The 55,929-nt window shown below is 65.8% G+C and carries 54 protein-coding genes (2 of these 54 running past the window's edge); 23 read left to right on the top strand and 31 right to left on the bottom strand.

The window, feature by feature from the left end; genetic code table 11:
• The 3 genes from arsB to A0W70_RS16930 all read left to right on the top strand — a co-directional run.
• Positions 1-792, top strand: partial view of an ACR3 family arsenite efflux transporter gene (gene arsB / locus A0W70_RS02820; protein WP_217495364.1) — the 3' portion only. Its footprint begins 306 nt before the window's first position; 792 of the gene's 1,098 nt are visible here — the last part of the coding sequence; its start codon lies beyond the left edge, outside the window; the stop codon is at positions 790-792.
• Positions 789-1,097: a CC/Se motif family (seleno)protein gene (locus tag A0W70_RS16935; RefSeq protein WP_070988114.1), complete on the top strand. Its 309-nt coding sequence runs from the start codon at positions 789-791 to the stop codon at positions 1,095-1,097. Before arsB ends, A0W70_RS16935 begins: the two co-directional genes overlap by 4 nt.
• A gap of 191 nt (positions 1,098-1,288) precedes the next feature.
• Complete coding sequence (locus tag A0W70_RS16930; RefSeq protein WP_070988112.1) at positions 1,289-1,870, top strand: DUF2946 family protein; 582 nt, start codon at positions 1,289-1,291, stop codon at positions 1,868-1,870.
• Between the two features lie 284 nt (positions 1,871-2,154).
• On the opposite strand, the gene A0W70_RS02805 is transcribed toward A0W70_RS16930, so the two are convergent.
• The 6 genes from A0W70_RS02805 to smc form a co-directional block, all read right to left on the bottom strand.
• Positions 2,155-2,631, bottom strand: coding sequence for a flavodoxin family protein (locus A0W70_RS02805; RefSeq protein ID WP_070988110.1), 477 nt, complete (start codon positions 2,629-2,631; stop codon positions 2,155-2,157).
• A gap of 14 nt (positions 2,632-2,645) precedes the next feature.
• Entirely contained in the window at positions 2,646-2,861 is a 216-nt protein-coding gene (locus A0W70_RS02800; RefSeq protein WP_070988108.1) for a DUF3185 family protein, read from the bottom strand.
• Between the two features lie 105 nt (positions 2,862-2,966).
• On the bottom strand, positions 2,967-3,764 hold the full coding sequence (gene djlA, locus A0W70_RS02795) for a co-chaperone DjlA (protein ID WP_070988106.1): 798 nt from the start codon (positions 3,762-3,764) through the stop codon (positions 2,967-2,969).
• Between the two features lie 309 nt (positions 3,765-4,073).
• Positions 4,074-6,098, bottom strand: a complete 2,025-nt coding sequence (ligA, locus tag A0W70_RS02790) for an NAD-dependent DNA ligase LigA (RefSeq protein WP_070988104.1) — start codon at positions 6,096-6,098, stop codon at positions 4,074-4,076.
• Positions 6,095-7,237, bottom strand: a complete 1,143-nt coding sequence (zipA, locus tag A0W70_RS02785) for a cell division protein ZipA (protein ID WP_070988102.1) — start codon at positions 7,235-7,237, stop codon at positions 6,095-6,097. Before zipA ends, ligA begins: the two co-directional genes overlap by 4 nt.
• A 10-nt stretch (positions 7,238-7,247) precedes the next feature.
• Positions 7,248-10,757: a chromosome segregation protein SMC gene (gene smc, locus A0W70_RS02780; protein WP_070988100.1), complete on the bottom strand. Its 3,510-nt coding sequence runs from the start codon at positions 10,755-10,757 to the stop codon at positions 7,248-7,250.
• Positions 10,758-11,263: 506 nt separating this feature from the next.
• Between smc and queF the strand changes: the two genes are divergently transcribed.
• The 10 genes from queF to A0W70_RS02735 all read left to right on the top strand — a co-directional run bounded on the left by queF (position 11,264) and on the right by A0W70_RS02735 (position 19,930).
• Complete coding sequence (queF, locus tag A0W70_RS02775; RefSeq protein ID WP_070988098.1) at positions 11,264-11,653, top strand: preQ(1) synthase; 390 nt, start codon at positions 11,264-11,266, stop codon at positions 11,651-11,653.
• A 348-nt stretch (positions 11,654-12,001) separates the two neighbouring features.
• Positions 12,002-13,087 carry a WD40/YVTN/BNR-like repeat-containing protein gene (locus tag A0W70_RS02770; protein ID WP_070988095.1) on the top strand — a complete coding sequence of 362 codons (1,086 nt, stop codon included), beginning with the start codon at positions 12,002-12,004 and terminating at the stop codon, positions 13,085-13,087.
• Positions 13,084-13,848: a selenium cofactor biosynthesis protein YqeC gene (gene yqeC, locus A0W70_RS02765; RefSeq protein WP_070988093.1), complete on the top strand. Its 765-nt coding sequence runs from the start codon at positions 13,084-13,086 to the stop codon at positions 13,846-13,848. Before A0W70_RS02770 ends, yqeC begins: the two co-directional genes overlap by 4 nt.
• Before the next feature lie 54 nt (positions 13,849-13,902).
• Positions 13,903-14,181: a MoaD/ThiS family protein gene (locus tag A0W70_RS02760; RefSeq protein WP_070988091.1), complete on the top strand. Its 279-nt coding sequence runs from the start codon at positions 13,903-13,905 to the stop codon at positions 14,179-14,181.
• On the top strand, positions 14,181-14,606 hold the full coding sequence (locus tag A0W70_RS02755; protein ID WP_070988089.1) for a M67 family metallopeptidase: 426 nt from the start codon (positions 14,181-14,183) through the stop codon (positions 14,604-14,606). The genes A0W70_RS02760 and A0W70_RS02755 overlap by 1 nt, the downstream gene beginning before the upstream one ends.
• A 1-nt stretch (position 14,607) precedes the next feature.
• Positions 14,608-15,771, top strand: coding sequence for a molybdopterin-synthase adenylyltransferase MoeB (gene moeB / locus A0W70_RS02750; RefSeq protein WP_070988087.1), 1,164 nt, complete (start codon positions 14,608-14,610; stop codon positions 15,769-15,771).
• A 4-nt stretch (positions 15,772-15,775) separates the two neighbouring features.
• A complete protein-coding gene (locus A0W70_RS02745; RefSeq protein ID WP_070988085.1) occupies positions 15,776-16,009 on the top strand; it encodes a hypothetical protein in 234 nt (77 codons plus the stop codon).
• Complete coding sequence (locus A0W70_RS16690) at positions 16,006-16,143, top strand: DUF3096 domain-containing protein (RefSeq protein WP_139150673.1); 138 nt, start codon at positions 16,006-16,008, stop codon at positions 16,141-16,143. Before A0W70_RS02745 ends, A0W70_RS16690 begins: the two co-directional genes overlap by 4 nt.
• A gap of 73 nt (positions 16,144-16,216) precedes the next feature.
• A complete protein-coding gene (locus A0W70_RS02740) occupies positions 16,217-17,200 on the top strand; it encodes a TAXI family TRAP transporter solute-binding subunit (protein ID WP_070988083.1) in 984 nt (327 codons plus the stop codon).
• A gap of 111 nt (positions 17,201-17,311) precedes the next feature.
• Positions 17,312-19,930, top strand: a complete 2,619-nt coding sequence (locus A0W70_RS02735) for a TRAP transporter permease (RefSeq protein WP_070988081.1) — start codon at positions 17,312-17,314, stop codon at positions 19,928-19,930.
• A gap of 339 nt (positions 19,931-20,269) precedes the next feature.
• Here the strand turns inward: A0W70_RS02735 and A0W70_RS02730 are convergent, their stop codons facing one another.
• The 6 genes from A0W70_RS02730 to A0W70_RS02705 form a co-directional block, all read right to left on the bottom strand.
• Complete coding sequence (locus A0W70_RS02730; RefSeq protein ID WP_070988079.1) at positions 20,270-21,223, bottom strand: PLP-dependent cysteine synthase family protein; 954 nt, start codon at positions 21,221-21,223, stop codon at positions 20,270-20,272.
• Positions 21,224-21,406: 183 nt separating this feature from the next.
• Positions 21,407-22,171, bottom strand: a complete 765-nt coding sequence (locus A0W70_RS02725; RefSeq protein ID WP_070988076.1) for a DUF3726 domain-containing protein — start codon at positions 22,169-22,171, stop codon at positions 21,407-21,409.
• The gene (locus A0W70_RS02720) at positions 22,168-23,910 is read right to left on the bottom strand and encodes a hypothetical protein (protein ID WP_217495363.1); all 1,743 of its coding nucleotides are present in this window, start codon (positions 23,908-23,910) and stop codon (positions 22,168-22,170) included. The genes A0W70_RS02725 and A0W70_RS02720 overlap by 4 nt, the downstream gene beginning before the upstream one ends.
• Positions 23,911-24,149: 239 nt before the next feature.
• Complete coding sequence (locus A0W70_RS02715; protein ID WP_070988073.1) at positions 24,150-25,715, bottom strand: BCCT family transporter; 1,566 nt, start codon at positions 25,713-25,715, stop codon at positions 24,150-24,152.
• 39 nt (positions 25,716-25,754) lie between these two features.
• A complete protein-coding gene (locus tag A0W70_RS02710; RefSeq protein ID WP_070988070.1) occupies positions 25,755-26,744 on the bottom strand; it encodes a membrane dipeptidase in 990 nt (329 codons plus the stop codon).
• Between the two features lie 9 nt (positions 26,745-26,753).
• Complete coding sequence (locus A0W70_RS02705) at positions 26,754-28,199, bottom strand: aldehyde dehydrogenase family protein (RefSeq protein ID WP_070988068.1); 1,446 nt, start codon at positions 28,197-28,199, stop codon at positions 26,754-26,756.
• 112 nt (positions 28,200-28,311) lie between these two features.
• Here A0W70_RS02705 and A0W70_RS02700 point away from each other — a divergent pair, with 112 nt between their 5' ends.
• From A0W70_RS02700 to A0W70_RS02690, 3 genes are read left to right on the top strand one after another with little or no spacing between them, the layout of a single operon-like run.
• Positions 28,312-29,226 (top strand): LysR substrate-binding domain-containing protein, encoded by a 915-nt coding sequence (locus A0W70_RS02700; RefSeq protein ID WP_070988066.1) that lies wholly within the window; start codon positions 28,312-28,314, stop codon positions 29,224-29,226.
• A gap of 32 nt (positions 29,227-29,258) precedes the next feature.
• On the top strand, positions 29,259-29,831 hold the full coding sequence (locus A0W70_RS02695) for a nicotinamidase (RefSeq protein ID WP_070988064.1): 573 nt from the start codon (positions 29,259-29,261) through the stop codon (positions 29,829-29,831).
• Positions 29,828-31,216 carry a nicotinate phosphoribosyltransferase gene (locus A0W70_RS02690; protein WP_075109817.1) on the top strand — a complete coding sequence of 463 codons (1,389 nt, stop codon included), beginning with the start codon at positions 29,828-29,830 and terminating at the stop codon, positions 31,214-31,216. The genes A0W70_RS02695 and A0W70_RS02690 overlap by 4 nt, the downstream gene beginning before the upstream one ends.
• A gap of 29 nt (positions 31,217-31,245) precedes the next feature.
• On the opposite strand, the gene A0W70_RS02685 is transcribed toward A0W70_RS02690, so the two are convergent.
• The 4 genes from A0W70_RS02685 to mtnA all read right to left on the bottom strand — a co-directional run bounded on the left by A0W70_RS02685 (position 31,246) and on the right by mtnA (position 33,861).
• On the bottom strand, positions 31,246-31,713 hold the full coding sequence (locus A0W70_RS02685) for a YbaK/EbsC family protein (RefSeq protein ID WP_070988062.1): 468 nt from the start codon (positions 31,711-31,713) through the stop codon (positions 31,246-31,248).
• Positions 31,713-32,216 (bottom strand): disulfide bond formation protein B, encoded by a 504-nt coding sequence (locus A0W70_RS02680; RefSeq protein ID WP_070988280.1) that lies wholly within the window; start codon positions 32,214-32,216, stop codon positions 31,713-31,715. Before A0W70_RS02680 ends, A0W70_RS02685 begins: the two co-directional genes overlap by 1 nt.
• Complete coding sequence (locus A0W70_RS02675) at positions 32,216-32,746, bottom strand: glycine cleavage system transcriptional repressor (protein ID WP_070988060.1); 531 nt, start codon at positions 32,744-32,746, stop codon at positions 32,216-32,218. The genes A0W70_RS02680 and A0W70_RS02675 overlap by 1 nt, the downstream gene beginning before the upstream one ends.
• Before the next feature lie 68 nt (positions 32,747-32,814).
• Entirely contained in the window at positions 32,815-33,861 is a 1,047-nt protein-coding gene (mtnA, locus tag A0W70_RS02670; RefSeq protein ID WP_070988058.1) for an S-methyl-5-thioribose-1-phosphate isomerase, read from the bottom strand.
• 121 nt (positions 33,862-33,982) lie between these two features.
• Between mtnA and A0W70_RS02665 the strand changes: the two genes are divergently transcribed.
• The 3 genes from A0W70_RS02665 to gph are packed head-to-tail and all read left to right on the top strand — an operon-like array spanning position 33,983 to position 36,726.
• A complete protein-coding gene (locus A0W70_RS02665; RefSeq protein ID WP_245675790.1) occupies positions 33,983-35,320 on the top strand; it encodes a TRZ/ATZ family hydrolase in 1,338 nt (445 codons plus the stop codon).
• 22 nt (positions 35,321-35,342) lie between these two features.
• Positions 35,343-36,050 (top strand): bifunctional 2-polyprenyl-6-hydroxyphenol methylase/3-demethylubiquinol 3-O-methyltransferase UbiG, encoded by a 708-nt coding sequence (ubiG, locus tag A0W70_RS02660; RefSeq protein WP_070988056.1) that lies wholly within the window; start codon positions 35,343-35,345, stop codon positions 36,048-36,050.
• The gene (gene gph, locus A0W70_RS02655; protein WP_070988054.1) at positions 36,043-36,726 is read left to right on the top strand and encodes a phosphoglycolate phosphatase; all 684 of its coding nucleotides are present in this window, start codon (positions 36,043-36,045) and stop codon (positions 36,724-36,726) included. Before ubiG ends, gph begins: the two co-directional genes overlap by 8 nt.
• 335 nt (positions 36,727-37,061) lie before the next feature.
• Here gph and A0W70_RS02650 read toward each other — a convergent pair whose 3' ends face one another.
• Positions 37,062-37,310, bottom strand: a complete 249-nt coding sequence (locus A0W70_RS02650; RefSeq protein ID WP_070988052.1) for a hypothetical protein — start codon at positions 37,308-37,310, stop codon at positions 37,062-37,064.
• A 46-nt stretch (positions 37,311-37,356) separates the two neighbouring features.
• Here A0W70_RS02650 and hpnC point away from each other — a divergent pair, with 46 nt between their 5' ends.
• Positions 37,357-38,268 carry a squalene synthase HpnC gene (gene hpnC / locus A0W70_RS02645; protein ID WP_070988051.1) on the top strand — a complete coding sequence of 304 codons (912 nt, stop codon included), beginning with the start codon at positions 37,357-37,359 and terminating at the stop codon, positions 38,266-38,268.
• A gap of 331 nt (positions 38,269-38,599) precedes the next feature.
• Here the strand turns inward: hpnC and A0W70_RS02640 are convergent, their stop codons facing one another.
• Both A0W70_RS02640 and A0W70_RS02635 read right to left on the bottom strand, forming a co-directional pair.
• Positions 38,600-39,751, bottom strand: coding sequence for a M24 family metallopeptidase (locus A0W70_RS02640; RefSeq protein WP_070988049.1), 1,152 nt, complete (start codon positions 39,749-39,751; stop codon positions 38,600-38,602).
• A 129-nt stretch (positions 39,752-39,880) separates the two neighbouring features.
• Complete coding sequence (locus tag A0W70_RS02635; RefSeq protein ID WP_070988047.1) at positions 39,881-40,753, bottom strand: DMT family transporter; 873 nt, start codon at positions 40,751-40,753, stop codon at positions 39,881-39,883.
• A 122-nt stretch (positions 40,754-40,875) separates the two neighbouring features.
• Between A0W70_RS02635 and gbdR the strand changes: the two genes are divergently transcribed.
• Together gbdR and A0W70_RS02625 are read left to right on the top strand one after the other, a co-directional pair.
• Entirely contained in the window at positions 40,876-42,018 is a 1,143-nt protein-coding gene (gbdR, locus tag A0W70_RS02630) for a choline metabolism transcriptional regulator GbdR (protein ID WP_070988044.1), read from the top strand.
• Between the two features lie 114 nt (positions 42,019-42,132).
• Complete coding sequence (locus A0W70_RS02625) at positions 42,133-43,344, top strand: NADH:flavin oxidoreductase/NADH oxidase family protein (RefSeq protein WP_083330740.1); 1,212 nt, start codon at positions 42,133-42,135, stop codon at positions 43,342-43,344.
• A 43-nt stretch (positions 43,345-43,387) separates the two neighbouring features.
• Here the strand turns inward: A0W70_RS02625 and A0W70_RS02620 are convergent, their stop codons facing one another.
• The 8 genes from A0W70_RS02620 to A0W70_RS02585 form a co-directional block, all read right to left on the bottom strand.
• On the bottom strand, positions 43,388-45,424 hold the full coding sequence (locus A0W70_RS02620; protein ID WP_070988277.1) for an ASKHA domain-containing protein: 2,037 nt from the start codon (positions 45,422-45,424) through the stop codon (positions 43,388-43,390).
• Positions 45,417-46,331: a dihydropteroate synthase gene (locus A0W70_RS02615; protein WP_070988042.1), complete on the bottom strand. Its 915-nt coding sequence runs from the start codon at positions 46,329-46,331 to the stop codon at positions 45,417-45,419. Before A0W70_RS02615 ends, A0W70_RS02620 begins: the two co-directional genes overlap by 8 nt.
• Positions 46,328-47,347 carry a methylenetetrahydrofolate reductase gene (locus tag A0W70_RS02610; RefSeq protein ID WP_070988040.1) on the bottom strand — a complete coding sequence of 340 codons (1,020 nt, stop codon included), beginning with the start codon at positions 47,345-47,347 and terminating at the stop codon, positions 46,328-46,330. Before A0W70_RS02610 ends, A0W70_RS02615 begins: the two co-directional genes overlap by 4 nt.
• On the bottom strand, positions 47,344-47,829 hold the full coding sequence (locus A0W70_RS02605; RefSeq protein WP_070988038.1) for a methylenetetrahydrofolate reductase C-terminal domain-containing protein: 486 nt from the start codon (positions 47,827-47,829) through the stop codon (positions 47,344-47,346). The genes A0W70_RS02610 and A0W70_RS02605 overlap by 4 nt, the downstream gene beginning before the upstream one ends.
• A gap of 85 nt (positions 47,830-47,914) precedes the next feature.
• The gene (locus tag A0W70_RS02600; RefSeq protein ID WP_070988036.1) at positions 47,915-48,223 is read right to left on the bottom strand and encodes a virulence factor; all 309 of its coding nucleotides are present in this window, start codon (positions 48,221-48,223) and stop codon (positions 47,915-47,917) included.
• Positions 48,208-48,843 carry a DUF1638 domain-containing protein gene (locus A0W70_RS02595; protein WP_070988034.1) on the bottom strand — a complete coding sequence of 212 codons (636 nt, stop codon included), beginning with the start codon at positions 48,841-48,843 and terminating at the stop codon, positions 48,208-48,210. Before A0W70_RS02595 ends, A0W70_RS02600 begins: the two co-directional genes overlap by 16 nt.
• Before the next feature lie 17 nt (positions 48,844-48,860).
• Positions 48,861-49,565 carry a corrinoid protein gene (locus A0W70_RS02590; RefSeq protein WP_070988032.1) on the bottom strand — a complete coding sequence of 235 codons (705 nt, stop codon included), beginning with the start codon at positions 49,563-49,565 and terminating at the stop codon, positions 48,861-48,863.
• Positions 49,566-49,820: 255 nt separating this feature from the next.
• Entirely contained in the window at positions 49,821-51,362 is a 1,542-nt protein-coding gene (locus tag A0W70_RS02585) for a trimethylamine methyltransferase family protein (protein WP_070988030.1), read from the bottom strand.
• A gap of 234 nt (positions 51,363-51,596) precedes the next feature.
• Here A0W70_RS02585 and A0W70_RS02580 point away from each other — a divergent pair, with 234 nt between their 5' ends.
• Complete coding sequence (locus A0W70_RS02580; RefSeq protein ID WP_070988027.1) at positions 51,597-52,586, top strand: GlxA family transcriptional regulator; 990 nt, start codon at positions 51,597-51,599, stop codon at positions 52,584-52,586.
• A gap of 71 nt (positions 52,587-52,657) precedes the next feature.
• Here the strand turns inward: A0W70_RS02580 and A0W70_RS02575 are convergent, their stop codons facing one another.
• The 4 genes from A0W70_RS02575 to A0W70_RS02560 all read right to left on the bottom strand — a co-directional run.
• The gene (locus A0W70_RS02575) at positions 52,658-53,548 is read right to left on the bottom strand and encodes a nitrilase-related carbon-nitrogen hydrolase (RefSeq protein ID WP_070988025.1); all 891 of its coding nucleotides are present in this window, start codon (positions 53,546-53,548) and stop codon (positions 52,658-52,660) included.
• 137 nt (positions 53,549-53,685) lie between these two features.
• On the bottom strand, positions 53,686-54,573 hold the full coding sequence (locus A0W70_RS02570; RefSeq protein WP_070988023.1) for a glycine betaine ABC transporter substrate-binding protein: 888 nt from the start codon (positions 54,571-54,573) through the stop codon (positions 53,686-53,688).
• A gap of 24 nt (positions 54,574-54,597) precedes the next feature.
• Positions 54,598-55,359, bottom strand: a complete 762-nt coding sequence (locus A0W70_RS02565) for an ABC transporter permease (RefSeq protein ID WP_070988021.1) — start codon at positions 55,357-55,359, stop codon at positions 54,598-54,600.
• A 2-nt stretch (positions 55,360-55,361) separates the two neighbouring features.
• Positions 55,362-55,929, bottom strand: the 3' portion of a protein-coding gene (locus tag A0W70_RS02560; RefSeq protein WP_070988019.1) for an ABC transporter ATP-binding protein. The gene runs 560 nt beyond the window's last position; only the last 568 of its 1,128 coding nucleotides appear in the window; its start codon lies beyond the right edge, outside the window; it ends in the stop codon at positions 55,362-55,364.

Genomic DNA, 55,929 nt, shown 5'->3' with positions numbered 1-55,929 from the left:
AAGCCCTTCAGCATGTTCGCCATCGCCTGGTTTTTCCTGATCGTGGTTTTCGAACCACTGATCCCCGCCGGACTGGCCCGCGAATACCTGGCCGGCGCGATCCTTCTCGGTGCGGCGCCCTGCACGGCGATGGTGTTCGTGTGGAGCTACCTGACCCGGGGCGATGCGGCCTATACGCTGGTGCAGGTCTCCGTGAACGATCTGATCATGCTGTTCGCCTTCGCGCCCATCGTCGTATTCCTGCTCGGTCTGTCGGATATCGCCGTCCCCTGGGAAACCGTGGCCATCTCCGTGCTGCTGTACATCGTCATCCCGCTCACCGCCGGCTATATCACGCGCCTGATCCTGATCCGCCGCAGGGGTATCGACTGGTTCGACAACGTGTTCATGAAACGCATCGGCCTGGTCACCCCGATCGGTCTGATCCTGACACTCGTGCTGCTGTTCGCCTTCCAGGGCGAGGTGATCCTGAATAATCCACTGCACATCGCGCTGATCGCGATCCCGCTGATCATCCAGACCTTCCTGATCTTCGCGATCGCCTACGGGTGGGCGCGTGCCTGGCGCGTGCCACACGGCATCGCGGCCCCCGGTGCCATGATCGGCGCGAGCAATTTCTTCGAGCTTGCGGTGGCGGCGGCCATCTCGCTGTTCGGACTGCAGTCCGGTGCGGCGCTCGCGACCGTGGTCGGCGTGCTCGTGGAGGTGCCGTTGATGCTGGCCCTCGTGCGGATCGCCAATCGAACGCGCGGCCATTTCCCGGTCGCCCAACCCGCTGTTGCTCCCGGATGACGGAACAACACGGACTCCGGCTCACGATCGACACCGACGCCATCGACTGGATCCAGCGCCACGGCGGCATCGTGACCCTGCGCCAGTCACCGCGTCACGGATGCTGCGGGGGAACGGCAATGCTGCCGGTCGCCGAGGCGCGCACGCCCGCCACGCGCGACGACTGGATCGTACGCGACATCGACGGCGTAACCGCCTACATCGACCGTCACCTCGACGCCCTGGCGGACGCACTCACGATCCGCGCCGAGGGCTTCCGGCAGTGGCGGCGCCTGTTCGTGGAAACCACGGGAACGCAGACGTAGGCGCGTCTTCGACCGGGCCACCGCACCGGTCGAATGCGCGCGGCACGCCCGGAGCGCCGGATCCCCGGCAGAGGCGCGACCGCGCGCGTTCGCCTTCGGCGAAAACGCGCCTACGAACGCCCCCTTGGCCCTGCCACCTGCCGGCCGTCTTTGCTACATTCCCCCAGGAATCCAGGCCGAGGCTCGAAAGAATGGACGAGACCGTCCGCGCGGCGATGGCGAAGTGGCCCGATGTGCCGGGTTTGGCCGGCTGGCTGTCGCTGGATGAATCCGGTCACTGGCGCCTGAAGGGCGAAACGATCACGCACGGCGGTCTGGTCGGTTTCATCAACCGCAATTACGACCGCGATGAACAGGGCCGCTGGTTTTTCCAGAACGGCCCGCAGCGCGGCTTCGTGACACTCGATTACACGCCCTGGGTGCTCTACGTGGACGGTGGCGACGATCTGTGCCGCCATACCGGCGAGCATGTGGACGCGGTGGACGGCGCGTGGATCGACGACGAGGGCAACCTCCTGCTCCACTTCGAGGCCGGTATCGGTCTCGTGGACAGCGACTCCCTCGCCGCGGTGGCCGAATGGCTGGTCGACGAAGCGGGTGAACGCGCGGCGCCGGAAACGCTGGAGAATGCGGTCGAGACCCTGCAGGCGGGGGAAAGTGCAGGTCTGCAACTGGTGCACGACGGCCGGGCGATCGATGTCGGCTTCATCCGCCGTGCGGACGTCCCGAAGCGTTTCGGGTTCCTTCCCGATCCGAGCGCCGACGGACCCTGACCCCACCCCCGAATGGAGGCCGGCTGTGCACCGCCCGCGGCATCATCCCTTCGCGGGCTGCTACCGAACGTAGACCGGCTTTGCGCGGTCCGCGGCGGTGGATACCGGCCGGTGCATATCACCGTGCAATGCCGGCCTACGTAATGCCGCTCTTCGCCCTTCGCCCTTCGCCCTTCGCCCTTCGCCCTTCGCCCTTGGCCCTTCGCTCTTGGCCCTTGGCCCTTGGCCCTTGGCCCTTACCCCTGCCGCCTGCCGCCTGCCGCCTGCCGCCTGCCGCCTGCCGCCTAGATAATGTCGGTATCGAGGCTCGCGGCCATGTAGAGACCGAGTTCCTCACACTGCTCCAAAAAGGCGTCGTCCCATGAGCCGCGGCAGACCAACGGTTCCTGCACCGGCCGCCAGCTGAGCCCGGTGCAGATGCTCTCCACCGCCCGGCGCGTCCCGGTGCCGTCCATACCCGCACGCACATACAGCGCGTACGGCAGTCCTTCCGTCTGCTCGATCACGTTGTAGTACGTGCGATCGAAGAAGTCCTTGAGCGCACCGCTCATGTAGCCGAGGTTTTCCGTGGTGCCGAGGATGACCGCGTCACAGGCGAGCACATCGTCGGGGCCCGCCTCCAGCGGGCGCACATGCCGCGTATCGACCCGCTCGATATCTTCGTGCCCGGCACCGCGCAGGACCGCCTCGACCATCCGCTGCGTGTTCGGCGAGGGGTCGTGGGCGACGACCAGCAGGTTGCGGCGTTCAACCGTGGTCATTGCTTATCGCACGGTCACTTTCGGAACAGGAGGACCAGCCCGGCGACGAGACTGGCACCGCCAATCACGTAGAACAGCACAACGTCATTTGTCGGGTCCCCGGTGACCGCCGAGGCGAACTGATCGCCCAGTGACTGCGACTCGCGGTATCCCCATACGATCAGCCCGGCCCCGACAACGCTCAGGGCCGCGCCGACGGCCTGAACGGTACTCCTCGAACCACGTGCCATAAGTCTTCCCCTTGATGATCCCTGAACCGACCGTACACGACCGTCCCGGCGTGCGGAATCCCTTTGCCCGGGAATTGGCGCTACGGGTGTGTATCCCCGTGCCGCTCAGTGGCCGCGCGCCTCGCGGATCCGCTCGTACGCCAGGCTGATGTCCTGGCTCTTGGACTTCGCCATCTCGACCATTTCATCGGGCAGCCCCTTCGATACAAGCTTGTCCGGGTGATGCTGGCTCATCAGCCGCCGGTATGCCTTCTTGACCTCGTCATCGCTGGCGTCTTTCGACACGCCCAGGATCTCGTACGCATCGGCGAGGCTCATGCCCTCCTGACGCGGCGGGCCGCCGGCGCGCTGCTGACTCCGCTGACCGCCGCGCAGCATGCGCTCGAGCAGCCGGAACCGCTGCTCCGGGATCCCGAGAATCGAGCACATGTGCAGCAGCAGCTGTTCTTCCGCCTGGTCGAGATCACCATCCGCGTAGGCCGCCTGCAGCTGAATCTCGATGAACATCTGGATCACGTTCGTGCGCCGGCGGCATTCGTCGCGGAACTGGCGCAGCGTGCCGTCCAGGTCGAAATCCGACTGCTTGCCCTGATTGAACAGCCGGATTGCCGCTTCGCGCTGATCCGGCGTCAACTGCATCTTCTGGATGACGGCCTCGGCGAGCTGGATCTCGCTGGGAGATACCTTGCCGTCGACCTTGGCCAGGTGGCCCATGCAGGAAAAGGTGGTGGTAAAGAACGCCGCCTGGGCCCGCTCCTGCGAGCCGGCGCCGCCGAGCGGACTCTCGATACCGTTGAGGCCACGGTCGAAGGAATGCCCCAACGCGGCCCCGAGGACCGCACCCAATGGCCCGCCGACCATCAGGCCGAACGCGCCTCCAACCAGCTTGCCCCACCAGCTCATACGTTCTGTCTCACGGGAGTCCCTGTGCGTGGCGGTCGCTCAGGCATGCCTGCAGTCTCCCCGGGCATAACGCCACGGGCATGCGCGCAATGGACACGCGAGCGAACAAAACGCGGAATGATAGCAGTGGTGATCGACTCCCGAGTCATCCTCGCTCCGGGTTCATCTCGCATCCATATCCCGTTCATCAGGGGATCGTCACCGAAGTCGCCAGGGGCCGGCCGGAGGAGGCATGGGTGCCGTAGCGGTCGCCGTGGTGCGCGCGCAACAGGCTCATGGTCGTGCGGACAGACTCCAGAGAAAGTACACCTACCGGACGTCCAGCAGTTCGCGAAGGTCCGCCTCACCAAGCACCGGGACGCCGAGATCGCGTGCCTTGTCGACCTTGGAGCCCGGATCGGCCCCGGCGATGACCGCCGTAGTCTTTTTCGAGACACTGCCGGTGACTTTCGCGCCCAGGCCCTGAAGGCGCTCGCTGGCGGCCTCGCGGGTCATCTCCTCGAGGCTGCCGGTGAGGACATATGTCGATCCGGCCAACGGTTTCGGGCCGCCCCCCGCGGGTTCGCCCTCGGTCCAGGCGACCCCGGCCGTACGCAGGGCCGCAATGACTTCCCGATTGTGCGGCTGCTCGAAGAACGTGCGGATCGAGTGCGCGACGACCGGCCCTACGTCCGGCACCTCGCAGAGCTGTTCCTCGCTGGCCTCCATGAGCGCATCGAGCGAGCCGAAGTGGGCCGCGAGTGCCTTGGCGGTCGCCTCCCCGACCTCGCGGATACCCAACGCGTAGACGAATCGCGCCAGGGTGGTCTCCTTCGCCGCCTCCAGGGCATCCAGCAGGTTGCGCGCGCTCTTGTCCGCGAGGCGCTCCAGGGAGACCAGATCCTCATGGCGCAGACTGAACAACTGGTCGACATGTTCGACCAGGTCGCGTTCGACGAGCTGATCGATGATCTTCTCACCGAGCCCATCGATATCCAGCGCCCGCCGCGAGGCGAAGTGCCGGATCGCCTCCTTGCGCTGCGCCCGGCAGTACAGCCCACCCGTACACCGATGTGCCGCCTCCCCTTCCTCGCGCACGACGTCGGAGCCACACACGGGGCAGGTCGTCGGCATTTCCGGCACGCGGGCACCTTCCGGCCGCTTTTCCGGCAGCACGCGCACGACCTCCGGAATTACGTCCCCCGCCCGCCGGATGACGACCGTATCGCCAATATGGACATCCTTGCGCGCGACTTCATCCATATTGTGGAGCGTCGCATTGGAGACGCGGGCACCGGCCACCGTAACGGGCTCCAGCTTCGCCACCGGTGTGATCGCACCCGTGCGGCCGACCTGGAACTCGACCGTGCGCAGCACGGTGATCTGCTCTTCGGCCGGGAACTTCCACGCGATCGCCCAGCGCGGCGCGCGGGCGACGAAACCGAGCTCGGCCTGCGCGGCCAGGGAGTCGACCTTGAAGACGACACCATCGATCTCGTAGGCGAGTTCCGCGCGCCGCGTCGCAAGATCGTCGTAGCAGGCGCGGGCCGCTTCGAGTCCGTTGATCCGGCGCCGCTCCGGTGACACGGGCAGGCCCCAGGCCTGCAGGCATTCCAGGGTCTCGTATTGGGTGTCGGGCAGCGCCACACCCTCGATCACGCCCACCGAGTAGCAGCACAGCCGCAGCGGTCGCTTCGCTGTGATACGGGAATCGAGTTGGCGCAGGCTGCCGGCGGCGGCATTGCGCGGATTGGCGAACGGTTTGACGCCTCGTTCGCGGTGGTCGGCGTTGATCCGTTCGAACCCGTCGCGCGGCATGAAGACCTCACCGCGGACCTCCAGCCGCGACGGCGGCCGGTCTCCCCGCAGGGCCAGGGGCAGCGAGGCGACGGTCCGCAGGTTCACCGTGACGTCCTCGCCGGTGGTGCCATCCCCACGGGTCAGGCCGCGCGTGAAGACCCCGTCCTCATAGAGCAGACTCACCGCCAGGCCATCGAGCTTGGGCTCGGCACAGTAGTCGACGGCGGCTTCGGTCTCGAGGCGTGTGCGCACGCGCCGATCGAACTCGGTCATCTCGGCCTCGTCGAACGCGTTTTCGAGCGACAGCATCGGGACGAGATGCGCGCCGGTATCGAATTTCTCCAGCGGCGGCGCACCCACGCGCTGCGTCGGCGAGTCCGGGGTCTGAAGTTCGGGGTGCTCCGCCTCCAGGTCCTGGAGTTCCCGCAACATGCGGTCGTACTCGGCGTCGGTGACCTCCGGGTCGTCCAGTACGTAATAGCGGTAGTTATGGTGGTGCAGGCGCTCGCGCAGCACCGCGGCCCGTTCGGCCGCCGTTCCGGAATCGGCGTTCATCGCTGTAACGAACCCGTGCGTCGATCGAGCAGGCGCAGTTCTTCGCGCAGGTGCTGTTCGGTCTGGCGGGTGAGCGTACTGTGGCGCTCGTCCAGAACGTGTGCGTCCAGGGCATCGGCCACCGCGCGGGCGGTGCTCAGCATACGGTCGAATACGGTCTCGGCGGCCTGCGCACCAGGCACCTGCATGAACAGGGCGATTCCGGGCGTTGTCAGGGTGTCCATGGTGGACCGGTCGAACGTCCCCGGTTCGACCGCGTTGGCGGCGCTGAAGACGATGCTGCCCTCGCTGTCGCTGGCGTGGAAGATGCTGTAGGCGCCATGGCGCATCCCGCAGGACTCCAGCGCCTCGCGCAGCCGCGCGCCGACGAGCCGCTCGCCCTCGGTCGCGACGACATGCAGGACCACGACCCGTTCCTCGGCCGCGCTGTCCACCGCGCGACCCGGCGACTGCCGATCCCCGCGCTGCCCCTCCGAAGAGGGCTGGTGCGCGGTGTCTGTCGCCCCGTGCCCGGGCGCTGCCGCGTCGGCGGCTTCAGGGGTCGCGGTGGTGGATCCGGGGCGCGCTACCACCGGTTCCGGTTCCGGTTCCGGTTCCGGTTCCGGTTTCGATTGCGGTTCCGGCCCGGCTCCGGCTTCCTGCGCCGGGTCGCTTGCCGGATCCGGCTCCCGAGTGCGCTCCGGTTCAGGTGCGGAGTCGACCCAGGGATCCGACGGGCCGGGATCCCGCGACGGCTGCATGGGCCCGGTATCGGGCGGCGGTTCCGCCGCGGCGTCCGGATCGGCCTCGGCCCGACCACCCGGCTCGCCCGGTTCCCGCCCTGCCGTCGCCGGCTGATCCCCGGAGTCATCGCGGGTATCCGGCTCACGGGCGGTCGTCGACCGCTGCGGCGTCTCGCGAGCCTCACCCGGCCGGCCCTCGACGTCGAAACCATGGATATCGATATCACCGATATCGAGATCAGGTTCGACCGGGTCCCCGGCCGGTTCGTCCCTGTCCCGGTCCTCGCGCGCCGCACGCCGAGCCCGTTCGAACAGGCCCTCGCGCCGCCCATCCTGCCCCTGGCGGCGACCAAACCAATAAATCACCGCGATCAGGAGCAGTCCGATCAGCAGCAGAATCCAGCGCAACGGCTCCATGGCACGTTACTCAGGCTTCCGCGAAGTCGGCGGCTTCACGGACGTCGACCGCGACCAGACGTGAGACACCGGCTTCGCGCATCGTGACCCCCGTAAGCTGATTCGACAGTTCCATGGTCTGCTTGTTGTGCGTGATGAAAATGAACTGCACACGATCGGACATCTCGCGCACAAGATCACAGTAGCGGCCGACATTGGCGTCGTCCAGCGGGGCATCGACCTCGTCGAGCATGCAGAACGGCGCCGGGTTCAGTTCGAAGAACGCGAACACCAGCGCCACCGCGGTCAGCGCCTTCTCGCCGCCGGACAGCAGGTGGATATTCGATACGCGCTTCCCGGGCGGACGCGCCATGATCGTCACACCCGTCGACAGCAGATCGTCGCCGGTCATCTCGAGATGCGCCTGACCGCCGCCGAACAGCCGCGGGAACAGCGCCTGCAGCTGCTGGTTGACGATATCGAAGGTCTGCCGGAAGCGCTGGCGGGTCTCACGGTCGATCTTCGCGATCGCGTTCTCCAGCGTCTCCAGCGCCTGGGTGACGTCGTCGTGCTGCTGGTCGATGTACTCCTTGCGTCGGGTCTGTTCTTCGTACTCGTCGATCGCGGCCAGGTTGACCGGCCCCAGGCGTTCGACCTTGCGCGCCAGCTGCTCTACGTGGTTCTGCCAGGCGTCCGCGGTCGCATCCTCCGGCAGCCCCTCCAGCAGCGGCTCCGCCTCGCGCTCGATCTCATCGAGCTGCTCCTGAACGGTCTCGCGCCGGACCCGCGTCTCCTGCACCGCCATCTGCTCGGCGCTCACACGCTCGCGGATCTCCCCGGCCCGGCGCTCACCGTCGCTGCGCTGCTGCTCCAATGAGCGCATGCGCTGCTCGATTTCCTCGACACGCTGGCGCGCCGTGTTCATCTCCTGCTCGATCTCGACCCGCGCGGAGAGCTTTTCGTTGAGCTCCGCCTCCAGTGCCTCGATCGGTTCGTCGCTGCCGTCGAGCGTCTGCTGTAGATCGTCACGGCGTTGCTGCAGTTGTTCCAGCCGCGACTGCATACGCTCCAGATTCTGGGCCGTGGCATCACGCGAGCTGCGGGTCGATTCGACCCGCAATTCGACCCGGTGCCCGGCATCCTGATCGGAGCGTGCCTTCTCGCGGGCCTCTTCGAGCTCGCTTGCGAGTTGCTCCCGGCGCTTCTGCAGCTCGGCCCGCTCGGTGTCGAAGGCCTCGCTCTGTTCCAGCGCCCGGTTGCGCGCGGTTTCGGCCTCGCGCATCTCGGCGGTCTCGCGCTCGATCTGCTCGCGCAGTTCGCGTGCCTCCTCCGATAACCGATTCCGCCGCTGCCCGATCTGCTCCAGGCGCATGCGCCGGCCTTCGAGTCGGGACTCGAGGTCGGCGTGCTCGCGGTGGGCCTTGTTCAGCGCCTGCTGGGTATCCTCGCGCTCGCGTTCGAGTTCGGCCACCCGCGCGCCGAGGCGTTCGATCTCGGCCTCGTGCGCGGCAACGGTTTCCTGCGCACGTTCGAGTCCCTCGCGCGCGGTCGCGAGTTCCTGTTCGCGGCGGAGGACGCCCGCATCGTCATCGGAGGGCCGCGCGAAGCGCAGCCAGTTCGGGCCCATCCACACGCCGTCCGGTGTAACCACGGATGAGCCCGCATCGAGCGTGTTGCGCTGGCGCAGCGCGCTGTCCAGATCGGGCGCCGTGTGGACGCCCGCGAGCAGGCCGGCTAACGGCGTATCGCCATCGACACGCTCGAGCAGGCTGGCGCTGCCGTCCGCCGACGCAGCCGCCGCGACGCCGTTGCCGTCGACGAGGCTGATGCCGCCGGCCTCGAGCTGTTCGACGGCCGTGGCGACCGGGTCGAGCGCGTCGATGCAGACCGACTCCAGGAACGGCCCCAGCACCACCTCGACCGCTCGTTCCCAGCCGGACTCGACCGACAGTGATCGGGCCAGACGCGGATTCCCGGCGATCCCCTGGCGCTCCAGCCACTCGACGACATGTTCATCGGACTGGCCGAGCGCCGCCTGCTGCAGTGCCTCGAGTGAGGTGACCCGGCCGGAAAGCTCCTGCTGTTCGCTGCGGGCGGTCTCCAGCGTCTGGCGGATTTCGGTCTGCTCGCCGCGGGCCTGCTCGAGCGCCTCACCGTTCTCGGCGAGCCGCTCCTGCAGGCGCGTGGTCTCGCGTTCGGCCTCGGCGACCTGCTCGGCGAGCGACTCGATCTCGACCTCGAGGCCTTCCGGATCGAGTTGCTCCGCCTCTTCCTCGACCTTGCGCAGGCGCTGGTTCGCCTGCTCGATATGGCGTTCAAGCTGCTCCATGCGCGAACGCTGGACCTGCGCCGTCTGTGCCGGCTCGGTCGCCCGCCGATTGAAGTCATCCCATTCCGTCTGCCAGCGCTGCATGGCCTGTTCGGCCGCCTGCAGCGCCTGGGTCGAGGCGTCGCGGCTGGCCTGAAGACGCTCGTGTTCAGGCCGGTCTTCTGCCAGCGCGTTGTCCAGTGTCTCCAGGCGCTCGCGGTCCGCACGCACCTGTTCCTCGGTCTCGGCGCGCTCGCGCTCCACCTGGGCGAATTCATCGCGGCTGCGCTGGCGGGCATCCTTGCTGTGCTGGATCTGCTGCTCGGTGGAGGAGATCTCGGCACCGATTCGGTAATAACGTCCCTGAACCGCGTTGAAGGCCTCGGTCGCCTCGTGGTGTTCTTCACGCGCCGTTTCGAGCCCGGCCTCCGCACGGCGCTGCTCGGCGACGACCTCTTCCAGCTGCGTGCGCTCACCGGAAAGACGGCGCTCGCGCTCTTCCAGTTCGGCGGCCATATCGCGCCACCGCAGGGCCAGCAACTGCGCGTGGGCCTCGCGCTCCTCGGCCTTGAGCTCCCGGTACTTCTCCGCGGTACGCTTCTGACGCGCGAGGTGTTCGAGGTGTTTGGCCACCTCGTCCCGCAGGTCGATCAGGCGCTCGAGATTCTCCCGTGTATGCCGGATCCGGTTCTCCGTTTCGCGCCGGCGTTCCTTGTATTTGGAGATGCCGGCCGCTTCTTCGAGATAGACCCGCATATCCTCGGGCTTGGCCTCGATCAGGCGCGAGATCATGCCCTGCTCGATAATGGCGTAACTGCGCGGCCCGAGACCGGTCCCCAGGAACAGGTCCGTGATATCCCGTCGCCGGCAGCGCGTATTGTTGAGGTAATAGTTCGAGGCGCCCTCACGGTTCACCAGGCGCTTGACCGAGATCTCGTTGTACTGCGCGTACTCCCCGGTCAAGGTGCCGTCGGTGTTGTCGAACACGAGCTCGACCGAGGCCTGCCCGACCGGTTTGCGCTGCGAGGAGCCGTTGAAGATCACGTCTTCCATCGAGCCGCCGCGCAGGTGTTTCGCGGACGACTCGCCCATGACCCAGCGCACGGCGTCGATCACGTTCGACTTGCCGCAGCCGTTGGGTCCAACCACGCCGACGAGATTGGTGGGAAAATGGACCGTCGCGGGATCGACGAATGATTTGAAGCCGGCGAGCTTGATCTTGCTCAGTCGCATGCAGGAACGATTCCTCGACGCGGACCGACCCGCCGCGCGGGTTCGGGGCGAAAACCCGGCATTATTGCCCGCGCCCTCCGTGCCCGGCAAGGTCGCCGGGGCCGTGGATGCCCGTTTTCGGTTCTCGCCAGGGCACGAGCGCCCCAAAGTCCCGGGGGATACCGCAAAAAGGCGGTTTCACGCGGAGCCGCAGAGCGCGCCAAGGAAAACACGAAAGCGATGCACGGCGAGACCGGTTCGCGGCCAAGGCCGCTCCTACGGGTGCAGTCCATCCACTGTAGGAGCAGGCTTGCCCGCGAACCGGGATCCGGTGGCTGCCTCTGCTCACCCATCCCTCCGCGCGCTCCGCGGCTCTGCGTGAACCCTTCCCGCCTTTCTTCCCGCCCCCTGGCGCCCTCCCCGCCTTGGCGAGAACCCGAACCCGCGCGGACCAACGGCACGAACCGTATGCGAGCACCCGGCGCATCGGCGATAATGCGCGCCGCTGACCACGCCGGACGGAGCCCATGACCACACAGCCCTCGAAGACGCTCGAAACCTTTGACAACCCGCGGCCGGGCCGGGACTACACGATCCGGATGTCGATTCCGGAGTTCACCTGCCTGTGCCCGAAAACGGGCCAGCCGGATTTCGCGACCTTCGAGCTGGAATACGTGCCCGACGCGCAGTGCGTGGAGCTGAAGGCCCTCAAGCTGTATATGTGGTCGTTCCGTGACGAGGGCCATTTCCATGAGGACGTCACCAACCGCATCTGCGACGATCTGGTGGCGGCGGTGAACCCGCGCTTCCTGCGCCTGACCGGCCACTTCAATGTCCGCGGCGGCATCTACACCACGGTCGTGGCCGAACACCGCGCCGAGGGGTGGGAGCCGACGGAGGCCGTATCGCTGCCGTGAGGAATTGCTGAAGTAGGTTAGAGTTCTCGCCAAGGCGCAAAGAGCGCCAGGGGACGCAAAGGAAAAACGGCTCGATGCGGATACGCGGAGGTCTTTGAGGAAACCGCGGAAGTGGTGCACGCCGAACCCGGTTCGCGGGCAAGCCCGCTCCTGCAGCGGGTGGTCGATCGCCGTAGGAGCGGCCTTGGCCGCGAACCGGAATCCGGTATCCATCATGGTTCACCTGGTCCTCGAAGCCTCCTGCGGTCCGGAGCAAACCATCTTCTGCCCTTCTTCGCGTACCTTGGCGCCCTTTGCGTCTTGGGGAGAACCGAAAACAGCGCTGAACAGCCCCTCAGGAACCCGAATATGCCCGTCACACTCGTAATCGGTACCCGCAAAGGCCTGTTCGTCGCCCGCAGCGAGGACCGCGAGACCTGGACCCTGGATGGCCCGCATATCGCCGGGTACGAGATCCAGAGCGCCTGGCTGGACCCGCGCGATCCGCGCTTCGGTTATGCGGCGGCGCATCATCCGGTCTGGGGGGTGCACGTCTACCGCACGGGGAACGGCGGTCACAGCTGGGAGCCGCTGCCCGAGGTGCCGCGGCACCACGACGACGAGGGGCCGCAGAGCCTGCGCACGCTTTGGTGTCTGGCGCCAGGCTCCGCCACCACGCCCGGGACCCTGTTCGCGGGGATCGAGCCGCCGGGGCTGTTCGTCAGTCACGACCGAGGCGATAGCTGGTCGCGGCTGCCGGCTTTCGACCAGCACCCGACCGCGTCGCTGTGGCATCCCGCCAAGGGGGGCCTCGCGGTACACTCCGTTCAGGTCGACGGGGCCGACCCCGAGCGGCTCTATGCCGCCCTGTGCGCGGGTGGCTGCTATCGCTCGGATGACGCGGGCGCCAGCTGGAGCCCGATCAATAAAGGCGTCCGCGCCCCGTATCTGGCGGACCCGCTGCCGGTGGCGGGACATAACGAACACCGCCTGCTCGCACACCCCCGTCACGGTGGCCGGCTCTTCCGTCAGAGCCACACGGGGACCTGGATCAGCAGCGACGCCGGCGAAAACTGGCACGAGATCACGGCGGGACTGCCCAGCGATTTCGGTTATGCGCTCGCGACCGACGCGGACAGCGCGGATACGCTGTTCTGCATCCCCGAGGCGGGCACGCAGATGCGGTATCCGGTCGATGGGCGGTTGCGGGTCTACCGCACGGAGGATGCGGGCCAGCACTGGGAAGCGCTGTCGGCGGGTTTGCCGCAGCGGCACGTGTACTGCACGGTACTTCGTGACGGCATGGACAGCGATCACCTGAATCCGCTCGGGCTCTTTTTCGGCACCTCGAGCGGGCATCTGTTCACGAGCCGCGATCGCGGTGAGCACTGGGACTGCCAGGCCGAGTTCCTGCCGCCGATCCTCAGCGTCAAGGCCACGGTCGAGACCGCATGAGCGAGCGCCTGATCGAACTTCTGGGGGCCGACCGGGGGATCGTCTGCGCGGTCGGTGCCGGCGGCAAGAAGACCACGCTGTATGCCCTGGCCGCGGCGCACCCCGGACGGGTGGCGATGACCGCGACGGTTTTCATGACCGCGTTCTCGCGGCGTCTCGGCGCCTGGCGGCTGATCACCGAGGAGCCCGACCTGCCGGCGACGGTCGCCGCCACCCGCGAGCACCGCCGGGTGGCCTATGCGCGCCCAAGCGAGAAGTCCGGCCGCGTCGCCGGCGTACCGCCCGAAGTGATCGGCGACTGCCACCGGCAAGGCGCCTTCGACCTCACCCTCGTCAAGGCCGACGGTGCACGGATGCGCGCGATCAAGGCGCCCGCCGTGGACGAGCCGGTCATCCCGGACAGCGCGACCACCGTGCTGTGCGTCGTCTCGGCGGCCGCGATCGGCGAGCCGCTGGACGAACGCGTCGCCCACCGGCCGGAGCGGATCGAGGCGGTGACCGGCCTGCGCCCCGGGGATCCGATTACACCCGCCACCGTCGGCCAACTGCTGAGTGCCGCTGACGGTGGCCTGCAGGGCATTCCGAAACAGGCACGTGCCATCGCCGTCATCAACGCGGTCGATGACGCGCCGCGCCGGACGGCGGCCCGGGAGGCCGCCCACATTGCGCTACAGCACGGGAGCCACCGGATCGAGCGGGTCGTCCTGACCTGCCATCGCGATGGCGCGGATCCCCTGATCGAGGCGATCGAACGCGAGTGAAAACGCGCAAGCGCGTGCTACGATTGGCATGCGCCTGACGGATGGAATGAGCCCATGGCTGAAGTGACGCTGCGGATTCCGACCCCTCTGCAACCCTACGCCGATGGCAATGGCGAGCTCCGGGCCGAGGCAGGCTACGTCGATGAACTGCTCGAGCGGATCGGCGCAGACCACCAGGCACTGATCCAGCGCATCCGCACCCGGGACGGCCAGCTGCGCCCGTACGTCAACGTGTTCGTACGCCGGACCGATATCCGCCAGCTCCAGGGACTGGAGACCGAACTCCACGACGGCGACGAGGTCATCGTGATGCCGTCCGTCGCCGGGGGCTGATGGCCACGCGTCTGTTCCTGCGCGCTCCCCACCGGCGACGTATCCGGGAACTGTCCGAAACAGCATGGCCACTCGAAGCCTGTGGTCTGCTCGAAGGGCATGGCGGCGCCGGGCCGGCCGTTATAACCGCTCTTCACCCCCTCCCGAACGTGCACCCGGAACCGCGCCGACGCTATACCATCGACCCGGAGGCGTGGCTTCGGCTGGAACACGCCGCCCGGCGACGCGGTCGGAGTATTATCGGGGTCTGGCACTCGCATCCGCACGGCGATCCGGCCCCGTCCCCGCTCGACCGGGACCTGGCCTGGCCCGGCTGGAGTTACCTGATCGCGGGTGTTACAAACACGGGCATGCGCGATCTGCGCTGCTGGCAAATCGACGAGCGTGGCTGCCACGAGCAGCCGATCGTCACGGAGGCCCCCTGAAATGAGTGCGCGTGACCGGCGCCTGGAAGAGCTGCGACAGGAAATCGGCGAGGTGACCCCGGGCGAAGCCAGCGGGCTGGCCGATGAAGGCGCCCTGCTGATCGACGTGCGCGAGCCGGAGGAGATCGCCCAGGGCAGTCCGACCGGGGCACTGCGCCTGTCGCGTAGCTGGCTCGAGCTGCAGATCGAGCGCGAAGCCCCCGATCCGGACCGGACCCTGCTCGTGCTCTGCGGCGGCGGCACGCGCTCCCTGTTCGCGGCGGACGGCCTGCGCCGTCTCGGCTACAGCGACGTGCGCTCGGTCCGTGGGGGTTTCAACCGCTGGAAGGACGAGGGCCTCGCGTTCGAGATCCCGCGCGTCCTCGACGCCGATGCCCGTGCACGCTACGCGCGGCAGATCAGCCTGCCCGAGATCGGGACCGAGGGGCAGGCACGGCTGGCCGAGTCGCGCGTCCTGCTGATCGGGGCCGGCGGCCTCGGTTCCCCGGCGGCCCTGTATCTGGCCGCGGCGGGTGTGGGTACGCTCGGCATCGTCGATCACGACACGGTCGACCGCAGCAATCTCCAGCGCCAGATCCTGCACACCGATACCGCCGTGGGTACGCCCAAGGTGGAATCGGCGCGGCATACGCTCAACGCGCTGAATCCGCAGGTCGAGGTCGTCGGGATCAACGAGCACCTGACCTCAGACAACGTCGAGCGCATCTTCGACGGTTACGATGTGATCGTCGACGGTTCGGACAATTTCGCGACCCGCTATCTCGTCAACGATGCCTGCGTTCGCCTCGGTCTGCCGAACGTCCACGGCGCCGTCTTCCGTTTCGACGGCCAGGCATCGGTGTTCTGGCCCGGCGGGCCGCACGGCGGGCCCTGTTACCGGTGCCTGTACCCGGAACCGCCGCCGCCCGATCAGGCGCCCTCCTGCGCCGAAGCCGGCGTGATGGGGGTACTTCCGGGACTGATCGGCACCCTGCAGGCGCTCGAGACGCTGAAGATCCTGCTCGGCAAGGGGCAGCCGCTGGTCGGCCGCCTGCTGTGTTTCGATGGGCTGGGCGGGGAATTCCGTGAACTCCGTGTCCGCCAGGACCCCGCCTGCGCCTGGTGCGCGACCGACGGCGACGTCCCGGCGTACATCGACTACGAACGGTTCTGCGCCGCCGGCTGAACCGATGTCCGGCGACCGTCCGCCCCGATCCGAAACCGAGGCGCTCGCCGACCGGGTGCGCAGCGCCTGCATCGAGCGGCTGCGCCACGACTACGAACAGGCCGCCATCCAGGGCCTCTGCGGCGAGGGCGCGTTCGAATACGCACTCGATCGGCTGCGCCATCTGCCCACCGACCAGCTGCTGGCGGCAGCGCCGCCCGCCTGCGACCCGCCCACCGACCAGGGGACCGACCCATGACGCTACACCTCGAACTCATCCCGATTCTCTCGATCGCCGCCGGCATCGCCCTGATCGTCGCGCCCCCGCGGAGCATGCGGGCGATACTGGCCGGCTATCTGATCGTTGTCGGTGTGATCGGGGTCATTCAGTAAGCACGCGCTACGCGTGCTATCTTTCGAAATGCCGGGCGCGCCCACTGAAGCGCCAGCATACAGGGAGAATCTCATGGACAAACTCCACACCATCCATCGCCTGCTCCTCGCCGCCGCGCTGACCGGCGGCAGTGCCATCGCCGCGGCGCCTGCCGCCGTGGCCGCCGAGTTCTTCACCATCGGCACCGGCGGTGTGACCGGGGTCTACTATCCGGCCGGCGGCGCGATCTGCCGCTTCGTCAATCGCAACCGCGATGATCATGGCCTGCGCTGTTCGGTCGAGAGTACGGGCGGATCCGTATACAACCTGAACACCATGCGGGAGGGTGAACTCGATTTCGGCGTGGTCCAGTCCGACTGGCAGTACTATGCCTACAAGGGTGAAAGCCGGTTCGCGGATCAGGGCCCGTTCGAGGGCCTGCGCGCCGTCTTCTCGCTCCACCCGGAACCGTTCACGGTCGTGGCGCGCGCGGATGCCGACATCGAGAACTTCGATGACCTCGAGGGCAAGCGCGTGAACGTAGGCAACCCGGGGTCCGGACAGCGGGCCAACATGGAAGAGCTCATGGACCGCAAGGGCTGGACCATGGACGACTTCGCACTGGCCTCCGAACTCAAGCCGGCCGAGATGGCACAGGCGCTGTGCGACAACAAGATTGACGCGTTCGTCTACGTCGTCGGCCATCCCTCGGGAGCGATCAAGGAAGCGACCACCACGTGTGACGCGGTCATGGTCGATGTGGACGGGCCGGCGGTCGAGAAGCTGATCAATGACAACCCGTTCTATCGCCGCGCCGTCATCCCCGGGGGCATGTATGAGGGCACGCCGGACGACACCGTGACGTACGGCGTCGGAGCGACGCTGGTTTCGTCGGTCGATACCTCCGACAAGATCGCCTACGAGACCGTCCGCGCGGTGTTCGAGAACTTCGAACAGTTCAAATCCCTCCACCCCGCTTTCGGGGTCCTCAAGAAGGAGGAAATGGTCGCCGACGGTCTGTCCGCCCCGCTGCACGACGGGGCACTGAAGTATTACCGGGAGGTCGGCCTCCGGTAAGCGAGCCGGTTTTCGGCCTCACGGGGGCTGCCGTGACAGCGAACACGCCGGCCGGTCCGCCCTGACCGGCCGGCGTGCCCCGACCCTCCCGACCAGCCTGACCGGTGCCCTATGACGGACCCGACCGGCTCCAACGACACGACCGGCCGTGACCCGGATTCCATCCAGCGGCTGCTGGAGACGGATAGCGGCGCCCGCCATCCGGCAGGCCCGATCGGCTACTTCCTTCTGGCCGTCGCACTGTGCTGGTCCCTGTTCCAGATCTGGCATGCCTCGCCTCTGCCGTTCATGCTGGATTTCGGGGTATTCAACAGTACCCAGGCCCGTGCGCTGCACCTCGGCTTTGCCATGCTGCTTGCCTATCTGGCATGGCCCGCGCGCCGCGGTCGCACCGGCGACACCCGTATCCCCTGGTTCGACTGGGTGCTGGCACTGACGGGCGGGTTCGCCGCGACCTACGTGTTCTGGTTCTACGCCGGCCTGTCCGAACGCCCCGGCATACCCCTGACCCGTGACATCGTCGTCGCCGCGATCGGCATGCTGCTCCTGCTCGAGGCAGCCCGCCGGACGCTCGGGCTGCCCCTGGTGATCGTGGCCCTCGTGTTTCTGGCCTACGTCTTTTTCGGCGATGCCGCCATTCTTCCGGAGATGCTCCGCTGGAAGGGCGCGTCCATCGATCGCGCGATGTCCCATCAGTGGCTGACCACCGAGGGCGTGTATGGCATCGCGCTCGGGGTTTCGACCAGTTTCGTTTTCCTTTTTGTCCTGTTCGGTTCGCTGCTGGAACAGGCCGGCGCGGGCGGCTGGTTCATCCGGGTCGCCTTCTCGCTGCTGGGGGCCATGCGCGGCGGGCCCGCGAAGGCGGCGGTACTGGCTTCGGGCATGACGGGCGTGATCTCGGGCTCATCGATCGCCAACGTGGTCACCACCGGGACGTTCACCATCCCCTTGATGCGCCGCGTCGGGTTCACGCGTGACAAGGCCGGGGCAATCGAGGTCGCGAGTTCGGTCAACGGGCAGTTGATGCCGCCGGTGATGGGCGCGGCCGCATTCCTGATGGTCGAGTACGTCGGCATTTCCTATGTCGAAGTCATCCGCCACGCGATCCTTCCGGCTATCATCGCCTACGCGGCGCTCCTCTACATGGTGCACCTGGAAGCGCTCAAAGGCGACATGCGCGGGTTGCCGCGGCGCCACCCCTGGCATCCCCTCAACGCAATCATCGCGTTCGGTTTTACCATCGCCGGTCTGATTATCCTGAGCGCGGCCGTCTACTGGGGAATAGGCTGGATCAGGACGGTCGCCGGCGATGCGGCCGTATGGATCGTCACGGCCGTGCTCGCGGCAATCCATGTCGGACTGATCCGCCATGCCGCGCGTTTCGAACGCCCACCCGCTGACGATCCGTCCGCCCCACTGACCGAAATCCCGGATCCGGGCCCGACCATCCAGTCAGGGCTGCATTTCCTGCTGCCGGTCATCCTGCTGATCTGGTGCCTGATGGTCGAGCGCCTGTCACCGGGGTTGTCGGCGTTCTGGGCCACGGTGGCGCTGATCGCCATCCTGCTCACGCAGCGTCCCCTGTTCGCCTGGTTCCGCGGCGACATTCCCATCGCTCCCGAGTTCGCGCGGGGCGGGATCGAACTCGTGCACGGCCTGATCGGCGGTGCGCGCAACATGACCGGCATCGCCGTGGCGACCGCGACCGCGGGGATCATCGTCGGGACCGTCACCCTGACCGGCATCGGTCAGGTGATGACCGAGTTCGTCGAACTGATCTCCGGCGGCAACCTGCTCGCCATGCTGATCCTCACGGCCTTCATCTGCCTGGTGCTCGGCATGGGCCTGCCGACCACAGCCAACTACATCGTCGTCTCGTCGCTGATGGCGCCGGTCGTCGTCACGCTCGCCGGCGAACAGGGCCTGATCGTCCCGCTGATCGCCGTCCATCTGTTCGTGTTCTACTTCGGCATCATGGCGGATGTCACGCCACCGGTCGGACTCGCCTCGTTCGCGGCCGCCGCCGTGTCCGGCGGCGATCCGATCCGCACCGGCGTGCATGCCTTCGTCTACAGTCTCCGCACGGTCGTCCTGCCGTTCCTGTTCCTCTTCAATACCGAACTCCTGCTGATCGGTGTCGACAGCATCCCGCATCTGGTGCTGACCACGGTCGTGGCCATCATCGGTATGCTCGTATTCGCGGCGGGGACCCAGGGCTGGTTCCTTCGTCGCTGCCGCGTCTGGGAGACCGCGGCACTGCTGCTCGTGGCCTTCTCCCTGTTCCGGCCCGGCTTCTGGATCGATCGGATCGTACCGCCGTTCGAGGACATCTCCGCGGCGAGGCTGGAAAGCTGGGTGCAGGCGCTACCGGCGAATGAAGATCTGCGCCTGGTGGTCGAACGTCAGGACTATGACGGCGACACGAAGTCGATCGTCACGGTCGTCGACACCGGCCCGAAGGCCGACTTCAACACCCGTATGCGCGAGGCGGGGTTCGTATTCCTGCAACGCGCCGGCGAAAACTGGACCGCCGAGCCGGCCTTCAACGGCCCCCTCGACGACCCGCGCTACCAGCCCGAGATGACGATCGAACGCATCCGCGCTCCGGTCGATCAACCGCGCAGCGAATGGATCTACATCCCCGCCCTGTTGCTACTCGGCGGCATCATGGCCGTGCAGTGGCGGCGTCCGGGGGACTTCGAGAAAAGAACCACGAATGAACACGAATGAACACGAATGCTGCCGCAGGGCAGCCGAACGCATCGCGGGAGCTACGCTGACAACTTCGAGAGCTATTACAGGTGGGCAAAACCACAGATAAACACAGATGGACACAGATAAAAGTCAAAGGCGACGATGATCAAAATTCGAGGCAATCCTTGAATCCCCGAAACCTCTTCGCTATCGACTTTTCCTTGATTTTATCCGTGTTTATCTGTGTCCATCTGTGGTTCCTTTACTCTATATGACCCGACCCGCGCTCAGCGAAGCTCCGCGGGGCTGTCGGCTGCCCTGCGGCAGCATTCGTGTCCATTCGTGTTCATTCGTGGTTCTCCCTGATCCACGTCGTCAGACGTTCGGATCATGGAAGCGGAAGTGTTCGGAGAGGTATTTCTCGCCTTCATCGCAGAACAGCGTGACGATGTTCTGCAGTTCGGGATTGCGTTCGCGCAGGCGCTTCGCCGCGACGAGGTGGCCGCCGGATGAAGGGCCGACGAAGCAGCCGTGGTTCTGGGCGATGCGGCGCATCTCGGCGACGGCCTCATCGCTGTCGACCGAAACGAAGTCGTCGATCTCGGTGCGGTGCCGCGAAATGATCTCCGGCACGAAGCCATCGGCGATGCCTTCGATGAGATGCTTGCCGGTTTCGCCGCAGACGATGGTGCAGGATTCTTCCGGTTCCATGCCGACCAGCCGGCATTTCGGGTTCACTTCGCGGAAGGCCTGTCCGACCCCGATGAGGGTACCGCCCGTGCCCACGCCGACCACGATCGCATCGGGCACGACGCCCTCGGGCAGTTGCTGTAAAAGCTCCTGCCCAAGCCAGGTGCGGTTCTCTTCAACGTTCCATTCGGAAGCGAACTGCTGCGGGCAGAAATACCCTTCCTGACCACCGAGTTCTTCGGCCTTTTCCAGCGCGGCATTGACGTGGAAGTCCCCGACCAGCAGCACTTCCGCGCCCAGGGCGCGTGAGATCGCCAGACGCTCGGAGGTCATGCCATTCGGCATAACCACCAGCATCCGGTAGCCTTTCACTGCAGCCACCATGGACAGCGCGTTGCCGGTGTTGCCGCTCGACGCCTCGACGATGGTATCGCCCGGCTTCAGGCGCCCTTCCCGTTCAGCGCGTTCGATCATGTATTTCGCGATGCGCGCCTTGATCGATCCAGACGGGTTCAGGAATTCGAGCTTGCACCAGATACCGTCGATGTCGATAAGTGGCGTGTTGCCGATACCGTCCAGCACGCTCGATGAGCCGCCGTGCCGTCCGACGATACAATCGCTGCTGACCAGATCGCTCATGCGCGCTTCCCTCTTTCGTTTCCCGAACATGCCCCGGCCGGAATCGGGCACGCGGGGCCGCAAGCGGCGGGATTCTTCCACCGGCCGGCATGACGGTCAACGCGCGAGGGAGGGGGTCGTCGTCTGCGGGCAAACCCGTGTCGTCGCGGGTATGGAGGGGGCTCCGGCTGCGCGTGGTCGCGCTTATTCGGCGCCCTCGCCGGCGCCACGGTTACGCGATTCCTCGGTCGCTTCGACGAGCGTACGGCCGGATAGCTCCTTGAGCCTGTACCAGACGTCGTCCTCGACCTGTAGCCCGTCTTCCCAGACCCGGTTGGACTGACGCTCGAAATCTTCCGGTCGCACGACCTGCAGGAGCGTCGCCTCTTCCGGATCCGGGTGCAGTGACTGCAACATGGAGAAATGCGGCGATGCGATCAGCGTGACGGAGCGGTTGCGCGTGAGCGTGTCGTCCTGGTCCTCGATCTGGTAGAGCAGCAGGGTCGGGTAATCCTCGTACGCCCGGATCGAAACGACCTGCTCCACCACCACCGGATCCTCGCTGTTGCGCCAGAACGCCATCAGGTTCATTCCGCGGCGGGCGCACCGGGCCAGATACCCCATCATGAGCTTGCGGTTGTAGCAGTCATGGATTTTGACGACGGACAGGCCCTTGCGCCGCGCCTTCGCGTAGGCGAGATCGGCAGCGAGACTGCCACACAGCAGGATCGAATTGCCCTTGGCATCGATGACACCAAGGGACGAATCCTCGAACGACCGCGTCATCGCAGTGCGCCGCTCACTCGTGAGACGCGTCAGTGCCCGCCGCAGGGTGTCGACACCGCCGAGCCCGTGCTGCTCCAGCCAGACGACCATATCGGCCGCGTCTTCATGATCTCCGGGCGGGAACCCCAATCCCTCGAAGGCACGCCGGCAAAGGCCGGTCAGTTCATTCTGGGAGACCCTCATCCGACCACCTCTTCGGGATCCGGCATCACTGGCATGAACCAGTCGTCGTCAAAGGGCTGGCCGATATCCTCGAGCAGCGGCGCACCCTGGAACAGCGTGATCCGGACCCACCGGCTCGATCGCGGGTCGAACTTCGTGGCCCCGAAAAACGACAGTTTGCAGCGCAGCAGGTGCATCGGCAGCATGTCGCCCGCCAAAAGGTTCTTGCGGATCTCTCCGTAGGTCGTCTGCGACATGGACTGCACGCGCCGGATAATCCCCTTGAAACCCGGTCGTTCAAGCAGGAACTCGACCACCGTGGTCCGACCACCGAACTGGTCCCGGTAGCTCACCAGCGCATCGTAGGCCCGACGTACCTGGCGGGCGATATCCAGGGGCATCTCCCGGTCGTCGCCGGGCTCTTCACCACGGATACCGAGGCGGGGCTCTTCCTTTTCCGCCGAGCGATACCAGAACAGACGCGTCTGTTCCGGATCGTCGAAGTCGACCGCCAGCGCCCAGTCATAATTCGACTCGATCTCTTCAATCAGCCGATTAAGTGTCATATCGGGGACGAGATCGTACTGTTCGATCGCCCCCATGTAGAGTTCCAGTTCATCAACCCGGTGCGGATAGAGCTCGATGATCAGTGAATGCAGGAGTTCCTGCGTTTCAAGGGACCAGTGCGCCCGCGCATAGTCGGACAACTCCTGCCACAGCCGCCGCTCCTCCGGCGCCTGTTGCCGCAACCAGTCCAGGGCGCTCTCCAGCTCTTCCACCAGGGTTTGATTCTGTTCCGTCTGGCGGGCGTCATCCGAGCCGGTCTCGCGGGTGTGCTGCGCGCCACGCTCGATCAGCGTCAGCAGCCGGTCCAGACGATCCCGATCCGCGGTCTCGCCGAGACACCGCGCGATCGCCGTCTCCCGCATGAGCACCCACTGATTGATCAGCTTCGGGTGACTGATCAGAAAAGGCGCCATTCCAAGGCCGGTGGAATTGCCGATCCCGAGATAGCGCTTGAGTCGATTATCCATGCGCACGGCCGTCTCCGGCGCACGGCACGCCGCGATGTGTTCCACCTGCTCGATACTGAAGTGGCGCAGCAGGTATACCGTGAACATCTGGGCCGAGAACGGCAGGCCGAAGTCTTCCCAGTCGCGGATCTTGGGATAGTCGGCGATGCCGAATTTGCCATTCCCGTACACCGCGGTGGTGCGGTAAAGATAGCCGACCCGCGCGATCTGACGCGGATCCGGCTGCCGCCCCTCGGAAAGGGCTTGAACCATGGAATCGAAGTTGCGCACGCTGCGGTTCGCGCGCGACAGCACGATCACGCTCGCGTCACAGCGCCCGGCCTCCTGACGCGGGATGTTCTCGCGCAGGGCCTCGAGGCGCTCCTCGTCGACCTCGCCGACACACAGTGCGAAGGCACAGTCCCATGCATTGGCTATGACCCGATCCGAGCGCTGGCTGGGATCGAGATACTGGGAAAACAGAACGAATTCGTAGAGATGCTCGGGTGTGGTGATGCGATAGATCGCCGTACCGTAGCCATCGCGGTCGATATCGAACCGGCGGTTCTCCACCCGCCAGCCCTCATCCATCATCTTGCGGACGACGGTTCGGATAAAACTGATCCGGCTGCCATGGAGACTGCCCAGTCGCTCGAGCTGCATGACCTCATCGGTCGGGCGCAGCGGCACGGGCCCGGCATGCGGTGCCGGGTGTGCGGGCTGGAAGTCACGGGATTCCGGCAACATGGCGATGCCCCCTCGAAACACGACCGGGCCTCACCACGGGATTCGACCCGGTCGCTGATCTGGATGTCGTACATGGGGTGCCGAGACGGCTCGCCGACCGACACCCGGCAGCACGCGTAATGGGGCGTGGAACACGCACCGCGGGCCTTCCGGATTCCGGGAAGCCCGTCTGCGAAGCGGACGGATCCCGGAGTCATCTCGCGGGGCCGGCCGGTGCCGGCCCCGCGCACAGCCTCGGTCTAGCGTACGAGGCCCTGATTGCGCGCCATCTCGTAGGCCGCCCTCGGCCCCGTCCACAGCGAAGGCAGAACCACCAGCGACACCGGAATCGCGGTGATCACGATGAACTGCTGCAATGCGGAGATCTGGCCCGCCCCGATGAACAGCAGGATGCCCGCCATCACCGACAGCGCGATGCCCCAGAAGGCCCGCACGCCGGTATTCGGGTCGTCATGACCCGAGGCGACCATGGAGATCGTGTAGCTCATCGAGTCACCGGTCGTCGCCACGAAGATCGTGGTGAGGATCAGGATCAGGAAGGCCATCAGACCACCCAGCGGCAGCGCCTGCGCCACGGTCAGCGTCGCCACGTCGAACTGGAAGTTGGTCAGCGCTTCCTTCAGGTCGATCGCGCCATTGAGCTGGTAGTAGATGCCCGAACCGCCGAGCAGCGTGAACCAGATCGTCGTAACAATCGGTGCGGCGACCGCCACGGCCAGGATCATCTGACGCACCGTACGTCCGCGTGAAATACGCGCCACGAACAGGGCCATCAGCGGGCCATAACCGAGGAACCAGGCGAAGAAGAACACGGTCCACCACTTCATCCACCACGCGGGCGCCGTTTCGGTCGTCATCGTCGCCATCGCGAAGAAGGAGGAAACGTATTCGCCGAATCCCTGCAGCCACGCGTTCACGAGGAACAGCGTCGGGCCGAAGATCAGGATGAACGCGGCGATGCCCATGGCGAGGAACACGTTGAACCGGCTCAGGATCTGGATACCCCGGTGGATGCCGGTCACGGCGGACGTTACATAGATCGCACCGAGGATGATCAGCACGACAAGCTGCGTCGCAAACGTGTCCGGCAGACCGAAAAGGACGTTGGCGCCGTACGCGACCTGCGTCGCGAGGAAACCGATCGGGCCGACCGTGCCGGCGACGACCGCGATCACGCAGACCGAATCGACGATGCCGCCGAACGCGCCCTTCATCACCCGGTCACCGAAAATCGGATACAGCAGCGTGCGCGGCTGCAGCGGCTGACCCTTGACGTAGTGCGCGTTCACGAGCACGAGACTCGTCAGCGAGCCGAGGATCGCCCAGGCGAGGAATCCCCAGTGCATGAAGGACTGCGCCAGTGCGCCCTTGATCGCTTCGGCGGTACCCACCTCGGCATCGAACGCGGGCGGGCTCTGGGCGATGAAGTGGTATACCGGCTCACCGGCCGCGAAGAACACGCCGCCACCGGCCAGCAGCGTACACAGGATAATGGAGATCCACTTGAACGTGCTCATCTCCGGCTTGTCGAGATCGCCCATGACGGCGCTGCCGGCCGGCGAGACACAGACGCCAAGCGCGATAAAGAACGTGAGAAGCAGGAGCAACTGGAAGAAAGACCCGAGATACTGGGCCGTCCAGGTGAACCCGGAGCTCACGATCGCCCCCAACAGGTCGACATTGAAGATCGACAGGCCGACGAACAGCAGGACGAACCCGCCGCTGATCCCAAGTACCCACGGGTCACCCAGACCCGCATTCATACCCGCACGATGCGGATCATTCGTGCCGTTTCCGTTACTCATATCTACCCCCGTTTCGGGTTATCTTCATTAGCCGGCGCTTCACGCCGCCGGTTGCAGGGCATCGTCCAGAAAACGAAGCCAGTTTCCACCCATGATCCCGTCGACGTCCCCGTCGCTGAAGCCCCGATCCCGCAGGCCCTGGGCGATATTCGGGAAATCCGCGGATGACCGGAACCACGGTAACGGGTCGGGCCAGCTCGGCCGATCCACCGAACCTTCACCGTAATCCATGACCTTCGACCAGTTGCCATTACGCATCCACTGCAGCACCTCGACCGGCTGATCCTGACACAGATCGGTGCCGATCCCCAGGTGCTCCACGCCCATGACGTCGGCACTGCGCGCGATCATTTCCGTGAATTCATCGATCGCCGTCTCCGAAACATTCCGGAGATGGAACGGGTAGCAGCTGAATCCCATCAACCCGCCACTCTCGGCCAGCGCCCGCATGACCTGTTCCGACTTGTTCCTGCTGGTGTCGTGATAGAACTGCGGATTGGCATGCGAAACGACCACCGGCCGCTCGGACAGGCGGATCGCTTCCAGGGTCGAGAACTCCGCGCTGTGGGACATATCGATGACCATCCCGACGCGGTTCATCTCGGCTATCACCTGACGACCGAAGCGACTGATGCCGGGGTCCGTCTGCTCGAAACAACCCGCGCACACGAGCGACTGGTTGTTATACGACAACTGCATGATGTGCACGTTGAGCCGCTTGAGGATCGCCACCATATCGATGTCGTCCTCGATCGGCGAGCAGTTCTGGAGGCCGAGGATGATACCGGTTTTGCCGCTCTCGCGCGCCCGCCTGATGTCATCGGCGGTTTCCACCGGCATGATCAGGTCACTATGGGCCTCGAAGCGCCGATTCCAGTCGCCGATGTTCGACAGGAGCTCGCGCGCGTTCTCCCAGTACGTGGCCGTGACATGGACCGCATCGATCCCGCCCGCACGCATCTGCTCGAACACCTCGCGGCTCCAGTTGCAGTACTGGAGCCCATCGATTACCGCGGTATCATGCGCCATGGGTCCGCCTCACATCGCCCGCATGTAGGAAGTCTTGACCTCGGTATAGAACTCGCGGGCGTATTGTCCCTGCTCGCGCGGTCCATAGCTGGATTCGTTGCGGCCACCGAACGGCACGTGATAATCGGTACCCGCGGTCGGCAGGTTGATCATCACGCAGCCAAAGCGCGCGTTGCGCTTGAAATGCATCGCCGGACCAAGCGAACGGGTGACGATCCCCGCGGTCAGACCGAAGCGCGTATCATTAAGGGTCGCGAGCGCTTCATCGTAGTCGCGCACCTTGATCACGCAGGCGATGGGTCCGAACATCTCTTCCTGATTGACCGTCATCCGGTTGTGGCTGTCGGTGAACAGGGTCGGCTGGAGGAAATACCCCTCGGTGTCACGCTCGACCCGCTCGCCGCCGAAGGCGAGCGTGCAGCCTTCCTCCTTGGCCTTCTCGATCCACGCCAGATCCTGTTCCAGCTGGTTGGCGTCGACGACCGGGCCGATCTCCGTGCCCTCTTCGAGCGCATGACCCACCTTCGCTTTGCCGAGCCGCTCGACCAGCGCTTCCACGAAGCGGTCATGAATCCCTTCGGTGACGATGATCCGCGACGAGGCGGTGCATTTCTGGCCGGTGCCGGAGTAACCGCCACCGAAGGCGCACTGCACGGCGGTCTCGATATCGGCGTCGTCGAGGACAACGAGCGCGTTCTTCGAGCCCATTTCCATCTGCACCTTGGTCAGGTTCTGCATCGCCTTCGCGCCGACCTGCTTGCCGGTCTCGACCGAGCCGGTGAAGGTCAACGCATCCACGTCCGGCGATTCCACGAGCGTATTGCCGACCTGGCTGCCACGACCCATCACGAGATTGAACGTGCCCGGCGGCAGGTCCTGGCGGCTGATGATTTCCGCAACCTGGGTGGCGCTGTACGGCACGAGATTCGCGGGCTTCCAGATCACGGCGTTGCCGAACGCGAGCGCGGGCGCGATCTTCCACACCGGGGTCGCCATCGGGAAATTCCAGGGCGAGATGACCCCGACCACACCCATCGGCTCACGCCAGGTCTCGACCTCGATCCCGGGGCGGACGGAATCCGCGGTATCGCCCATCTGGCGGTGCACTTCGGCCGCGTAGTAATGGAAAAACTGGCCGGATCGGTACACCTCGCCCTTGCCCTCGGCGAAGGGCTTGCCCTCCTCGCGGGCGAGTTCGCGGCCGAGTTCGGCGGCACGATCCATCAGTTCCGTACCGATCGCCAGCAGCGCGTTGTAGCGATGCTCCAGCCCCTTGGCATACCACTGCGGCTGTGCCGCTCGGGCCGCCGCGATCGCCTCGCGGGTCTGCTCCGTCGACGCCTGTGCGAATTCGCCCAGGCTGTCCGACAGATCGGACGGATTGACGTTGCTGATGGTCGACTCGCCGTCGACCCATTCGCCATTGATGAAGTTGCGGTAGCGCGCTACGGCCATGGTTCCCCCTTGTACTCAGTAGCGGCATCGTGGAACACCACAAGCCAAAAGAACAATTATTAAGAAAAATGCTATGGTAAATAAAACTTATGATCGCAGAAGGACGGGTACTATGGTCCCCGACGTCAAACTGCAGCAGCTTCGGTATTTCGTGCTGGTGGCGGAGCTCAAGAGTTATCACGCGGCGGCGGAACGGGCGGCCCGCACGCAGCCCGCGATCTCGCTCGCGATCCGGGAGCTGGAGCACCGCCTGGGCGAGACCCTGTTCGAGCGCGGCAACAAGACCGAACTGACACCGTACGGGCGGCACTGCTATCCACCCGCGAAGGCGCTATTGGAGCATTACGGCCGGGTCGTCGATCAGATGGCGCTCGCCGCGGAGAAGCGAATGGGCTGCGCATCGATCGCCTGCGTACCCTCGTTCGCCAGCCAACTCCTGCCCCGGATCCTCGACATCTTCGCTTCACGCTACCCGGATGTGCAACTGAGCGTGGAGGATGACACCGCCCACAACGTGCAGCAGCGCGTTCTCCATCAGCGTGTGGATTTCGGGGTCGCCAGCCAGTGGGAACGCGATCCCAATGTGGATTTCCAGCCGCTGTTGCAGGACCAGATGGGCCTCGTGTGCCGACGCGATCACCCCTTGGCATTGATGGAACGTCCGCTGGAATGGGCCGATCTGGCCGGACATACGCTGATCACCAACGGTACCGTGCGCCTTCTGGACGGGACCCCCGCCCAGCAGGTCATGGCCGGAGCGCATTTCTCGGTATCCAACATCATTTCGCTGCTGGCCACGCTGCGCGCCGGGATCGGGGTAACGGCCCTGCCGCAGTTGGCGCTGCCGGACAACGACCCCGAACTGTGTTTCGTTCCGCTGACGTCCCCGCACGTGGAACGCGAGCTCGGGCTGCTGACGCCCAGGCGGCAAAGCCTGTCACCGGCGGCCGCCGCCCTCCGTGACACCATTCTCGAACTCCTGGTGCACGACCCCGAACCCGGGACCGCGCCCGCCAGCGCCGATTGACGCCCCTATACAGGTGCCCTAAATTGCTGAGCATGAAGGATAAACTGAAAACCGGGGACGCACTGGTCGTGGTCGATGTGCAGAATGACTTCTGCCCCGGCGGCGCGCTCGCCGTGACGGACGGCGATACGGTCGTACCGGTCCTCAATGGCTGGATCGAAGCGGCCGAGGCCACCGGCATACCGGTGGTCGCGTCACGCGACTGGCACCCGGAGGACCACTGCAGTTTCGCCGACCGCGACGGACCGTGGCCGCGCCACTGCGTCCGTGAAACCCCCGGTGCCGCATTCCACCCGGAGCTTGCACTGCCGCACGATGCAATCATCGTCAGCAAAGGCCGCGACCGGGAACGGGACAATTACTCGGCCTTCGACGACACGGGCCTGGCCGATCGTCTGCACGGCCTCGGCGTGCACCGCCTTTTTATCGGCGGTCTCGCCCAGGACGTCTGCGTCAAGGCGACCGTCATCGACGCCTGCGACGCGGGTTTCGAGGCCCACCTGATCCGCAACGCTACCCGTGCCGTCGATGTGTCGCCCGGCGACGGTGAGCGCGCCCTGGAGGCCATGCGCGCCGCCGGCGCCCGGATCGACGACGCCGCGTGAGCACTCGGAGCGACCACAACGGGACAGCGCCGTCCGCGCTGTTCACGGATCTGTACGAACTGTCGATGGCGCAGGCCTATGTCGCCGACGGCCTGAACGAACCGGCATCGTTCGAGATCTTCTATCGCGATCCCGGACCGCAGCGCGGGTATGTTCTCGCGGGCGGTCTCGAGGCCGTGCTGACGGCACTCGAGGGCTTCGCCCTGCGTTCGGACGAACTCGAATATCTCGCGGGCACGGGCCTGTTCAGCGACGCATTCATCGATTGGCTGCGCGCGGTCCGTTTCGACGGCGACATCGACGCGATGCCCGAGGGCACGGCTGTGTTCCCGAACGAGCCGGTCCTGCGCGTGACCGCCCCGCTGCCGGTGGCGCAGATCCTGGAGACCCGCGTCCTCAACGCGGTCCACTACGACTCACTGATCCTGACCAAGGCGGCCCGGATCGTCGACGCCGCCGGTGGCCGCGGTGTGGTCGATTTCGGCGCCCGCCGGGCGCACGGGTTCGACGCCTCCGTGGCGGCCGCACGGGCCAGCTGGATCGCCGGCTGTGGCGGCACCTCGAACATGGTCGCCGGCCAACGCTATGGACTCCCGGTCGTCGGCACCATGGCCCACAGCTATGTCGAGGCCTTCCCCGACGAGTTGAGCGCCTTTCGCGCATTCGCCCGCCACTACCCGGAAACCACCCTGCTGGTCGACACCTACGACACCCTCGGCGGCGTGGAGAACGTCCTCCGTCTGGCCGATGAGCTCGGCAGCGAGTTCCGTGTGCGGGCCATCCGGATCGATTCCGGCGATCTCGACAGACTGAGCCGGGCGGCCCGTGAACGCCTTGATGCCGCCGGCCACGAGGGTATCCGGATCATCGTATCCGGCGGTCTCGGCGAGCAGCGCATCGCGGAACTGGTCGAGAAAGGGGCGCCCATCGACGGGTTCGGGGTCGGCACGGATCTGGTCGTTTCACGCGACGCCCCGACGCTGGATTTCGCCTACAAGCTGGTCAGCTACGCCGGCCAGCCGCGGCTCAAGGCCTCGCCCGACAAGATCAGCCTTCCGGGGGCCAAGCAGGTATTCCGCCGCTGGTCCGAAGGCGGGTTCGCGGGTGACACGATCGCCGGGAGCGGCGAGGCCCTGGCCGGTGAACCACTGCTGCAGCCCGTGATGCGGGACGGGCAGCGGCTGGATCCGCCGGAGAGCCTGGCTACGATGCGCGAGCGCGCCACGAAGCAACGCAGCGCGCTGCCACGGCGACTGCGTGAGCCCGTACCGACGGGGGATCCCTATCCGGTCACGGTCAGTCAGGCCCTGCAACGGGAGACCGAGCGACTGCGCGCGGCCCACCGCCCGTCAACGGCCGACGACAAACCGGGCGACGACGACTGACTCCGGGCAGACCTCCGCCCGCCGCGCCGCTAACCGACTTCGACGACCTCGCCCCCGGTTGCACGGATAAGATCCGTAAGCGTCATAGAGAAGACGGTTTCCGGCGTGCCAGCAGCCGCCCAGATCGTGGCATAGCGTTCCAGTCGGCGATCGATCAGGGTCGGGAGATCCTGATTATGACCGAATGGCGGCACGCCGCCGATCGCATAGCCGGCCGCGTCGCGCACGAACCGGGCGTCGCCGAGTGCGACCGGGCCACCGACACGCTCGCCGACCCGCGCTTCATCGACCCGGCCATCGCCCGTGCCGAGCACGAGCAGCGGTTGCGCCCCGGGACCGGAAAACACCAGCGACTTCACGATGGCACCCGTGGCGCATCCGAGTGCCGCGGCCGCGTCATCGGCCGTACGGGCACTCGCATCGAGCGTGACGATGGTATCGGTCAGCCGTCGCTGCATCAGGGCCGCGCGGAACCGGTCGACGCTCTTGCCCGCCATCAGAACAGGCGCCGCTCGACCGGCCGGAACAGCTGCACCAGCGCGATCAGCGTGAGGACGACGAACAGGAACAGCGTCCACGCGGGGATGGAGAGCCCGAGGAACTGCCACTGGATATCGGCGCAGGAGCCCGAACCCCGAAGGGCCATGTCGATCGCCTGCTGGAGCGGGAAATTCTCCAGCATGTAGTCGAGGCTGGGACCGCAGGCGGGGACCTGATCGGCCGGCAGGCTCTGCAGCCACAGATGACGGCCACCCACCGCCAGCCCGAATGCCAGCGGCAACAGGGTGAGCCCGGCGTAGACACGGCGGCCATTGCCGCGGGGGCCATGCAATGCGGCCAGCAGGAAGATCACCCCCGCCGTGGAGAACGCGACCCGATCGAGTATGCATAGTGGACAGGGCTCGAGATCGAGCCGCATCTGCAACCACAGGATGCCGTAGGCGAGCGCGCCGAAACACACCGCCGCGCCGGCGGCATTCAGCGCACGCTCGCCCACCATCAGGCGCGCTGCCACTCGGTCGAGAGCTGGAGCTGGCTTGCGGTATTGCGGACCGCGGCGATACAGGCGTCCGCCCGGCTCTCGGGCAACCAGACCGCGAGGCGGATGACATAGGTCGATCCGCTGCCGCTCGGGATGCGCTCGGCGTTCAGGCGGACGATATTCGCTTCGTAGTCGCCGAAAACCTCGGTCAGGCGCGTGACCAGACCGGGCTGATCATCGCCACGGATGGTAATGCGGTGGGTAATCCGGGCCGACGGGCCGTGGACGGGCGCGATATCGAACTGCTCGACGCGGATATCCGCGCCATCGAGCTCCGGCAGTTCTTTCAGCCGCTGCTCGATCTCCGCGATTTCCACCGGTACCGGTTCCTCGACCACCACCGTGAATTCCGCCCCGGTCCCGAGCACGGCGAAGGTGGTATCCCCGAGGTTGAGGCCCAGATCGAACAGGCAGCCGGATACCGACGAGACCAGGCCGGGCTCGTCGCGGGCGAACAACTGGATCAGCAGGCTTTTCCGGGCCGTCATGCAGCACTGTCCTCCTGTAAAGTCTTGATCTTACGAGTCCGCCATGACCCTGTCGACCGCGCGGACGCTCACTGCACCACAGCGTCTGCGGCGCCTTCCTGCAGCCGCGCCAGGGCGGCGGCATCCGGATTGTGCAGGACACCGTATTCGGTCACCAGCACATCGATCAGCGCCGCCGGGGTCACATCGAACACCGGATTCCATGCGCGGGCATCGGGCGGGGCCACCCGCTGCCCGGCCCAGGCCAGGACCTCGTCTTCGGGCCGGGTTTCGATCGGAATCGACCCGCCATCCGCGGTCGCCGGATCGATGGTCGATGCCGGGGCGGCGACCATGAAACGAACGCCGTAGTGGCGCGCCAGAACGGCCAGCCCACAGGTCCCGATCTTGTTGGCCACATCACCGTTGGCGGCGACCCGGTCGGCCCCGACAACGACCCATCCGATCCGGCCACTGGCCATCAGCGCCGCCGCGGCGCCGTCGACGATCACCCGGCCGTCGATCCCCTCGCGGGCGAGTTCCCATGCGGTCAGGCGCGCGCCCTGCAGCCACGGACGCGTTTCGCCCATGAACACGGCGTCGATCCGGCCATCGGCCCAGCCGGCCCGGATGACACCGAGCGCGGTCCCGAACCCGCCGGTTGCCAGAGCCCCGGTGTTGCAGTGGGTCAACACGCCCGTCGGGCCGTCGATCTCCGCTGCGCCGGCCACACCGAGTGTGTGGTTTGCGGCCAGATCCTCGGCGTGCATCGTCTCGGCTTCGCGGACGAGGCGCGCGGCGCGTTCGTCGGGCCCCGCCGCGGCCGCCACCCGGCTCATCCGCTCCAGCGCCCAGTGCAGGTTGATCGCGGTCGGCCGCGCCTGTCCCAGCGTGGCCACGGCCGAGCCGAGATCGGTGCCGGTGCGGGCGGCGAGCGCAACGCCGTAGGCGGCCGCGATTCCGATCGCGGGCGCGCCGCGCACGACCATGTCCCGGATCGCAGCGGCGACCGCCGGCGCATCGGCACAGTCCACCCAGGCCTCCTCGAGTGGCAGCCGGCGCTGATCGAGCAGCGCCAGGCGATCGCCGTGCCAGACCATCGCACGTACGCTGTCGACGGAAACGTCAGGGGACATTCGTATTCACTCCACGCAACTGTCCGGCAGTGTACAAGGCCGCCGCGGACACGACCACGACGATCCGGCGGCAAAAGCGGCCATGGCGCCTTGTCCGGCCGATACCCCGGCGGTATCGTGCATGGCCATGAACGAGCCCCAGGATTGCCCCGATACCCTGCTCCTGCCGAGCTGGGTGGTCACCGTCGACGAAGCCGATCGCGTCCTCCCCGGTCATGCGGTGGCCGTGCGTGACGGCATCATCGCCGCGATACTCCCCGGCGAGGAGGCGCAGCGCCGCTGGCCCGATGCGGAAACCGTAGACCTGACCGGCCACGCCCTGATGCCGGGAATGGTCAACGCCCATACGCACGCCGCCATGTCGCTGCTGCGCGGTCTGGCCGATGACCTGCCGCTGATGCAGTGGCTGCAGGAACACATCTGGCCGGCAGAGGGCCGCTGGGTCGATGAGTCGTTCGTCCATGACGGCAGCGGCCTCGCCTTCGCCGAGATGCTGCGCGGCGGGACCACCTGCCTCAACGACATGTATTTCTTCCCCGAGGTCACTGCACGGCTGGCCGAAGAGATCGGCATGCGCGCGGTGGTCGGCATGATCGTGCTCGATTTCCCGACCCAGTATGCCGACGGACCGGATCAGTACTTCGAGAAGGGGCTGGCGCTGCACGATCGCTACCGCAGCAATGCGATGATCCATACGGCGTTCGCGCCGCACGCGCCGTACACCGTTTCCGACGAGCCGCTCGAACGGGTCCGCATGTACGCGGACGAGCTGGATGTACCGATCCAGATGCACGTCCAAGAGACCCGGGGCGAGTGCGACCGGGCCATGGCCGATCACGGGGAGCGCCCGCTCGCGCGGCTCGAACGGCTGGGCCTGCTTTCGCCAGGCTTCGCGGCGGTCCACATGACGGTCGCGGAAGACGACGAGATCGAGGCCTTCGCCCGCACCGGCGCCAGCGTGATTCACTGCCCGGAGTCCAATCTCAAGCTCGCCAGTGGTTTCGCTCCGGTTCAGCGATTGCAGAAAGCGGGCATCAATGTGGCACTCGGCACGGATGGGGCCGCCTCGAACAACGACCTCGACATGTTCGGCGAGATGCGCACCGCCGCCCTGATCGCGAAGGCCGTGGCCGAAGATGCGGAGGCCGTCCCGGCCGATGTCGCACTGCGCATGGCGACCATCAACGGCGCGCGGGCGATCGGGCTCGGGGAGGTGACGGGCTCGATCGAGGAAGGCAAGGCGGCCGATCTTGTCGCCGTCGATCTGACACCGCTCGAGACCCGGCCAATCTACGATGTCGTCTCGCAGCTCGTGTACGCCACCGGCCGTCACCAGGTCAGCGATGTCTGGATCGCCGGACGCCCGCAGGTCCGAAATGGCCAGCTCGTGACTCTGGACCCGGACGATCTCGCGAACCGCACGGCCGCATGGCAGGAGCGGATCGGTGGCGCCCGCTGAGCAATCGAACGGAGATTCGGGTATGGACAACGCCGATCCGGCCGAACTGCGCAAGTTCTCCGACCTCGCCAGCCGCTGGTGGGATCCGGAGGGCGAATGTGCCCCCCTGCACGCGATCAACCCCCTGCGGCTCGGCTGGATCGAACGCCAGGCCGGCGGGCTTTCCGGTCGGCGGGTCGCGGACGTCGGCTGCGGCGGCGGGATCCTGGCCGAGTCCATGGCCCTGCGCGGCGCCGACGTGGTCGGTATCGACCTCGCCACCGAGGCGCTCACGGCCGCGCGAACGCACGCCAGCGAGCACGACGTTGCGGTCGACTACCGTGAACAGTCCGCCGAAGACCTGGCCGCGAGCGAACCGGAATCGTTCGATGTCGTCACCTGCATGGAGATGCTGGAACACGTGCCGGATCCCGCCGCGATCGTGCGCGCCTGCGCCGCGCTGTTGCGCCCCGGCGGCACGGTCGTGTTCTCGACCATCAATCGCACCCCGAAGGCCTGGCTGTTCGCGATCGTCGGGGCCGAGTATCTGCTGGGGTTACTGCCGCGGGGCACCCACGAATACGCCCGCCTCATCCGGCCATCGGAACTCGCCACCTGGGCCCGCAATGCCGATCTCGACGTCACGGCCGAGCGCGGACTGACCTACAATCCGCTGACCCGCCGTTATCATCTCGGGGACGACATCGACGTGAACTACATGCTCGCCTGCCATGCATCGACCGATGCATAAGCGCGAACTGATCCTGTTCGACCTCGACGGTACGCTGATCGACACCGCGCCCGACATGGCCGCGGCGCTCAACGACCTGCTGGCGGCCGAGGGCCACGACCCGCTGCCCTTCGCCGACATTCGCCCCCACGTATCGCACGGCGCGGCCGGCCTGCTCCGGGTCGGCTTCGGCGACCATGGCGATACCGCCGATTCCGGCCGCCTGCGGACATCGTTCCTGGATCGCTATCAGGCGAATCTGGCCGGCGCCTCGAGGCCGTTCCCCGGGATCGCCGAACTGCTGCAGCGGATCGAGGACGAAGGGCGCGCCTGGGGGGTCGTCACCAATAAGCCCGGCTGGCTGACCGAACCGCTGCTGCGCCTGCTCGGCCTGGATACGCGCGCCGCGGTGATCGTCTCCGGCGACACCCTGGCCCAGCGCAAGCCCGACCCGGCACCGCTGCTGTACGCCTGCAGCCAGACCGGCCATGCGCCGGCCCAGACGGTTTATGTAGGCGACGCGGAACGCGACGTCGCCGCCGGCATCGCCGCCGGCATGGACACCTTCGTAGCCCTCTACGGCTACCTCGGCCCGGAAGACCACCCCCACGAGTGGGGTGCCTCAGCCCTGCTGGAACACCCCGACGACCTTTGGCCCCACCTCAGCCGCCCCGCGTCGACCGTGGAGGTGCCATGAATGTCGGATCGGAGAACCGGAAACCCGAATGGTGCTTCACGGAACTCATGGTCAGACCTAAGCGTGTAAAGAAGAGAACCACGAATGAACACGAATGAACACGAATGTTGCTTCGATGTTCGCAAGCGTTACTGGAGCTTCGCTGACGCGGCGGTGCAACCAGTTACCACCTGAATATCTCTGCGGATCGGGTTCAGCAAAATCCAGAATCCGAATCGGGTCGGTACCATCCCGGTCTCAGCGAAGCTCCCGGAGACCGCACACGCCCCAGAAAATATTCGTGTCCATTCGTGTTCATTCGTGGTTCCCGGTTTTCCTTCAGGAAACCCAACGATTCACTCGGACTGGAGTTCTTCCTTGACCGTTTCGGCGCCTTCGCGAACCGCATCGCCGGCTTTATCCACTGCGGTGCCGGTTTCTTCGGCGGCCTGGCGCATGGTGCGATCGAGGCGTTCGGAGAGGGTGACCCGGGCGAACGGATTGGACAGCAGCGGCTGGCCCTTGCCGATGTTCATGCCGAACCACAGACCGACCAGGCCGCCCACGAGCAGGCCCACGGCGAATCCGCGCAACAGTTTCCTCATCAAAGTCCTCCCGGGTTTCGGCGGCATGCAGGCGGAATCCTAGCATATGGCATCTTCCGTCTCTGACGCCTACCGCGAATGCCGGGCACTGGCCCAATCGCATTACGAGAACTTCCCGGTCGCCTCGCATCTGCTGCCGCGCCGTATGCGCGATCCGGTTGCCGCGGTCTACGTATTTGCACGGCGTGCCGATGACCTGGCCGATGAGGGAACAAAGAGCGACGAAACACGGCTGAGGGCTCTGGATGCCATGGCGACCGATCTGGACGCGACCGCCGCCGGTCGACCTCCGGATGACGCCCTGTGGCGAGCCTTGGCCGATGCGATCCCGCGGTACAGCCTGCCGCTGTCGCCGTTCCATGATCTGCTGTCGGCTTTTCGGCAGGACGTCACGCAGCACCGTTTCAATACCTTTGACGATCTGCGTGATTACGCGCGGCGCTCTGCGGACCCGGTCGGACGCCTGCTATTGCATCTGGCCGACCAGCCCACGCCCGGCAACATCAGCGATTCCGACCGGATCTGTACCGGCCTGCAGTTGATCAATTTCCTCCAGGATCTGCACCAGGATTTCATCGAGCGCGACCGCCTCTATATTCCGCGTGCGGATCTGCTCGCTTTCGGCGTAACCGAACAGCGGCTGCGGTCGGGACCCGGCGATGCGGATATCGACGCCCTGCTCGCGCATCAGATTGAACGCGCGGGCGCCTGGCTGTATGCGGGGCGGCATCTACCGGGGCGACTGCCCGGACGTTTCGGCCTGGAGATTCGCCTGATCGTGCGCGGCGGCTGGCGGATCGTCGAACGCCTGCGGGCGACCAAACCCGGTGCACCGTTCGCTCGGCCACGGCTTGGCCCGGCCGATCGGGCCTGGATCGCCCGCGGACTGCTGCCGGGGGCCGTACTCGGGGGCGTGCAACCGCCACGGGAAGTGGCGGCAAGCGAGTCCGTGGAGTGATTCTGGGCGCCGTGCACGGCGGGTTCTCGCAGAGTAGCAGAGCGCGCGACGGACTGGCGCTGTAGGAGCGGGCTTGCCCGCGAACCGTTTTCCACAGCCCCGATGCAGTGCCACGCCCCGGCGCGATCAATTGCCGGCAGGTTCTCTGATCAACGAAGGAACCGCTGGCCATTGCCACGGCATCCGGCGCGACCCGGGTCGGACGGCGGTTCGCGGGCAAGCCCGCTCCTACAGGATGCAAGGCTCGGCGACTGTGCGTGAATCGCCTGTAACCGTCCTTCTTCGCGTCACTTTGCGCTCTCCGCGCCTTGGCGAGACCCCATTCCCCCCGTCAAACGCTGATCAGGTCCACCCCGTGGCGATGCAGGGAGACCGCGCCCGCCTCCGTCACCTCGACCGTCTGCCCAAGCGTCATGGCATGTCCGGTGTCGGAATTCACCAGAATAATGTGAATGAAAAAGGCCATGCCCGCCTCGATCACGGTCGGATTGCCGGAATAGAACATCGGCCAGTCCATCCACATCGGCGCGAACGTCGCGCCCATTGAATAGCCGCAGGCGTTAAGGCGGTGCGGCCGCAAACCGGCGTCATCAACGACGCGCGCGTGCGCATCGAACACCGACCCGACCGTGCCGCCGGGTCTGCATGCCTCCATGCAGGCCGCCATGGCGTCGGCCGCAGCCGTATGCATGTGCCGGTGCTCGGCGTCGACGTTACCCACGAGGATCGTGCGCATCATGGCGGCGTGATAGCGCCGATAGACACCGGCCCATTCCAGCGTCAGCTGATCCTGCTCATCGAGCGATCGCCGGCCGCTGAAATACCGGCACAACAGCGCGTCGCGTCCGGAACCGATAATGAATTCATTGCCCGGATAATCACCGCCGCCGCGGAAAACCGCGCCCTGCATATCGGCCAGGATATCGCCCTCCCAGGCGGCCGGCCCGGCATGCAACAGGGCCGCATCCAGCGCGTCATCGGCGAGGCCGGCGGCGCGCCGGATATAGGCCATTTCGGTCGGGCTCTTGACCGCCCGCTGGCGGCTGATCAGTTCGGATGCGTCATCCGTCGTGCAGAACCCCTCGAATGCCGCATCGAGACGGCGCGCATTGCGGCCGGTCAATCCGTACGCTTCGTACTCCACCCCCAGGCGTTTCCCCCGCAGGCCCAGCTCATCCAGCACCGCACGCAGATCTTCCGCCGGATTGACGCCCTCTCGGTCCACCCAGACACGGATGTCGCTGATGACCGAGGTGTGTTCCGCCTGACGGCGATCCGGTTCACGGGTGAGGAGCATCATGCGGCCATCGGTATCGATCACCAGGCACTGGAAGAAGCAGTAACCAAAGGTGTCGAACCCCGACAGCCAGTACATGCTCTCCTGACGAAAACACAGCAGCGCGTCGAGACCCTGCCGCCCAAGCTCGGCACCGACCGCGGCCTGGCGCTGCCCGAGTTCCTCCGCCGTGAAATGGATCGCCATGGACTACTCCCGTTCCGCAATGCCCGCGCAACGTATCACAGCCGGCACATCCGCGCGCTACTGCATGGGCGGGCGGATTGCTCCGTAACGGCCGACATCAGGAATCCCGTGATCCACGGCATGCCAGGCTCACGATTCCGCACGCGTCGACAGCAGCACGCCGACGATCACGAGTATCGCGCCCATGATCTGCCCCATACCGAGATTCTCACCCAGCAGGAGCGCCGCCCCGAGTACCGTGAAAATGGGCTCCGCATTGAACATGATCGATGACTGCGGCGCACCGGCGGAACGGATGGCGAAAAACTGCAGGCACACCGCGAGGATGTAGAAAACGCCGACACCGAACAACGCCGTGATCGCTACCGGAGCGGCCGGCAGCGCGATCCCCCCGGTCCCGCCGACATACACGACGACGGCCACCCCGCACAGCAGATGCAGATTGAAGCTGAACGTGAACATATCCTGATCGACGACCAGCCGCCGGCTCATCAGGAAGGTCGTCATCAGCGCGACGGCCGCCGTCAGGGCGAGCGCACAACCGCGCCAGTCGAGACCACCGAGATCGGGACCGAGCGCAAGGGCGAGGCCCGCGAAGGCGATCAGCGCCGCGCCCAGCGTCACGGGCTCGGGCCGGCGCCGTGCGAGTAATGGCCCGATCAGTGCGACCTGGACGGGAAACGTGAAAAAGATCAGTACAGCGAGGCTGACCGGGATATAGTAGAACGACGCCATATAGCAGACGTTGACCGTCAACCACGCGCACGCAATCACCACGGTCGGTCGCCATTCCCGTGTCGGCACCATCCATGGGCGGCGCAGGTATGCCACCACGGCGAGCGTACCGAACAGCCCGAACAGCAGCCGCGCGGCGATGACACTCGCCGGCGTGACGCCGCCGGAATAGACGAACCCCGCGAGCATCGACACCCCCGCGAACGAGGTCGCCGATGCGAGGGCCGCCAGACGCCCCACGGTGGATACCGACAGCCCCGGGCTCATCCGGGTTTCCACCCACTCACGACAAACGAATTTGCGAACACCGGTTTTTCCGGCATAATTTTCTGTTCCTCTGAGCTATTCCGGCGCCTTCGGGCGGGCGAACGAACGGCGGATCCCGGCCAATGAACAGTACCAATGATTCCGGCAAGCCCATTCGGCTCGGCTTTCTGCTGACGCCCGAGTACTCGATGATCGCTTTCGCATCGGCGATCGAGCCGCTGCGCATGGCCAATCGCCTGTCCGGCAAGCGACTCTACCAGTGGACTACATATACGGTCGACGGCGAGGCGGTCATGGCCAGCAACGGCCTGGAGATCCGGCCCGATGCCGCCATCACCGAAGTCGCCGGACTCGACACCCTGTTTGTCTGTTCCGGGCTCGACGTCGAACGGGCAAGCGACCGCGCCACGCTGTCATGGCTGAAGAAACTCGGCCAGCAGCGAATGAACTTCGGTGCGCTGTGCACCGGCGCCCACGTGCTCGCACGCGCGGGCCTGCTCGACGGCTATCGCTGCACCCTGCACTGGGAAAATATCGCCAGCATGCGCGAGGCGTTCCCGCGCGTGGTCGTCTCGTATGAGCTGTTCGAGATCGATCGCGACCGCTTCACGAGCGCCGGCGGTACCGCACCGCTCGACATGATGCTCAATCTGATCACGCTGCAGATCGGTGCCGATACCGCGACCGCGATCTCCGAGGCCTTCGCCTGTGAGCGTATCCGTGGACGTCACGATCGCCAGCGTATCCCGCTGCAGTTGCGGCTCGGCACGAGCCAGCCGAAGCTGATCGAGACCGTCTCCATCATGGAATCCAACATCGAGGAGCCGATCAGTCTCGATGAACTCGCACGTCACGTCGGCGTGTCCCGTCGTCAGCTCGAGCGTCTGTTCCAGAAGCACCTCAGCTGTGTCCCGACGCGTTATTACCTGGAGTTGCGCCTTGCCCGCGCGCGCCAGCTGCTGCTGCAGACATCCATCTCGATCGTTGATGTGGCCTTCGCCTGCGGTTTTGTCTCGGCACCCCATTTCTCCAAATGCTACCGCGATTACTTCGGCATCCCGCCGCGTGAAGAACGACGCCTGCGCGGAGCCCGCACGGGCGAACATGCAGACGCTTCGATCGAGGACACCACCGAGGCCACCCTGCCGGCCGACGGCGCCGTCGCTTTCCTGCGGGAAGCCCACGAAAACCCGGACGGCGAGGAGAATCGAGGCGGTGGCATCGACGATGCCCATGCCATCGCGAGCGACCGCGAGAATACCTGATCGGCTTTCGGTCGAGGACCGAGCCCCCGTCATGCATCCGGGTCGGCCGCCGCGCCCCAAGGCGTGGCGGTGATGATCGCCGGACAGAGTCACGACCCGCTCCAGGGAGACGACATGCTGGATACCCCGCTCCAACTGCCCTGCGGCGCCGTCCTGCCAAACCGTATCGCGAAGGCGCCGATGTCCGACGGGCTGGGCGACGATGCCTTCAACCCGACCGTCGAACAGGAGCGGCTGTATCGGGCATGGTCAGCCGGCGGATCCGGTCTCGTCATGATCGGTGAGGTGCAGATCGACCGCCATCACGCGGAACGCCATGGCAACCTCACGGTCGATGGCCGGGACCCCGGCGACGCCAGCGGACTGGCCCGGCTGGCAGCCGCCGCGACCCGTTACGGCAACCACTTCTGGGCCCAGCTCGGGCACGCGGGTGCCCTCACCTGGCCTGCATTGAACGACGCGCCATTCGCCCCCTCCGCGACGCGGATCGGTGAGATCACGACCCGGGCGATGACCGCGGCGGATATCGAACGCACGATCGAGCGCTTCGCCAGCGGCGCGGCGCGCGCACGGGACGCCGGGTTCACCGGTGTCGAAATCCACGCGGCGCACGGTTTTCTGCTGAGCGAGTTCCTGTCACCGCGTTTCAATCAACGCACCGATGCGTGGGGTGGCAGCCTCGAGAATCGTGCGCGCATGTTACTCGAGGTCGTACGGGCCGTTCGCACGACGGTCGGCGCCGACTACCCGGTTGGCGTCAAGCTGAACTCGAGCGATTTTCAGAAAGGCGGCTTCACCACGGAGGAAAGCCGTAAGGTGGCGGCCTGGCTCGATGCGGAGTCGATCGATCTGCTGGAGATCAGTGGCGGCAGCTATTCGCCGGACGGCAGCGGTGCCAGCGAACGCCCGGTGAGTGCCCGGGCCCAGGCCCGCGAGGCATGGTTCCAGGAATATGCCGAAGCCGTGCGCTCGGTATTCACGCGTCCGATCATGCTGACGGGCGGGCTGCGGTCACGAACGGGGATGGAATCCGCACTCGACTCCGGCGCTGCCGATGTCGTGGGACTCGCCCGCCCACTGGCTTTCGAGCCGGATCTGCCCCGGCGACTGCTTGAGGGCGCGAGCGATCGAGCCGACCCGCTCGACGATGTATTCCGGCAGGAGCTGCCAAGAGGGGCGGAGACCGCATGGTACGCGGCCCAGCTGTTGCGCCTGGCACACGGCAGCGCCCCGGAACGATCGATCGATCCCGTCGCGGCCCTGCATTACTACGACGCGACCGGCGCGGAGAAGACCAGGGCCGGTGCGGGGTTGCTAGCCGGGTAAATCCGACCGTCTTGCGCGGATCCGGTCGCCGCCGGCCGGCGTATCAGCTACGCCGGCGCCGGCGGCGCCGGGTCCCCGGCGAGTCCGCCCCACCCGGAACCTGCCCCTGCGTCGTGTGATCCACCTCGGGCAGATCGACGGCCCGGCGCAGGTTCTCAAATGGCGCCTTCTTGTGCGGGATCGCCATCGCTTCGACGAAGTGTTCCTGGAACTTCGGCTCGATCGCCGTTTCCACTTTTTCGATCTTGCGCACGATGTCCTCGATTTCGCGCCGACCCTTGCGATCCAGCAGGGCGATCCGGGCACCGACACCGGCCGCGTTGCCCGCCGAGGACACGTTGTCGAGATTGCAGTCGGGAATCAGCCCCAGAATCATGGCGTACTTGACGTCGATATGATTCCCGAACGCGCCGGCGAGCCGGATCCGCTCGATATCCTCCACATGCATGCGATCCATCAGCAGCCGAATCCCCGCATACAGCGCCGCCTTGCCGAGCTGGATCTGGCGAACGTCGTTCTGCGTGATCCGGATGGTGTTCTCGCCGCGCCACAGGATGTACGACCACGTCCGGCCTTCGGCGACGACCCGGTCCGTGTGCTCCGCCAGGCGACCATCGACGACGCCATCCTGGTTGATGATGCGGGCAAGGTACATCTCCGCGATCACTTCGATGATGCCCGAGCCGCAGATGCCGTTGACGCCAACGTCGGCGACCGCTTCTTCGAAACCCTCTTCATTCGACCAGAGATCGCAGCCGATCACCTTGAAGCGCGCTTCCTTCGTCTCGGGATCGATGCGCACGCGTTCGATCGCGCCGTTGGCCGCCCGCTGACCGGATGAGATCTGCGCGCCTTCGAAGGCCGGGCCGGTCGGACTGGAGCAGGCCATGAGCTGCTTGCGGTTGCCGAGGACGATCTCGGCGTTGGTACCGACATCGACCAGCAGTGTCATTTCGTCGCGCAGGTACGGTTTCTCCGAGAGCACCACACCAGCCGTGTCCGCACCCACGTGCCCGGCGATGCAGGGCAGCGTGTAGGCGCGCGCGTTCTTGTGCAGCGTCAGTTCGAGTTCGGACGCCCAGACCGTCGTGCCCTCGTCAGTGGCCAGCGCGAAAGGCGCCCCACCGAGCTCAACCGGGTTAATCCCCAACAACAGGTGATGCATGACCGGGTTGCCGACGAACGTGCATTCCAGGATCGCGCTCCGGTCGACGCCCGCATCGGCACAGACCTCGCCCACGAGCTCATTGATCGCTTCGCGGACGACCCGGGTCAGATCCACCTCGCCGCCGGGATTCATCATCACGTACGAGACCCGGCTCATCAGGTCTTCACCGAACCGGATCTGCGGATTCATCACGCCGGCGGAAGACACGACTTCGCCGGTCGACATCTCCACGAGGTGGGCGGCGACCGTTGTTGAGCCGATGTCGACCGCGAGCCCGTAGATCTTGTCGAAGAACCCCGGCCAGACGGCGATGATTTCATTCTCGTTATGGACCGCCACCGAGACGGCCCATTCGCCCTTGCGGAGCGCCGGCTGGATGTCCTGGAGCACGCGCAGATCGCAGCGGTGGATGTGCTCCAGCCGCCACTCGAATTCGAGCGCCTCGAGCAGTCGCCGCAGATCCCCGGAAGGATCGTGCATCGAGGGCTCCTGCACCTCCGTGTAATACATGCGCACGGCCGGATCGACTTCGATGTCATAGGATCCGGGGTCCTTGCGGACGATCTGCTTGTGGACCTGGCTGTCGGGCGGGACGTCGATGACGACATCACCGAGCACTTTCGTGGAGCACGAGAGCCGCCGGCCGACCTTCAGTTTGCCGACCTGCGCTTCATAATCCCGCTCGGTCTCGGAGAATTCGGTCAGATGCTCCGGGCGCGACTCGAGACCGTACTTCGGGAATTCGCCTTCGGAGACGAGCACCTGGCAACGGCCGCACAGTCCGCGGCCGCCACACACGGAATCGATATCCACGCCCAGCGCCCGGGCGGCCTGCAGGACCGGCGTCCCGATCGGGAACCGGCCCCGCCGCCCGGAGGGGCTGAATACGACGAGGGCGTCTTCCTCAGCCACGCCGGCGCCGACCACCACGGCGGCGGCTGCCGCTGCTGCTCTCGGCCTCGGCAGCGACCTGCGCCGGATCGCGGTACGCCCTCATCCAGCGCATGCAATCCGAATCATGCCCCATCATCACGTCCGCGCCGCGCACCGCCTGCATGACTTCCGTGTGCAGCGGGCTCATGATCGCGGAGGTCATGCCCGAGGCGATCGCCATGCTGATGAACGACGCGGTCAGGCCATGGCGGTTCGGCAGCCCGAAACTGACGTTGGAAGCGCCGCAGGTGGTATTCACCTTGAGTTCCCGCCGCAGCCGTTCCACCAGCTGCTGCACCTGCCGCCCGGCGGTATTCACGGCACCGACCGGCATCACGAGCGGGTCGACCACGATGTTCTCTTTCGGAATCCCGTGATCGGCGGCGCGCTCTACGATCTTTTTCGCGACATCGTAGCGGACGTTCGGATCCGACGAGATACCGGTTTCATCGTTGGAAATCGCAACCACGGCCGCGTCGTACTTTTTGATCAGCGGCAGTACGGCTTCCATGTTCTCGTCTTCACCGGTCACGGAGTTCACCAGCGGCTTGCCCCGATAGACTTCGAGGCCCCGCTCCAGCGCCTTGATGATCGACGAGTCGATGCACAGCGGGACGTCGGTCAACGACTGCACGAGCTGGATGGTCTCGGCCAGGATCGCGGGCTCGTCCGCCAGCGGGATGCCCGCATTGACGTCGAGCACGTGCGCACCCGCCGCGACCTGATCGAGCGTGTCCTGTTTGACGCGTGAGTAGTCACCGGCGGCCATCTCCTGCGCGAGGAGCTTGCGCCCGGTCGGATTGATGCGCTCGCCGATGACCGTGAATGGACGTTCGAATCCAATCACCCATTCTTTCTTGGCGGAGCTGATTACGGTCTCGGTCATGATGCGGCCCTCTGCTGTTCTGTGGGGGTGTCGCGGTGCGGATGCCATGGTGTGCGGCCTTCAAGAACACCCGAGGCGTCGATAATCTCCGCCACGGCCTCTTCCTGGCGGAAGGCCATGACGTGCACGCCGTGCACGCCCTCGATTTCCCGGATCTGCTGGATGAGTTCGACGCAGATCTTGCGCCCTTCCAGCTTCGGTTTCTCGGCTCCTGCGAGCCGGTCGATGATCTCGTCGGGGATATGCACGCCCGGCACGTGCGCGCGAATCCAGCGTGCGGCATTGGCGGAAGCGAGCGGGCCCACACCGACGAGGATGAATACCTGCTCGTGCAGTCCCATTGCGCGGACACGCTCCATGTACCGCTTCAGCATTTCAATATCGAAGCAGTACTGCGTCTGCACGAACTGCGCACCGGCGGCGATCTTCTTGGCCAGCCGTTCCGGCCGGAACTCGAACGGCTGCGCGAAGGGATTCGCCGCGCCACCGATAAACAGTTTCGGCGACTGGGTCAGTTTGCGCCCGCTGCGCAGCCGGCTCTCATCACGCATCGTGCGTACGGTCTCGATCAGCGACATGCAGTCGAGATCGAACACGGGCTTGGCTTCGGGCTGGTCCCCGGCCTGAACACCGTCGCCGGTGAGGCAAAGCACGTTCGCCACGCCCATCGCCGCCGCGCCCAGGATATCTCCCTGCATGCCGATCCGGTTCTTGTCGCGGCAGGACGCCTGCATGATCGTGGCGTAACCCTCACGGGTCAGCAGCGAGCATACGCCCACGGAAGACATATGGCAGTTCGCCCCGGAGCCGTCGGTCGCGTTGATCGCGTCGACGTAGCCGTCGAAGATCCTGGCGCGCAGATAGACCTCGTTCGGGTCCGCCGAATCAGGTGGTGCGATCTCGGCGGTCACGGCGAAATTTCCGGAACGCAGGACCCGCTCGAGGCGGCCTGGCGAGGAATGCCCGGGCAGGATCGGCAGCTGGAAACCCGGGACCGGCTCGTCTTCGAATCTCATGCCGCCTGCTCCTCGTTTTCGCGTTCCTGGCGTTTCTCTTCCGTCTTGATCCGTACGACCCGCAACCACGACGAAGAACCCTCGAGCTGGCGGTCCACCGCCACCTCGACCTCATGAATCCGGCCACCGTCTCGCATCCGGCTGGAACCGTTCCAGGCCTCCACCCAGACACACTTCATATCCGGTTTCACCTCGCAGTTGCCATTCGCGCGGACACCGCCACAGGGACCATTCCTGAGCTGTTTGGGGCAATTCATGGGGCAGGACATGCCCGTGCGCGAGAGCACGCATTGCCCGCACATCTGGCAGTCGAAGAGGAAACCCTTGACCTTCTCCTCGAGCCAGGCAAAGGGGCGTTCGAGGCGCTCGTAGCCAACGCGCCGCAGCACCGGCTCAAGCCAGAGCAGTACGCTTTCGAAGCCGTTGTAGAAAGTCTCAAGCCCGCGGGAATGACGCACGGACCAGCGGCGCACTGCGTACATTGCCTGTCTCCCCTATCCGATCGGTTACTGCCCGATCCTGCCGTCAAGCGTAGACCGGGACCGCCTTCATGGCGGCCACGGTTCTTTATTCCTGTGCGTGGGCGTGCCCCCGATTGCGGGTGATCGCGTCCAGATCATCGTCCGACCAGGCCTTTTCGATCCGGTCTGCCGCTGCATCCACCTCTCCCTGGAGGTCATCGCCGCACTCCTGGGGATCGCGCCGCCACTCGGACATATAGGCATCGGATCCGCCCTTGCCGGCCCGCATCGCCGCGCGGTCGATCGCCTCCTGGAAACGGGCCGAAAGCATTACCTTGGCCGATTCCCGCCCCTTCTTCGCGATCACCTGCGCGGGGATATCGCGCCAGTACACGGTAATCAGTTTGGCCGCCATTGCACTTCCTTCTCTTCCATCGTACGGCGCCGGAACCCGGCAAGGCTTCCCCCGAGCTCACCATACCCCGTATGGCGATATTCGTACGCGAGGCCGAGGCGTTCAGCCGCCTCCCGCGCGCGCCGCTCGAGGTCGGCGTCTTCCGTCTGCGCCAGATACACCAGGCGCCGATAGTTGCCGAAAAGCATCGACTGCAGCTGCGGGTGACGATCAAGCCCCATCCCGCGGATGATCAGGCGATCGAAGTGCCGCGCCAGGAAATCGGTCAGGTAGAAAGTGCCAGGCTCTTCCTCGGCCAACGCACTGAAAACCGCGCCACCGGCGAAGAATTCGTAGCAGTGAGCACCGGGGAGTCGCTCGATGCCCTCCTCGGCGAGGACCGCATCCAGCCGCCCGCCCGTACCGCAATCGGCATAAGCCACGAACACGTGGTCATAGCCGTCGCGCAGAGCCCGGATTTTCTCCCTGACCGCCCCGGGAATTTCTCCGGGGCGGTTGTGCAACTCTGCCGGCAGACACTGAACGCGGAAATTATCCCAGCCGTTGGCCCGGATCAGCGCCACGATCTCGTGCGACAGGGCACCGCATGCGATGATGAGCGTTTGCGGTGCCGTCGACATAACGCGCCTCCGCCGTCTCAACCAGCGGCGCTGCGGCGCTCCTTGATCTTTTCCTTGGCGGTCTCGACGGCAACCGCGGCATCACGGCAGTACGCATCGGCACCGATCGCCTCCCCGAATTCCTCGTTCAGGGGCGCGCCGCCCACCAGGACGATATAGTCGTTGCGGATACCGCGCTCGGTCATCTCATCGATGACCACCTTCATGTAGGGCATGGTGGTGGTCAGCAGCGCCGACATGCCGAGGATGTCCGGCTTGTGCTGGTCCAGCGCATCGATGAATTCCTCGACCGGCTTGTTGATGCCGATGTCGATCACCTCGAAGCCGGCGCCTTCCCACATCATGGCGACGAGATTCTTGCCGATGTCGTGGATGTCGCCCTTCACGGTGCCGATCACGGCCTTGCCCATCGACGGGGCTCCCGTCTCGGCGAGCAGCGGGCGCAGGACTTCCATGCCGCCCTTCATGGAATTGGCGGCCATCAGCACCTCGGGCACGAACAGGATGCCGTCACGGAAATCCACCCCGACGATCGTCATCCCGGCCACGAGGGCCTCGTTCAGGACCTTGGACGGCCCCCAGCCACGCTCGAGCAGGATGTTGGTACCCTCGACCACTTCTTCCTGCAGACCATCGTAGAGATCGTCGTGCATCTGCTCGACGAGCTCATCATCCGAAAGCGACCGGAGATCAATTTCGCCATCGTCTTGCGCGTCGGTCATCGGACTACCCTCTCGGTCATTGTGGTTTGTGCCCTGCGGCCGGGTACTGCAACAGCCCCGCTTCAACCCGCAAGCGTATGCCGCGCCCGGGGCGCCTGCTGACGTCCCGGCGACGCGACGTTACCTGACAACGACACCAGCATGAACGCCGAAAAATCGGCGAATCAAGGCCTTGGCCGTCGCCCGTTCAGGCGCGCGAGCAACCGACACCAGCGTATGTATACACAATGCATACATCAAGCGTGGTAAATCGATTCACTCGCTGCCCAGCCCGTCCCGCTCGATTTCCTCACGCCGATGGGCCACATAGGCCTCGAGCTCCTCGCTGACGGCGGGCTCCATCGCCGGCTCCTCGTACGCGGCCAGCAGTTGCTGCCAGATGTCGGTCGCCCGTTGCGTGGCGTCGCGCGCGCCCGCGCTCTCCCACGCATCGTGATTCTGCCAGTCTGAGAGCATCGGCTGGTAGAACGCTGTGCGGTAGCGCGCCATCGTGTGGTCCGTCCCGAAGAAATGTCCACCCGGGCCGACCTCGGACATCGCCTCGAGACCGAAACTTTCCTCGTCAACGTCCAGGGGCGTGAGCGTCTCGGCCATCGACTGCAGCAGCTCCGCATCGAGGACCATCTTCTCGAACGACGCCGTCAGCCCCCCCTCGAGCCAACCAGCCGCGTGATAGACGAGATTGGCGCCGCCCATCACGGCGCCCCAGAGCGCCATCTCCGTCTCATACGCCGCCTGCGCGTCGACGACATTGCTGGCGTTGGCGTTGGTGGTGCGATACGGCAGGCCATAACGGCGCGCGAGTTGACCGCTGGCGATGTTCGCCTTCGTGTTCTCCGGGGTACCAAACGCCGGGGCGCCGGTCCGCATGTCCACATTGGATGTGAAAGACCCGTACATCACGGGCGCACCCGGGCGAATGATCTGCGTGAGTGCCACACCGAACAGGGCCTCGGCATTCTGCTGGGCCAGTGCTGCGGCCAGCGTGACCGGCGTCATGGCGCCCATGAGCGTAAACGGGGTGATCGCCACCGCCTGACCGTGACGCGCCATCGTCATCAACCCGTCAGTGAGGGCGCCATCGAACCGCCGCGGCGAGTTGACGTTGATGATGGTCATGGCGGCGGGATGGTCCGCAAGCTGCTCCAGCGTCTCGCCGCGGGCGATCGCCGACATCCGGATCCCGTCGAGGGCCCGCTGCTCCCCGACCGCGGTGAGCATGAAGACCCGATCGGTCAGTGTCAGCGTGGAGTGATAGGTGTCCAGGTGGCGCGTGGTTGGCGGCAGATCCTGGGGGGAAGTCGGCTGATTGCCGATCATGTGGATAATATTCAGGCTCTGCGCCAGGCGCAGTAGATCGCGGTAGTCCTCGTGGTTACCGGTGCGGCGGCCGCGCACACAGTCGTGAACGGCCGGTGGTCCCCCTACGGTGGTGAAATTGATGCTGTGGCCACCAAAGTCGAGCGCGCGTTCGCGGTTACGGGGCGTGAGCGTGAAAGTTGACGGCGCCCGGGCGATCGCCTCCTCGACGAGCCCGCGATCCATGCGAACCACCCCAGTATCATGATCGACCTCGGCGCCAGCGTCCTCCAGGATCGAGCGTGCCTCGGCATTCATCAGTTCGATGCCGAATTCCTCGAGGATCCGCATGGAATAGTCATGAACCGCATCGAGTTGCTCGGGCCGGAGCACCTCCATGGGCCGAAAATGGTTCTCCACATGGCGCCAGGGCAACTGTGGAACCGTATCGGCCGCCTGGCGACGGCCACCGGACCGCCGACGTCGCTCGCGGGTCATCGCGTCCTCCAGTGATTGACCTTCGTAAAGGCTCGGGAACGGACCGCAGGCGCGGTCCCGTGCAGCCCATAAAACCACAGGGGCCACCGAGGATTTATCCCGCATTCGACGTTTTATGGCTCACCACCGCGACTGCACGACCACGCGCAGAGCCGTTTTGCGAGGCGGGCAACCCCATCACGGGCACATATTTTCTGTCGCGTCTGCGACATCCCCTGGGTATCCTCGACGACCATGGATATCACCGACGAACACTCCGAAACCCCGCAACTGCAGCGCCTCGGTGTGCTGCTGGTCCCCGGTTTCCCGATGATGGCGTTCTCATCGGCCATCGAACCCCTGCGCGCGGCCAATCTCGTCTCCGGGAAGACGCTCTACGAGTGGCACCTGCTGTCGCCGGACGGCGAACCGGTGCAGGCAAGCAACGGGATCCCCGTCGTACCCGATGCACCGATGTGCAATGCGCCCACGCTGGATATCGTATTCGTCTGCAGCGGCCTCGACCCGCAGGGTTTTGAACATCCACGCGCATTCGCGTGGCTACGCGACCGGGCCCATGGCGGCACGCGGATCGGCGCCCTGAGTACGGGGACGTTCGCACTCGCGCGCGCGGGCCTGCTGGGCGGCTTCCGCTGCACCACGCATTGGGAGCATCTGCCGGCGCTGAGCGAGGCATGGCCCGACCTCGAAGTGACCGGCGGCCTGTTCGAAATCGACCGCGGCCGCTACACGAGCGCGGGGGGAACGGCCGCGATGGACCTGATGCTCCATCTGATCGCGAACGACCATGGGGATGACCTGGCCGCGGCGGTCTCGAACAATTTCCTGCACGGCCGGATTCGCGCGCCGGCGGATCGCCAGCCGATGACGGATCAGGTGCGTCTGCGCGCGCGGGCGCCGAAGCTGGCCACGGCCATCGACCTGATGCAGCTGAATGTGGAACAGCCCCTGTCCACCGCGGACCTCGCCGCCCGCATCGGCATCTCCCGCCGCCAGCTCGAGCGCCTGTTTCAGCTCCACCGCGGCTGCACGCCCAGCGAGTACTACATGAAGATCCGTATCGAGCACGCGCGCGTGCTGCTGCTGGAAACGGGACTGTCGCTCCTCAACGTCGCGCTCGCCTCCGGTTTCGTCTCGCAGTCCCATTTCGGGGCCTGCTATCGCGAACACTTCGGCCATACACCGGGCGACGAGCGGCGCGGCGTGGAAGAGCATCACGAATGACACCCCGGATTCCGGCTTCGCCTGCATCCGGGCTACGGGTCGCCGGCGCAACGTGATCCGGGCAGTGCGATCTACGTGTGGCTCGTGTCGCGGACCGAAGCGGGCACGCCGATCATGCCGTCCAGGCGTTGGGCTTCGCGCACGACCAGACCGAGGTTGGAATCGCGCACGGTGGGCAGCAGGTAACGCGCGCGGCGGATCTGCTCGTAATCAAGCTCCGCCTGCACCAGCGATTCGCTGCGCTCCCCGTTGTGCGCGATGATTTGCCCGAACGCATCGACCACGCAGGAACCGCCCCAGAAATCGAGATCGCCTTCGTGACCGACGCGATTGGCCATGACCAGCGGTAATCCGTAGGTCATGCCGTAGAAGCGCACATTCATATGCCAGCCGGCGGGATTGTCGAACTCGCCCCCCACCGCTTCCACGGCCGAGCTGATCGGCGCGAACAGGATGGTGCAGCCATGCAGGGCGACCAGGTTGACCAGTCCGGGGTTCCAGAGGTCGGCGCAGATCATGACCGAAGCACGCCATGGTCCGCCGAGCTCCCAGGTGTCGACGTATCGGCCCTGCGCGAAGTGCTTGCCGTCCTCGAGCCGCCCGTAGGTGGCGAGATTGATCTTCCGATGCAGGAAGACCTGCTTGCCACCGCACAACGCGATCGCGGTGTTGTAGAACTGTGCGGCCGGGCCCTCCTCCATGATCCCCACGATCGTGACCATATCGCCGGTCGCGTCGGCGAGGCGGCGCAGACGCGGGTCATCGCGTTCCAGGGCGAGCCGCAGTACCTCCCCGCCGGCCCCGTGGCCGGTGAGGGACATCTCCGGAAACAGCAGTACGTCGACCCCCGCCGCGCGGGCCTCGTCGATCACGGCGAGGTGCTTGTCGAGATTGCTGTCCAGATCGCCGAGCTGGCTCTCGATCTGCGCGGCGGCGACGTTGACGGTACGTGGACGGGTCATGCTTTCTCCTGACGTGGGCCGCGCGTCGGCCGAATCGCTCCGAGCGGATCATACCGCGGGAGCGGGATGCGAAAAAAAGCGGGGGCGTGCCGGTCAGTCCGGCACGCCCCCGCGGGCTCGTCGGCAATCGGGCTCGCTCAGATCAGCCCCTGCTCCTTCAGGAACTCCCGCGCGACCTTGCGGATTTCGACTTTATCGACATCGACCCGTGCGTTCAGCCGCTGCATCGTCGCGTCATCGAGCTTCGAGGCGAGCCGATTCAGTGGCCCCCGCAGCTTCGGGTTCTCTTTCAGCGTGTCCGAGCGGACGACCGGGCACAGCGCGTAGTTCGGGAAGAAACCCTTGTCGTCTTCCAGCAGCCGGAAGTCGAAAGCCTCGATCCGGCCATCGGTCGCAAACACCAGCGCGATATCGGCCTCATCCTCGTTCAGGGCCGAATACGTCAGGCCACTGTCCATCGGCGCACGCATGGGACGCGGCACACGGAAATCGTATTCCTTTTCCAGCCCGATCAGGCCGTCCTCACGATGCGGGAACTCGGCGTTGACCGCCATCATCAGTTCCCGGCCTTCACCATAGGCCGCCGCAAGGTCACTCAGGGTCTTGATATCTCCGGTGTTATCGGCACCCTCCTTGACCGCCAGCGCGTAGGTATTGTTCGCATCGGAACAATTCAGCCACGTCAGCCCCTGTTTCTTGTCGAGCTTGCGGACCTTGTTGATGGTCTGCTCAGGCGAGAGCCCTTCGGCCGACGCCTTGTTATACGTCACCAGGGAGGTGCCGGTGTACTCCCAGTAGACATCCACCTGGCCGTTGACCTGGGCCTTGCGCAGGACGGTCGAACCCATACCGTCGGACTTGTTCACGTCGAAGCCCTTGGCCTCGAGCAACTGCGTGGTCATCTCCGCCATCAGGAGCTGCTCGGTGAAGTTCTTGCCGCCCACGGTGATCTCCGCCGAGGCGGCGGACACCGAGAGTGCAAATGCGGCAAAACCGGTCAATATCCTCTTCATATATCGAATCATGTCGTAGTCCCCTGCCTGTTGTAATCAGCGGTTGAGGCGTAACGGATTGACGCCCTTGGGCACCAGCCAGAACTGCAGCTGGCCGATGAGGAAATCGAGAATCACCGCCAGCAGCGCCGTCGGAATGGCGCCCGCCAGCATCATGGTCGTGCGATCCAGCGCAATGCCCGTGAAAATCAGCTCGCCCAGGCCACCGCCGCCGATCAGGAACGCCAGCGGCGCCGTGCCGACATTGATCGCGAGCGCAGTGCGCAGCCCGGCGAAAATCACGAACAGCGCATTCGGCAATTCGACGCGCCACAGGATCTGGCGACGCGTCATGCCCATACCGACCGCCGCTTCCATCAGGTGCGCCGGCACCGCGAGGATCCCCTGATAGGTGTTGCGGACGATCGGCAGCATCGAGTAAAGCCAGAGCGCGAAGATCGATGGCCAGAATCCGATCCCGAGTACGCTCATCGCCAGCGCGAGCACCGCGAGGGTCGGGATCGTCTGCCCGATGTTCACGAACTGGAGCACGCTCTCGGAGTAGCGGCGCATCCACGGACGCGTCAACAGCACGCCCAGCGGGACACCGACCCCCACAGCCAGTCCCCACGAGATGCCGACCAGCAGCAGGTGCTGCCGGGAGAGATAGCGGATATCGGGCCACAGGTAGAGGATGTCGCCGAGCAGCCCCGACGACTGTGCCCACGCGCCCGCCGCAAAGATGCCGACGATGAGCGCATTGCGCACGGTCCGCCAGCCGGGGGCGGTCGCTCGCAGCGTGGCGCTCGCGGTCGCCATGCTCAGGCCGCCCTCGTGTCGCCGCGCACAGTGCCGAGCAGATCGGTAATGTCCTGTTGACTGACATAGCCGATCAGGTGGCCACCGTCGTCGAGCACGGCGACCCAGCTGACGTTGTGGGTAAACATGCTCGACACCGCCGTGCGCAGATCATCCCGCGCCCGGACAGTGAACGACAGTGGCCGGGCGAGATCACCGGCCTTGCCGGACTCCCCTTCGGCGATCCGCTGATTGATGTAACCGCGCGGATGCCCGTCGCGATCCACGACGGGCACACCCTCTTGGCCCGAAGACCCGAGGATCTCCTGCGCACGCTCGACCGGATCGCCCGGCTTCAGCGTCTGCACGTCGCTGCGCATGACATCGGAAATTCTTGCGAGCCGCAGACGCTTCAGCGTGCGGTCGCCACCGACAAAGTCGGCAATGAATTCGTTCACCGGATACGCCAGCAACTCATCGGGCGGCGAGTACTGTTCCAGCCGGCCCTCGCGGAAGATGGCGACCCGGTCGCCCATCTTGACCGCCTCGTCGATATCGTGGCTGACGAAAATGATCGTCTTGCGGATATCC

The sequence above is a fragment of the Halofilum ochraceum genome (assembly GCF_001614315.2).
Lineage (GTDB): Bacteria > Pseudomonadota > Gammaproteobacteria > XJ16 > Halofilaceae > Halofilum > Halofilum ochraceum.
This window is presented reverse-complemented; position numbering and strand designations above follow the sequence as displayed.

What these genes read in the sequence shown, in the direction of transcription:
- gbdR (WP_070988044.1), top strand. Translation starts at nt 40,876, where the DNA reads ATGAACAGTACCAATGATTCCGGCAAGCCCATTCGGCTCGGCTTTCTG.
- hpnC (WP_070988051.1), top strand. Translation starts at nt 37,357, where the DNA reads ATGGCATCTTCCGTCTCTGACGCCTACCGCGAATGCCGGGCACTGGCC.
- A0W70_RS02800 (WP_070988108.1), bottom strand. Translation starts at nt 2,861, where the DNA reads ATGGCACGTGGTTCGAGGAGTACCGTTCAGGCCGTCGGCGCGGCCCTG.
- A0W70_RS02665 (WP_245675790.1), top strand. Translation starts at nt 33,983, where the DNA reads ATGGCCATGAACGAGCCCCAGGATTGCCCCGATACCCTGCTCCTGCCG.
- A0W70_RS02805 (WP_070988110.1), bottom strand. Translation starts at nt 2,631, where the DNA reads ATGACCACGGTTGAACGCCGCAACCTGCTGGTCGTCGCCCACGACCCC.
- smc (WP_070988100.1), bottom strand. Translation starts at nt 10,757, where the DNA reads ATGCGACTGAGCAAGATCAAGCTCGCCGGCTTCAAATCATTCGTCGAT.
- A0W70_RS02770 (WP_070988095.1), top strand. Translation starts at nt 12,002, where the DNA reads ATGCCCGTCACACTCGTAATCGGTACCCGCAAAGGCCTGTTCGTCGCC.
- gph (WP_070988054.1), top strand. Translation starts at nt 36,043, where the DNA reads ATGCATAAGCGCGAACTGATCCTGTTCGACCTCGACGGTACGCTGATC.
- A0W70_RS02600 (WP_070988036.1), bottom strand. Translation starts at nt 48,223, where the DNA reads ATGGCGGCCAAACTGATTACCGTGTACTGGCGCGATATCCCCGCGCAG.
- A0W70_RS02730 (WP_070988079.1), bottom strand. Translation starts at nt 21,223, where the DNA reads ATGAGCGATCTGGTCAGCAGCGATTGTATCGTCGGACGGCACGGCGGC.
- A0W70_RS02705 (WP_070988068.1), bottom strand. Translation starts at nt 28,199, where the DNA reads ATGGCCGTAGCGCGCTACCGCAACTTCATCAATGGCGAATGGGTCGAC.
- A0W70_RS16690 (WP_139150673.1), top strand. Translation starts at nt 16,006, where the DNA reads ATGACGCTACACCTCGAACTCATCCCGATTCTCTCGATCGCCGCCGGC.
- zipA (WP_070988102.1), bottom strand. Translation starts at nt 7,237, where the DNA reads ATGGAGCCGTTGCGCTGGATTCTGCTGCTGATCGGACTGCTCCTGATC.
- A0W70_RS02595 (WP_070988034.1), bottom strand. Translation starts at nt 48,843, where the DNA reads ATGTCGACGGCACCGCAAACGCTCATCATCGCATGCGGTGCCCTGTCG.
- A0W70_RS02685 (WP_070988062.1), bottom strand. Translation starts at nt 31,713, where the DNA reads ATGGCGGGCAAGAGCGTCGACCGGTTCCGCGCGGCCCTGATGCAGCGA.
- A0W70_RS02695 (WP_070988064.1), top strand. Translation starts at nt 29,259, where the DNA reads ATGAAGGATAAACTGAAAACCGGGGACGCACTGGTCGTGGTCGATGTG.
- A0W70_RS02720 (WP_217495363.1), bottom strand. Translation starts at nt 23,910, where the DNA reads ATGTTGCCGGAATCCCGTGACTTCCAGCCCGCACACCCGGCACCGCAT.
- A0W70_RS02605 (WP_070988038.1), bottom strand. Translation starts at nt 47,829, where the DNA reads ATGTACGCAGTGCGCCGCTGGTCCGTGCGTCATTCCCGCGGGCTTGAG.
- A0W70_RS02625 (WP_083330740.1), top strand. Translation starts at nt 42,133, where the DNA reads ATGCTGGATACCCCGCTCCAACTGCCCTGCGGCGCCGTCCTGCCAAAC.
- ligA (WP_070988104.1), bottom strand. Translation starts at nt 6,098, where the DNA reads ATGAACGCCGATTCCGGAACGGCGGCCGAACGGGCCGCGGTGCTGCGC.
- queF (WP_070988098.1), top strand. Translation starts at nt 11,264, where the DNA reads ATGACCACACAGCCCTCGAAGACGCTCGAAACCTTTGACAACCCGCGG.
- A0W70_RS02575 (WP_070988025.1), bottom strand. Translation starts at nt 53,548, where the DNA reads ATGACCCGTCCACGTACCGTCAACGTCGCCGCCGCGCAGATCGAGAGC.
- A0W70_RS02760 (WP_070988091.1), top strand. Translation starts at nt 13,903, where the DNA reads ATGGCTGAAGTGACGCTGCGGATTCCGACCCCTCTGCAACCCTACGCC.
- A0W70_RS02735 (WP_070988081.1), top strand. Translation starts at nt 17,312, where the DNA reads ATGACGGACCCGACCGGCTCCAACGACACGACCGGCCGTGACCCGGAT.
- A0W70_RS02570 (WP_070988023.1), bottom strand. Translation starts at nt 54,573, where the DNA reads ATGATTCGATATATGAAGAGGATATTGACCGGTTTTGCCGCATTTGCA.
- A0W70_RS02675 (WP_070988060.1), bottom strand. Translation starts at nt 32,746, where the DNA reads ATGACGGCCCGGAAAAGCCTGCTGATCCAGTTGTTCGCCCGCGACGAG.
- A0W70_RS02725 (WP_070988076.1), bottom strand. Translation starts at nt 22,171, where the DNA reads ATGAGGGTCTCCCAGAATGAACTGACCGGCCTTTGCCGGCGTGCCTTC.
- A0W70_RS02710 (WP_070988070.1), bottom strand. Translation starts at nt 26,744, where the DNA reads ATGGCGCATGATACCGCGGTAATCGATGGGCTCCAGTACTGCAACTGG.
- A0W70_RS02610 (WP_070988040.1), bottom strand. Translation starts at nt 47,347, where the DNA reads ATGAGATTCGAAGACGAGCCGGTCCCGGGTTTCCAGCTGCCGATCCTG.
- A0W70_RS02615 (WP_070988042.1), bottom strand. Translation starts at nt 46,331, where the DNA reads ATGACCGAGACCGTAATCAGCTCCGCCAAGAAAGAATGGGTGATTGGA.
- A0W70_RS16935 (WP_070988114.1), top strand. Translation starts at nt 789, where the DNA reads ATGACGGAACAACACGGACTCCGGCTCACGATCGACACCGACGCCATC.
- djlA (WP_070988106.1), bottom strand. Translation starts at nt 3,764, where the DNA reads ATGAGCTGGTGGGGCAAGCTGGTTGGAGGCGCGTTCGGCCTGATGGTC.
- A0W70_RS02755 (WP_070988089.1), top strand. Translation starts at nt 14,181, where the DNA reads ATGGCCACGCGTCTGTTCCTGCGCGCTCCCCACCGGCGACGTATCCGG.
- A0W70_RS16930 (WP_070988112.1), top strand. Translation starts at nt 1,289, where the DNA reads ATGGACGAGACCGTCCGCGCGGCGATGGCGAAGTGGCCCGATGTGCCG.
- A0W70_RS02590 (WP_070988032.1), bottom strand. Translation starts at nt 49,565, where the DNA reads ATGACCGACGCGCAAGACGATGGCGAAATTGATCTCCGGTCGCTTTCG.
- A0W70_RS02565 (WP_070988021.1), bottom strand. Translation starts at nt 55,359, where the DNA reads ATGGCGACCGCGAGCGCCACGCTGCGAGCGACCGCCCCCGGCTGGCGG.
- A0W70_RS02635 (WP_070988047.1), bottom strand. Translation starts at nt 40,753, where the DNA reads ATGAGCCCGGGGCTGTCGGTATCCACCGTGGGGCGTCTGGCGGCCCTC.
- A0W70_RS02680 (WP_070988280.1), bottom strand. Translation starts at nt 32,216, where the DNA reads ATGGTGGGCGAGCGTGCGCTGAATGCCGCCGGCGCGGCGGTGTGTTTC.
- A0W70_RS02640 (WP_070988049.1), bottom strand. Translation starts at nt 39,751, where the DNA reads ATGGCGATCCATTTCACGGCGGAGGAACTCGGGCAGCGCCAGGCCGCG.
- mtnA (WP_070988058.1), bottom strand. Translation starts at nt 33,861, where the DNA reads ATGTCCCCTGACGTTTCCGTCGACAGCGTACGTGCGATGGTCTGGCAC.
- A0W70_RS02650 (WP_070988052.1), bottom strand. Translation starts at nt 37,310, where the DNA reads ATGAGGAAACTGTTGCGCGGATTCGCCGTGGGCCTGCTCGTGGGCGGC.
- A0W70_RS02585 (WP_070988030.1), bottom strand. Translation starts at nt 51,362, where the DNA reads ATGACCCGCGAGCGACGTCGGCGGTCCGGTGGCCGTCGCCAGGCGGCC.
- A0W70_RS02740 (WP_070988083.1), top strand. Translation starts at nt 16,217, where the DNA reads ATGGACAAACTCCACACCATCCATCGCCTGCTCCTCGCCGCCGCGCTG.
- yqeC (WP_070988093.1), top strand. Translation starts at nt 13,084, where the DNA reads ATGAGCGAGCGCCTGATCGAACTTCTGGGGGCCGACCGGGGGATCGTC.
- ubiG (WP_070988056.1), top strand. Translation starts at nt 35,343, where the DNA reads ATGGACAACGCCGATCCGGCCGAACTGCGCAAGTTCTCCGACCTCGCC.
- A0W70_RS02745 (WP_070988085.1), top strand. Translation starts at nt 15,776, where the DNA reads ATGTCCGGCGACCGTCCGCCCCGATCCGAAACCGAGGCGCTCGCCGAC.
- A0W70_RS02715 (WP_070988073.1), bottom strand. Translation starts at nt 25,715, where the DNA reads ATGAGTAACGGAAACGGCACGAATGATCCGCATCGTGCGGGTATGAAT.
- moeB (WP_070988087.1), top strand. Translation starts at nt 14,608, where the DNA reads ATGAGTGCGCGTGACCGGCGCCTGGAAGAGCTGCGACAGGAAATCGGC.
- A0W70_RS02580 (WP_070988027.1), top strand. Translation starts at nt 51,597, where the DNA reads ATGGATATCACCGACGAACACTCCGAAACCCCGCAACTGCAGCGCCTC.
- A0W70_RS02700 (WP_070988066.1), top strand. Translation starts at nt 28,312, where the DNA reads ATGGTCCCCGACGTCAAACTGCAGCAGCTTCGGTATTTCGTGCTGGTG.